54 protein-coding genes and 2 pseudogenes (1 of these 56 running past the window's edge) are annotated in these 54887 nt (G+C 74.3%); 30 read left to right on the top strand and 26 right to left on the bottom strand.

The window, feature by feature from the left end; genetic code table 11:
• Positions 1-82 precede the first annotated feature (82 nt).
• Positions 83-1036, bottom strand: a complete 954-nt coding sequence (gene tgmB, locus ACWCYY_RS37090) for an ATP-grasp ribosomal peptide maturase (RefSeq protein WP_449798546.1) — start codon at positions 1034-1036, stop codon at positions 83-85.
• Positions 1036-1296 (bottom strand): putative ATP-grasp-modified RiPP, encoded by a 261-nt coding sequence (tgmA, locus tag ACWCYY_RS37095; protein WP_449798547.1) that lies wholly within the window; start codon positions 1294-1296, stop codon positions 1036-1038. Before tgmA ends, tgmB begins: the two co-directional genes overlap by 1 nt.
• A 266-nt stretch (positions 1297-1562) precedes the next feature.
• Between tgmA and ACWCYY_RS37100 the strand changes: the two genes are divergently transcribed.
• The 12 genes from ACWCYY_RS37100 to ACWCYY_RS37155 all read left to right on the top strand — a co-directional run bounded on the left by ACWCYY_RS37100 (position 1563) and on the right by ACWCYY_RS37155 (position 11930).
• Complete coding sequence (locus ACWCYY_RS37100; RefSeq protein ID WP_449798548.1) at positions 1563-2393, top strand: helix-turn-helix domain-containing protein; 831 nt, start codon at positions 1563-1565, stop codon at positions 2391-2393.
• On the top strand, positions 2371-2592 hold the full coding sequence (locus ACWCYY_RS37105) for a DUF397 domain-containing protein (protein WP_380150422.1): 222 nt from the start codon (positions 2371-2373) through the stop codon (positions 2590-2592). The genes ACWCYY_RS37100 and ACWCYY_RS37105 overlap by 23 nt, the downstream gene beginning before the upstream one ends.
• Before the next feature lie 553 nt (positions 2593-3145).
• Entirely contained in the window at positions 3146-4651 is a 1506-nt protein-coding gene (locus ACWCYY_RS37110) for a GMC family oxidoreductase (protein ID WP_449798549.1), read from the top strand.
• Positions 4652-4673: 22 nt separating this feature from the next.
• The gene (locus ACWCYY_RS37115) at positions 4674-6209 is read left to right on the top strand and encodes a GMC family oxidoreductase (RefSeq protein WP_380150424.1); all 1536 of its coding nucleotides are present in this window, start codon (positions 4674-4676) and stop codon (positions 6207-6209) included.
• Positions 6210-6218: 9 nt separating this feature from the next.
• Complete coding sequence (locus ACWCYY_RS37120; RefSeq protein WP_380150425.1) at positions 6219-7331, top strand: NAD(P)-dependent alcohol dehydrogenase; 1113 nt, start codon at positions 6219-6221, stop codon at positions 7329-7331.
• Positions 7328-7747 carry a hypothetical protein gene (locus tag ACWCYY_RS37125; protein WP_449798550.1) on the top strand — a complete coding sequence of 140 codons (420 nt, stop codon included), beginning with the start codon at positions 7328-7330 and terminating at the stop codon, positions 7745-7747. The genes ACWCYY_RS37120 and ACWCYY_RS37125 overlap by 4 nt, the downstream gene beginning before the upstream one ends.
• Positions 7678-8166 carry a phosphatase PAP2 family protein gene (locus ACWCYY_RS37130; protein WP_449798585.1) on the top strand — a complete coding sequence of 163 codons (489 nt, stop codon included), beginning with the start codon at positions 7678-7680 and terminating at the stop codon, positions 8164-8166. The genes ACWCYY_RS37125 and ACWCYY_RS37130 overlap by 70 nt, the downstream gene beginning before the upstream one ends.
• Positions 8163-8981, top strand: coding sequence for an alpha/beta fold hydrolase (locus tag ACWCYY_RS37135; RefSeq protein WP_449798551.1), 819 nt, complete (start codon positions 8163-8165; stop codon positions 8979-8981). Before ACWCYY_RS37130 ends, ACWCYY_RS37135 begins: the two co-directional genes overlap by 4 nt.
• A gap of 59 nt (positions 8982-9040) precedes the next feature.
• A complete protein-coding gene (locus ACWCYY_RS37140; protein ID WP_449798552.1) occupies positions 9041-9628 on the top strand; it encodes an NADPH-dependent FMN reductase in 588 nt (195 codons plus the stop codon).
• Positions 9629-9636: 8 nt separating this feature from the next.
• A complete protein-coding gene (locus tag ACWCYY_RS37145) occupies positions 9637-11058 on the top strand; it encodes an aldehyde dehydrogenase family protein (protein ID WP_449798553.1) in 1422 nt (473 codons plus the stop codon).
• Positions 11059-11065: 7 nt separating this feature from the next.
• Positions 11066-11281, top strand: coding sequence for a hypothetical protein (locus ACWCYY_RS37150; protein WP_345285964.1), 216 nt, complete (start codon positions 11066-11068; stop codon positions 11279-11281).
• 10 nt (positions 11282-11291) lie between these two features.
• Positions 11292-11930, top strand: coding sequence for an NADPH-dependent F420 reductase (locus ACWCYY_RS37155; RefSeq protein WP_345285966.1), 639 nt, complete (start codon positions 11292-11294; stop codon positions 11928-11930).
• Between the two features lie 44 nt (positions 11931-11974).
• On the opposite strand, the gene ACWCYY_RS37160 is transcribed toward ACWCYY_RS37155, so the two are convergent.
• On the bottom strand, positions 11975-12598 hold the full coding sequence (locus tag ACWCYY_RS37160) for a GNAT family N-acetyltransferase (RefSeq protein WP_345285967.1): 624 nt from the start codon (positions 12596-12598) through the stop codon (positions 11975-11977).
• A gap of 99 nt (positions 12599-12697) precedes the next feature.
• On the opposite strand from ACWCYY_RS37160, the pseudogene ACWCYY_RS37165 reads away from it, so the two are divergent.
• Positions 12698-14479: pseudogene (locus ACWCYY_RS37165) on the top strand (M4 family metallopeptidase); the annotation flags it as partial.
• A gap of 839 nt (positions 14480-15318) precedes the next feature.
• Here the strand turns inward: ACWCYY_RS37165 and ACWCYY_RS37170 are convergent.
• On the bottom strand, positions 15319-17058 hold the full coding sequence (locus ACWCYY_RS37170) for an FAD-binding oxidoreductase (RefSeq protein WP_449798554.1): 1740 nt from the start codon (positions 17056-17058) through the stop codon (positions 15319-15321).
• 212 nt (positions 17059-17270) lie between these two features.
• Between ACWCYY_RS37170 and ACWCYY_RS37175 the strand changes: the two genes are divergently transcribed.
• Complete coding sequence (locus tag ACWCYY_RS37175; RefSeq protein WP_345285976.1) at positions 17271-17474, top strand: cold-shock protein; 204 nt, start codon at positions 17271-17273, stop codon at positions 17472-17474.
• Between the two features lie 79 nt (positions 17475-17553).
• Here ACWCYY_RS37175 and ACWCYY_RS37180 read toward each other — a convergent pair whose 3' ends face one another.
• The 4 genes from ACWCYY_RS37180 to ACWCYY_RS37195 form a co-directional block, all read right to left on the bottom strand.
• Complete coding sequence (locus tag ACWCYY_RS37180; protein WP_345285978.1) at positions 17554-17778, bottom strand: helix-turn-helix domain-containing protein; 225 nt, start codon at positions 17776-17778, stop codon at positions 17554-17556.
• A complete protein-coding gene (locus tag ACWCYY_RS37185) occupies positions 17778-18248 on the bottom strand; it encodes a DUF2975 domain-containing protein (protein ID WP_449798555.1) in 471 nt (156 codons plus the stop codon). The genes ACWCYY_RS37180 and ACWCYY_RS37185 overlap by 1 nt, the downstream gene beginning before the upstream one ends.
• Positions 18249-18324: 76 nt before the next feature.
• Complete coding sequence (locus ACWCYY_RS37190; RefSeq protein ID WP_449798556.1) at positions 18325-19479, bottom strand: hypothetical protein; 1155 nt, start codon at positions 19477-19479, stop codon at positions 18325-18327.
• A 148-nt stretch (positions 19480-19627) separates the two neighbouring features.
• Positions 19628-21361 (bottom strand): amidase, encoded by a 1734-nt coding sequence (locus ACWCYY_RS37195; RefSeq protein ID WP_345285983.1) that lies wholly within the window; start codon positions 21359-21361, stop codon positions 19628-19630.
• Positions 21362-21446: 85 nt separating this feature from the next.
• On the opposite strand from ACWCYY_RS37195, the gene ACWCYY_RS37200 reads away from it, so the two are divergent.
• Complete coding sequence (locus ACWCYY_RS37200) at positions 21447-22046, top strand: TetR/AcrR family transcriptional regulator (protein ID WP_449798557.1); 600 nt, start codon at positions 21447-21449, stop codon at positions 22044-22046.
• A 43-nt stretch (positions 22047-22089) separates the two neighbouring features.
• Here ACWCYY_RS37200 and fabG read toward each other — a convergent pair whose 3' ends face one another.
• From fabG to ACWCYY_RS37215, 3 genes are all read right to left on the bottom strand, one after another.
• Positions 22090-22896, bottom strand: coding sequence for a 3-oxoacyl-ACP reductase FabG (gene fabG, locus ACWCYY_RS37205; protein ID WP_449798558.1), 807 nt, complete (start codon positions 22894-22896; stop codon positions 22090-22092).
• 140 nt (positions 22897-23036) lie between these two features.
• Positions 23037-24449 (bottom strand): vanadium-dependent haloperoxidase, encoded by a 1413-nt coding sequence (locus tag ACWCYY_RS37210; protein ID WP_345285987.1) that lies wholly within the window; start codon positions 24447-24449, stop codon positions 23037-23039.
• 278 nt (positions 24450-24727) lie between these two features.
• Entirely contained in the window at positions 24728-25270 is a 543-nt protein-coding gene (locus ACWCYY_RS37215) for a carboxymuconolactone decarboxylase family protein (protein WP_345285989.1), read from the bottom strand.
• Positions 25271-25384: 114 nt separating this feature from the next.
• Here ACWCYY_RS37215 and ACWCYY_RS37220 point away from each other — a divergent pair, with 114 nt between their 5' ends.
• From ACWCYY_RS37220 to ACWCYY_RS37230, 3 genes are all read left to right on the top strand, one after another.
• Positions 25385-25984 (top strand): CGNR zinc finger domain-containing protein, encoded by a 600-nt coding sequence (locus tag ACWCYY_RS37220; protein WP_345285990.1) that lies wholly within the window; start codon positions 25385-25387, stop codon positions 25982-25984.
• A gap of 197 nt (positions 25985-26181) precedes the next feature.
• Positions 26182-27096: a LysR family transcriptional regulator gene (locus ACWCYY_RS37225; RefSeq protein WP_449798559.1), complete on the top strand. Its 915-nt coding sequence runs from the start codon at positions 26182-26184 to the stop codon at positions 27094-27096.
• Between the two features lie 110 nt (positions 27097-27206).
• The gene (locus ACWCYY_RS37230) at positions 27207-28289 is read left to right on the top strand and encodes an NAD-dependent epimerase/dehydratase family protein (RefSeq protein ID WP_449798560.1); all 1083 of its coding nucleotides are present in this window, start codon (positions 27207-27209) and stop codon (positions 28287-28289) included.
• 316 nt (positions 28290-28605) lie between these two features.
• Here ACWCYY_RS37230 and ACWCYY_RS37235 read toward each other — a convergent pair whose 3' ends face one another.
• Together ACWCYY_RS37235 and ACWCYY_RS37240 are read right to left on the bottom strand one after the other, a co-directional pair.
• A complete protein-coding gene (locus tag ACWCYY_RS37235; RefSeq protein WP_345285995.1) occupies positions 28606-29760 on the bottom strand; it encodes a sensor histidine kinase in 1155 nt (384 codons plus the stop codon).
• Between the two features lie 9 nt (positions 29761-29769).
• Positions 29770-30480: a response regulator transcription factor gene (locus ACWCYY_RS37240; protein WP_380150431.1), complete on the bottom strand. Its 711-nt coding sequence runs from the start codon at positions 30478-30480 to the stop codon at positions 29770-29772.
• Positions 30481-30596: 116 nt separating this feature from the next.
• On the opposite strand from ACWCYY_RS37240, the pseudogene ACWCYY_RS37245 reads away from it, so the two are divergent.
• The 3 genes and pseudogenes from ACWCYY_RS37245 to ACWCYY_RS37255 form a co-directional block, all read left to right on the top strand.
• Positions 30597-31307 (top strand): annotated as a pseudogene (locus ACWCYY_RS37245) (glycosyltransferase family 2 protein); the annotation flags it as partial.
• A 180-nt stretch (positions 31308-31487) separates the two neighbouring features.
• Positions 31488-31931, top strand: a complete 444-nt coding sequence (locus ACWCYY_RS37250; RefSeq protein ID WP_449798586.1) for a DUF2064 domain-containing protein — start codon at positions 31488-31490, stop codon at positions 31929-31931.
• Positions 31928-32596 (top strand): methyltransferase domain-containing protein, encoded by a 669-nt coding sequence (locus ACWCYY_RS37255; RefSeq protein WP_380150432.1) that lies wholly within the window; start codon positions 31928-31930, stop codon positions 32594-32596. The genes ACWCYY_RS37250 and ACWCYY_RS37255 overlap by 4 nt, the downstream gene beginning before the upstream one ends.
• 17 nt (positions 32597-32613) lie before the next feature.
• Here ACWCYY_RS37255 and ACWCYY_RS37260 read toward each other — a convergent pair whose 3' ends face one another.
• The gene (locus tag ACWCYY_RS37260; protein ID WP_449798561.1) at positions 32614-34011 is read right to left on the bottom strand and encodes a hypothetical protein; all 1398 of its coding nucleotides are present in this window, start codon (positions 34009-34011) and stop codon (positions 32614-32616) included.
• Between the two features lie 113 nt (positions 34012-34124).
• Between ACWCYY_RS37260 and ACWCYY_RS37265 the strand changes: the two genes are divergently transcribed.
• From ACWCYY_RS37265 to ACWCYY_RS37280, 4 genes are all read left to right on the top strand, one after another.
• A complete protein-coding gene (locus ACWCYY_RS37265; protein ID WP_449798562.1) occupies positions 34125-35306 on the top strand; it encodes a molybdopterin-dependent oxidoreductase in 1182 nt (393 codons plus the stop codon).
• Positions 35303-35716 (top strand): hypothetical protein, encoded by a 414-nt coding sequence (locus tag ACWCYY_RS37270; RefSeq protein WP_345280379.1) that lies wholly within the window; start codon positions 35303-35305, stop codon positions 35714-35716. The genes ACWCYY_RS37265 and ACWCYY_RS37270 overlap by 4 nt, the downstream gene beginning before the upstream one ends.
• Before the next feature lie 312 nt (positions 35717-36028).
• Positions 36029-36745 (top strand): molybdopterin-dependent oxidoreductase, encoded by a 717-nt coding sequence (locus ACWCYY_RS37275; RefSeq protein WP_449798563.1) that lies wholly within the window; start codon positions 36029-36031, stop codon positions 36743-36745.
• On the top strand, positions 36729-37394 hold the full coding sequence (locus ACWCYY_RS37280; RefSeq protein WP_449798564.1) for a cytochrome b/b6 domain-containing protein: 666 nt from the start codon (positions 36729-36731) through the stop codon (positions 37392-37394). Before ACWCYY_RS37275 ends, ACWCYY_RS37280 begins: the two co-directional genes overlap by 17 nt.
• Before the next feature lie 22 nt (positions 37395-37416).
• On the opposite strand, the gene ACWCYY_RS37285 is transcribed toward ACWCYY_RS37280, so the two are convergent.
• Genes ACWCYY_RS37285 through ACWCYY_RS37295 form a run of 3 tightly spaced genes read right to left on the bottom strand, consistent with a single transcriptional unit; the run spans position 37417 to position 40004 of the window.
• On the bottom strand, positions 37417-38172 hold the full coding sequence (locus ACWCYY_RS37285) for an FAD:protein FMN transferase (RefSeq protein WP_449798587.1): 756 nt from the start codon (positions 38170-38172) through the stop codon (positions 37417-37419).
• Positions 38173-38189: 17 nt separating this feature from the next.
• Positions 38190-38651, bottom strand: a complete 462-nt coding sequence (locus ACWCYY_RS37290; protein WP_345280385.1) for an FMN-binding protein — start codon at positions 38649-38651, stop codon at positions 38190-38192.
• Between the two features lie 9 nt (positions 38652-38660).
• The gene (locus ACWCYY_RS37295) at positions 38661-40004 is read right to left on the bottom strand and encodes a ferredoxin reductase family protein (protein ID WP_449798565.1); all 1344 of its coding nucleotides are present in this window, start codon (positions 40002-40004) and stop codon (positions 38661-38663) included.
• Positions 40005-40272: 268 nt separating this feature from the next.
• On the opposite strand from ACWCYY_RS37295, the gene ACWCYY_RS37300 reads away from it, so the two are divergent.
• Both ACWCYY_RS37300 and ACWCYY_RS37305 read left to right on the top strand, forming a co-directional pair.
• Positions 40273-40560, top strand: a complete 288-nt coding sequence (locus tag ACWCYY_RS37300) for a DUF427 domain-containing protein (protein WP_449798566.1) — start codon at positions 40273-40275, stop codon at positions 40558-40560.
• 87 nt (positions 40561-40647) lie between these two features.
• The gene (locus tag ACWCYY_RS37305) at positions 40648-41334 is read left to right on the top strand and encodes a hypothetical protein (RefSeq protein ID WP_449798567.1); all 687 of its coding nucleotides are present in this window, start codon (positions 40648-40650) and stop codon (positions 41332-41334) included.
• Positions 41335-41364: 30 nt separating this feature from the next.
• On the opposite strand, the gene ACWCYY_RS37310 is transcribed toward ACWCYY_RS37305, so the two are convergent.
• Genes ACWCYY_RS37310 through ACWCYY_RS37320 form a run of 3 tightly spaced genes read right to left on the bottom strand, consistent with a single transcriptional unit; the run spans position 41365 to position 44755 of the window.
• Positions 41365-42102, bottom strand: coding sequence for a succinate dehydrogenase/fumarate reductase iron-sulfur subunit (locus ACWCYY_RS37310; protein ID WP_449798568.1), 738 nt, complete (start codon positions 42100-42102; stop codon positions 41365-41367).
• Positions 42099-44042, bottom strand: a complete 1944-nt coding sequence (locus ACWCYY_RS37315; RefSeq protein ID WP_449798569.1) for a fumarate reductase/succinate dehydrogenase flavoprotein subunit — start codon at positions 44040-44042, stop codon at positions 42099-42101. Before ACWCYY_RS37315 ends, ACWCYY_RS37310 begins: the two co-directional genes overlap by 4 nt.
• A complete protein-coding gene (locus ACWCYY_RS37320; protein ID WP_345280395.1) occupies positions 44039-44755 on the bottom strand; it encodes a succinate dehydrogenase cytochrome b subunit in 717 nt (238 codons plus the stop codon). Before ACWCYY_RS37320 ends, ACWCYY_RS37315 begins: the two co-directional genes overlap by 4 nt.
• Before the next feature lie 83 nt (positions 44756-44838).
• On the opposite strand from ACWCYY_RS37320, the gene ACWCYY_RS37325 reads away from it, so the two are divergent.
• Together ACWCYY_RS37325 and ACWCYY_RS37330 are read left to right on the top strand one after the other, a co-directional pair.
• Positions 44839-45762 (top strand): LysR family transcriptional regulator, encoded by a 924-nt coding sequence (locus ACWCYY_RS37325; RefSeq protein WP_449798570.1) that lies wholly within the window; start codon positions 44839-44841, stop codon positions 45760-45762.
• Between the two features lie 78 nt (positions 45763-45840).
• On the top strand, positions 45841-47748 hold the full coding sequence (locus tag ACWCYY_RS37330; protein ID WP_449798571.1) for an NAD-binding protein: 1908 nt from the start codon (positions 45841-45843) through the stop codon (positions 47746-47748).
• 42 nt (positions 47749-47790) lie between these two features.
• On the opposite strand, the gene ACWCYY_RS37335 is transcribed toward ACWCYY_RS37330, so the two are convergent.
• The 6 genes from ACWCYY_RS37335 to ACWCYY_RS37360 form a co-directional block, all read right to left on the bottom strand.
• Positions 47791-48786, bottom strand: coding sequence for a BtrH N-terminal domain-containing protein (locus tag ACWCYY_RS37335; protein ID WP_449798572.1), 996 nt, complete (start codon positions 48784-48786; stop codon positions 47791-47793).
• The gene (locus tag ACWCYY_RS37340; RefSeq protein WP_345280401.1) at positions 48783-49601 is read right to left on the bottom strand and encodes a MerR family transcriptional regulator; all 819 of its coding nucleotides are present in this window, start codon (positions 49599-49601) and stop codon (positions 48783-48785) included. Before ACWCYY_RS37340 ends, ACWCYY_RS37335 begins: the two co-directional genes overlap by 4 nt.
• 194 nt (positions 49602-49795) lie before the next feature.
• A complete protein-coding gene (locus ACWCYY_RS37345) occupies positions 49796-50668 on the bottom strand; it encodes a diaminopimelate decarboxylase family protein (protein ID WP_449798573.1) in 873 nt (290 codons plus the stop codon).
• Positions 50669-50677: 9 nt separating this feature from the next.
• Positions 50678-51040 carry an SAV_915 family protein gene (locus ACWCYY_RS37350; RefSeq protein WP_345280403.1) on the bottom strand — a complete coding sequence of 121 codons (363 nt, stop codon included), beginning with the start codon at positions 51038-51040 and terminating at the stop codon, positions 50678-50680.
• 329 nt (positions 51041-51369) lie between these two features.
• Positions 51370-53328 (bottom strand): amino acid transporter, encoded by a 1959-nt coding sequence (locus ACWCYY_RS37355; protein WP_449798574.1) that lies wholly within the window; start codon positions 53326-53328, stop codon positions 51370-51372.
• A gap of 153 nt (positions 53329-53481) precedes the next feature.
• On the bottom strand, positions 53482-54648 hold the full coding sequence (locus tag ACWCYY_RS37360) for a TIGR03364 family FAD-dependent oxidoreductase (protein ID WP_449798575.1): 1167 nt from the start codon (positions 54646-54648) through the stop codon (positions 53482-53484).
• 151 nt (positions 54649-54799) lie between these two features.
• On the opposite strand from ACWCYY_RS37360, the gene ACWCYY_RS37365 reads away from it, so the two are divergent.
• Positions 54800-54887: the 5' portion of a GntR family transcriptional regulator gene (locus ACWCYY_RS37365; RefSeq protein WP_449798576.1), read on the top strand. It continues 737 nt past the right edge of the window; the window shows 88 of its 825 coding nt (coding positions 1-88); the start codon lies at positions 54800-54802; its stop codon lies off the right edge, out of view.

Genomic DNA, 54887 nt, shown 5'->3' on the forward strand with positions numbered 1-54887 from the left:
CGACCCCCGGCCCTACGTCTGGACCAAACCCGCTGACCAGATCCTCGAATCCCTCGCCGGATACATCCGACGGATCAAGGACTCAGGACACTAGCTGGTCGCCGAGGGCGTGGGCGATGGCGGTGGTGGTTTCCGCCGGTTGCCACGCCCACTGACCGTTGGGGTTGCACTCAAGGAAGTACCAGAGACCGTCAGCGGTCACGGCGAAGTCGAACGCGCCGAATATCAGACCGAGTTCGGCGAGGTAGGCCGCAATGGAACGGCTCACGTCCGCGGGCAGCTCGACCGGCGTGCAGGTCATCAGGTCCTGCCGAACCCTCCAGTCCAGATCGGGGCTGACGATCCGAACGGCGAAGCAGCGGTCGCCGACGGCCGTCACCCGCACGTCGTACGCCTTGTCCACCGTGGCCTGGAACATGTGGGGGCAGACGGACACGGCGTCGGTGATCTCGGCCCCCTCCACCTCCCGGACCCACACGCTGTGGGGCTGGTCGTCCACGCGGTACGGCGAGTTCCACAACGGTTTGTAGACCACACCACCGAGGTGGGAGGCGGCGAACTCCCGCGCCGTGTCCGGCTCGTTGGTGATGACGGTGTCCGGCACCAGGAACCCGCAGCGCTGCGCGGCGGCGAGCTGAGCGGGCTTGTACTCGGCCGCGCGGTTGCTCCACGGGTGGTTGACGTAGTACGCCCGGGGCAGCGAGGCGAGGATGCCGCCCGCTCCCCAGAACGACTGCTCGGCCGCGAACCGGCGGTCCTGGCCGTCCAGGTCCGGCGGGCCTTCGTAGGGCGAGGGCCTGCGGACCCACACCGACCGAACCCGTGTCAGGTCGACCGTCCGACTCGGCGTGCGCAGGGTGCCCCGCTGAGCGCCCGTACCGTACGTGGCGGTCAGCGAGGCACCCGCGTGCAGGTCGGTGCCGGGGTCGAGACGGACCACCGGAACCCGGCGCTCGGCGAGCACCCGGAGAACCACGTCGGTAGTCACGTCGGCGGGGTTGGTCAGCACCAGCACCGACCGGCGAGGGTCGTTCATCAGCCGGAACTCACGTCCTGGTCGTAGGACTCGGTGCTGTCGCTGTCCGACGCACCCGGCTGGTTGCCGTCGGGAGTGGTGAACGTGGGCGTCGTGCCGCTGGTGCTGGTGCCGTGACCGCCCAGCTCGACCGTCCGGCCCTGGTCATCCACGATCACGGCCATCTGCGTTTCCGGGTCGAGCACGGGCGTGTACTGCGGGATCGCCGAGGTCGCCGCGAACGGCGCCATGCGGGTAGTTCCCCACGGTGCGGTTGTCATGTGTGCTGTGCCTCCGATTCATGGTGCTGCTGACACGATCAACGGCTCTGCCGCGTAGCCGAGTTGCTCGACCCCACGCCGCCTGGCCCTACTCGTCCTCGGCCGGCTCGGGCAGGTCGGCAGCGTCCTGCTGCGGACCGTCCACCGGTCCGTTACTGCGATGCGTTCTGACTACAGCATCGGTACCGAGAGTTACGATCGGTAGACGTTCCGATCCAACTGTGGTCTCACGAAAATCGGGGGGTACCGTGCCCAGTCCAACCGAGTTGGACCCGAAGGAGAGTCTTGAAGCCCTGTTCGGGCATGAGTTGAGGGAGCTGCGCGCTCAACTCGGCCTCTCGCAGGAGGCGTTCGGGGAGCAACTCGGATACACCGGCAGCCTGGTCGGGCAGCTTGAGAACGCACGCAAGCGTCCCCAACTGCCCTTCGCCCGACAGGTTGACGCCCGGTTCCCTGAGGCACGAGGGCGGTTCGAGATTCTGTGGCACCACCTGGGGCGCGAGTATCCGTCCTACTTCGAGGAGTACAGCAAGCTGGAGCCGAAGGCCTCCCACATCCGTGACTATGGGGGGCCGTTTCTTCCGGGACTTGGGCAGACCGAGGAATACGCCCGAGCGCTCATCGTTGCGGCGAAGCCCCTGGCGCCCGATGAGGTGATCGAATCCACGGTCACATCCCGACTCGAACGTCAGCAGATCCTTGACGGTCCAACCAGGCCCACGATGGTGTGGCTGGTCGACGAGGACGTACTCCGCCGGCCAGTCGGAGGCCATGGCGTGATGGGGGCACAAGTACGCCACCTATCGACCATGATCCGGTCGCGTGTGGTCGTCATGCAGGTGATTCCGAGCAGAGTTGGGGCTCATGCGCTGCTCGGCGGGGTCGTGACCCTACTCTCATTCCATGATGGGCAACCGGACGTGGTGTACACCGAAGGGACCCACTCAGGCGTGACGCAGGACGATCCGGAGGTCGTCAGGAAGCATGCGGTGTCCTACGATCTTGCTCGGGCGACAGCGCTCACGCTGCAAGAGTCCCTTGCCCTGTTGGATCAGATCGCAGAGGAGCACGAGCATGCCGCACATCGACCTGGCTGAGGCCGCCTGGCAGAAGTCCTCTTACAGCAACGGGGATGGCGGCCAGTGCATCGAGCCCGCACTCAACTTCGCTCCGACGGCCGGGTTGGTTCCCGTCCGCGACTCGAAGGATCCCGACGGCCCGGCCCTGGTCTTCCCGGCCAGCTCGTGGGCCGCGTTCGCCTTGGCCGTCGCCAACGGTGAGTTCGGCGCCATCTGACCAACCAACACGCAGAAGGCCCCCGCACCGACCCCGTGATGGGGAGGGCTCGGGGGCCTTCGTCGTCCGGGGTACCGAAGTCATCGTCAGTTCCGGGACGCAGGATCAGGACCCTGTGTCAGCCACCCGTCGGACCTTCGCCTCGCGCCGCAGCGTCCGGAGAGAACACCGCCAGGTTGACCGGTCCGCCGTCCGGCCGCCTCGGCGTCACGTCCACGGCCAGCGTCGTGCGCCACGTCAGTCCATCGCTTCGGTGTAGGCGGTCCGCTCGGCGACGAGGTCCTCCTCTGGAACGTGGTCACCCCGGGGGCGCGGGGAACTGCGCGAATCGGAAGACACAGACCCGTGTGCCGGGTACGGACAACCACTTGCACGTGAGGCTCCGTACCCGGCACACGGTCTCCCTCTTCCGCTTCGCGCAGTTCCTCGCGCCCCCGGTTTGACCACCTACCCGCGCCGCCCGGAGGGCACTGGCCGGCCCTGCGCGGCCCGGCGGGGATGACGGATTCGGTGACCGATGTGCCCGGGTGGGCGGCTGCCTAGGTTCGGTGGCATGAACGACACCGTCCTGACCACCGTCATCGTCGGGGGCGGCTCCGCCGGAGCCGTGCTCGCCGCCCGCCTGACCGAGGATCCCGCCCGCCGCGTGCTGCTGTTGGAGGCGGGCCCCGCCTACGCCCCCGGCGGCTACCCCGTCGAGGTCGCGTCCAGCAGCCTGCTGGGCGGCTGGACGGGGCACGACTGGGGGTACCGGTCCGAGCCCGGGGTGATCGGGCATCCGGTGGAGGCGTTCCGCGGGAAGGTGCTCGGCGGGAGCTCGGCCGTCAACGGGTCGGTCGCGGTGCGGGCCCTGCCCTCGGACTTCGCCCGGTGGGCGGCCCGCGGGCTGGAGGGCTGGTCGTACGAGGAACTGCTGCCCGCCTTCCGGGCCTTGGAGACCACGGCGGCGGGCGCCGAGGAGCTGCACGGCCGCACCGGCCCGCTCCCGGTGACCCAGCTGGGCCGGGAGGACCTCAGCCCGATGCAGCGCGCGTTCGTCGACGCGGCGCTGGCCGTGGGCCTGCCGCCGGTGGAGGACTTCAACGGTGCCGAGCCGCACGGCGTCGGCCCGTACCCGATGAACGTCCGGGACGGGGTGCGGGTGAACACCGGGATGGCCTACCTGACCGAGGAGGTCCGGGCCCGGCCGAACCTGACGGTCCGTGACGGGGCGCTGGTCGACCGGGTGCTGTTCGACGCCGGACGGGCGGCCGGGGTGCTGCTCGCCGACGGCACCGAGGTCCGGGCCGCCGAGGTGATCCTCAGCGCTGGAACGTACGGCAGCGCGGCGATCCTGCTGCGTTCGGGCATCGGGCCCGCCGAGGAGCTGGCGGAGCTGGGCGTGCCGGTGGTGGCCGACCTGCCGGTGGGGCGGCGGTTGCAGGACCACCCGTTCTTCTACAACGCGTACGCGGCGGTGCCGGAGCTGATCGGCGCGCAGACCCCGGTGATCGGCGCCAAGGTCTGGACCGCCGGATCGGGCGCCGTCGAGGGCGAGTTGGACCTGCACGTCACCGCGACCCACCTGTTCGACCACGCCACCAGCCCGACCGGGGTCGGGTACGTGCTGGCCGTCGCGCTGGTGCGCCCGGCGTCGGTGGGCCGGCTCTCCCTGGTCAGCCGCGACCCGGCGGCCCCGCCTCGGATCGACCTCAACTTCCTGGCCGAGCCCGAGGACCGCCGCCGACTGGTCGAGGGCGTGCGGCTGGCCCGCCGGATCGGCGCCGCCGAGCCGCTGGCCGCGCTGGCGGAGCGCGAGCTCAACCCGGGCCCGCAGGCGGTGGACGACGCCGCGATCGAGGCGGCGGTGCTGGCCACCCTGGACACCTACCACCACCCCACCTCCACCGCGCCGATGGGCGCCGAGGACGACCCGACGGCCGTCACCGACCGGCTGGGCGCGGTGCGCGGGGTGGCCGGGCTGCGGGTGGTGGACGCCTCGATCCTGCCCGACGTCCCGTCGGCCGCCACCAACCTCACGGTGATCGCGGCCGCCGAGCACATCGCCCGACAGATCTGAACTCCCTTCCGAGGAGGAGCACATGAGCAACGAGTACGAGCACATCGTGGTCGGCGCCGGTTCGGCCGGAGCCGTGGTCGCCCGCCGCCTGGTGGACGCGGGCCGCCGGGTCCTGCTGCTGGAGGCCGGGCCGGCCGACGAGAACGAGGCGATCCACGACCCCACCGGGTCGATCCGGCTCTGGGGCAGCGACTGGGACTGGGCCTACGCCACCGAGCCGCAGACCGAGGCCGACGGCCGCCGCCTGCCGTGGCCGCGCGGACGGACCCTGGGCGGGTCGAGCTCCTTCAACGGCATGATCTACGTCCGGGGCGCCGCCGCCGACTACGACTCCTGGGCCTACCAGGGCGCGGCCGGCTGGTCCTGGCGGGACGTCGAGCCGTACTTCCGCCGGATGGAGGACTTCGACGGCGGCCCGGCCGGCGGCCGGGGCACCGGCGGCCCGCTGCACGTCCAGCGCAACCCGGGGCCGGACGCCCTGGTGCGCTCCTGGGTGGCCGCCGCCGGGCAGTACGGGCTGCCGTTCAACGAGGACTACAACAGCGACGGCCAGCACGGCGTCAGCTACACCCAGCACACCATCAAGGACGGCCGCCGCCAGTCCACTTGGGTCGCCTACGGCCACGCCGTCCGGGGCAACCCGCTGCTGACCGTGGTCACCGGCGCGCTGGTGACCCGGGTCGTGGTCGAGGGCGGCCGGGCGACCGGGGTCGCCTACACGGTCGGCGGACAGCCGGCGGTGGCCCGGTCGGCGGGGGACGTGGTGCTCTCCGGCGGGGTGTTCGGCACCCCGCAGCTGCTGATGCTCTCCGGCCTCGGCCCCGCGGACCACCTGCGCTCCTTCGGGCTGCCGGTGCGCGCCGACCTGCCCGGCGTCGGGCAGAACCTGCAGGACCACTGGTCGGCCCCGCTGGTCTGGCGGTCGAAGCGTCCGCTGCCGGCCTGGGCCGCCCAGGGCCTGGAGGCGCAGTACTTCGCCTCCTCCCGCCCGGGGCTGCTGGTGCCCGACGTCCAGCCGCTGTTCCTCTCCTTCCCCTACCCGGTGCCGGGGGCCGAGCTGCCCGAGCACGGCTTCTCCGCCGTGGGCCAGCTGCTGCACCCCCACAGCCGGGGCGAGCTGCGGCTGCGCTCGGCCGATCCGTCGGTGCCTCCGGTGCTGGACCCGCGGGTGTTCTCCGACCCGCGCGACCTGGAGACCCTGACCGACAACCTGGAGCAACTGCGGGAGATCGCCGGGCAGTCGGCGCTGCGGGAGTGGAACGACGGCGAGGTGCTGCCGGGCCCCGGCACCACCACCCGGGCCGCGCTGCGCGAGCACGTCCGCGCCACCGTGGTCTCCGGCCACCACCAGGTCGGCACCGCCCGGATGGGCCTGGACGCCCTGGCCGTGGTCGACCCCGAGCTGCGGGTGCACGGGGTGGCCAACCTGCGGGTGGCCGACGCCTCGGTCATGCCGCACGAGACCACCGGCAACACCAACGCCCCGAGCATCATGATCGGCGAGAAGGCCTCCGATCTGCTCCTGGGCCGCACCGCACCCGTCTCCCAGGGGAGTTGACGAGACCTCATGCCCACCACCGTCACCGCCGCGGTCACCCGCGCCGCCGACTCCGGCTTCCGGCTGGAGACCCTGACCCTGGAGGACCCGCGCCCGGACGAGGTGCTGGTCCGCTACGCCGCCGCCGGGCTCTGCCACACCGATCTGGAGGCCGCCGCCGGCCGCCTGCCCACCCCGCACCCGGTGGTGCTGGGCCACGAGGGCGCGGGCGTGGTGGAGGCCGTCGGTGCGGCCGTGACCGGCTTCGCCCCGGGCGACCGGGTCGTGCTGAGCCTGGACTCCTGCGGGAGCTGCCCCAACTGCCTGGCCGGACAGCCCGCCTACTGCGAGCACCACCTCCCGCTGAACTTCCACTCCAGGCGCGCCGACGGCTCAGTGGGGCTGCGGGACGCGGCCGGAGAGCCCGTCCACGACCACTTCTTCGGCCAGTCCTCCTTCGCCTCGCACGGCCTGGCCCACCCGCGCGGCCTGGTGAAGGTGCCGGACGGGCTGCCGTTCGAGACGCTGGCCCCGCTGGGCTGCGGGGTGATCACCGGCGCCGGGGCGGTGCTCAACTCGCTGCGGGTCGCGGCGGGTGCCACGGTGGCGGTCTTCGGCCTGGGCGCGGTCGGCCTGGCGGCACTGATGGCCGCCTCGGCCTGCGGCGCGGCGCGGATCATCGCCGTCGACCGCAATCCCGAACGACTCTCACTGGCCGAGGAGTTGGGCGCCACCGACCGGGTGGACGCGTCCCGCGACGATCCCGTCGAAGCCGTCCTGGAGCTCACCGGCGGGCGCGGGGTGGACCACGGCGTGGAGTCCACCGGCGTGGTCGAGGTGATGCACGCCGCCGTCGCGGTGCTCGCACCACTGGGCTCCGCCGCGGTGCTCGGCGTGGCCGGACTGGAGGCCGAACTCCGCTCCAACGCCTTCGAGTTGCTCAAGGGCCGGAGCGTCCGGGGATCGGTGATGGGGCATCAGGCGCCCGGCGTGCTGATACCGCGGCTGCTGGAGCTGCACCGGCGCGGCCGCTTTCCGCTGGAGCGCCTGGTCACCGGCTACCCGCTGGCGCAGATCGACCGCGCGGTGGCGGACGTCCGGGCCGGCCGGACGGTCAAGGCCGTTCTGCGGCACGGGTCATGACCCTCCGTCGTCCGGCTGGGACCGCCTTCCTGGCCCTCGCGCTGCTGTACCTGGCAGCGGTCTGGACCCCGCTCGGCCAGCGGGCCGAGAACGCCCTGATCGTCGGCTACGCGGACGGCGCCCGGATCCTCCCGGCCGTCGAGTCCTGGGGGCCGCCGCCGCTGGTCCACGAGTACGCCACCCTCGCGGCGGCCCTGACGGTGATCGCCGTCCTGACGGTGGCACGGCACAGCTGGCGCGAGGGGGCCGCCGCCGTCCTGACCGTCGCGGCACCCTCGGGGCGGCGGAGCTGGCCGGCAAGACCCTGCTGCCCCGCCCCGACCTGGTCGGCGCCGAGCAGCAGCTGCTGGCGGCGAGCTTCCCGAGCGGTCACGTGGCGATCGCCGCGGCCCTGGCCCTGGGCCTCGCCCTGGTGACCCCGGAGCGGCAGCGGCCGCACGTGGCGGCGGCCGGGGCCCTCTGGGTGGCGGTGACCGCCGGAGCGGTGCAGGCCCTGTACTGGCACCGGCCCAGCGACGTGCTCGGCGCCGTCCTGCTGGCCTGCGGCGTCCGGCTCGCCGCCGGACGGCTGCTGCGCCCCGGCGGCGCACCCCGCCCCACGGCCGTACCCCGCCCCGACACCGTCGTCCGGCTGCCGGCGCTGCGCGCCCCGCTGCTGCTCGCCGTCCCGGTCGCGTACGCCGCCGCCGGCCGGCAGGACGGGCTGCTGCGCCCGCTGGCCTTCGCCCTGGCGGCCTGGCTCTGCGCCGTCCTGACCCTTCGAACTTCCCTGCTCACCCGCAGGGTTGACCACCCCTGCGGCGCCCGCCGCACACCCACCGAGGAACGTCCATGAACAGCACCACCGGCCGCAAGGCCGCCCTCGCCGCGACGGCCACCGCCGTCGCGGTCACCTCCCTCACCTCGCTGGCCCCGGCCGTCGCCGAGGACCGGCACGGCTCCGAACCCAAGCCCACCGTGGTCCTGGTGCACGGCGCGTTCGCCGACGCCTCCGGCTGGAACGACACCGCCGACCGACTGCGCCGCCTGGGCTTCCCGGTCAAGGCGGTGGCCAACCCGCTGCGCGGCCCGGCCAACGACGCGGCCTACCTGCAGGGCCTGCTCAAGGGCGTCAAGGGCCCGAAGATCCTGGTCGGCCACTCCTACGGCGGCGCCGTCATCACCAACGCCGCCCCCGGCATCGCCGACGTCAAGGCCCTCGTCTACGTCGCCGCCTTCATGCCCGCCGAGGGCGAGTCGCTCGGCGGCCTGCTGGCCGGGGCCGGTGCACCGGACCTGCCCGCCCAGCCCTTCGAGTACACCCGCCCGGACGGCACCGTCTCCACCGAGATCGCGCTCGACCCGGAGCGGTTCCGCGACACCTTCGCCGCCGACGTCCCGGCCGGGGCGGCGGCGCAGATGGCGGCCGCCCAACGGCCCATCGCCGCCGAGGCGTTCGGCCAGCCGCTGAAGCAGGCCGGCTGGAAGACCGTCCCGACCTGGGTGCTGGTGGCCAGGAACGACCACGCCCTGCCGCCCGCGCTCCAGCGCACCATGGCGGCCCGGGCCAACGCCCGCACCACCGAGGTCGCCAGCTCGCACGCCCTGATGGTCAGTCACCCCGGGGCCGTCGCGGACGCCGTCCGCGACGCGTACCGCAGCACCCGCTGACCCCCGTCGCGGGCCCCGCCCCGGGGCCCGCGACCCCTCGAAGCGACGAAGGAACCACCGTGACGGACAAGCACTTCCTCGCCCTCTCCGGCAGCCTGCGGCACTCCTCGCACAACACCGGCCTGCTGCGCGCCCTGCAGGCCCTCGCCCCGGCGGGCGTCACCGTCGAGCTGCACCCCGGCCTCGGCGCCCTGCCGTTCTTCGGCCAGGACCTGGAGGAGGGCCCGGCCCCGGCCGCCGTCGCCGAGCTGCGGCGGCGCGTGAAGGCCGCCGACGGCCTGCTCATCGCCACCCCCGAGTACAACTCCGCGATCCCCGGCGTGCTGGTGAACGCCCTGGACTGGCTCTCCCGCCCGTCCGAGGAGCACCAGACGCCGGTGCTGCGGGACAAGCCGACCGCGATCCTGGGCGCCTCGCCGTCCCGGTTCGGCACCGCCCGGGGCCAGCTGGTGCTGCGTCAGATCCTGCACCGCACCCAGAGCCGCGTGGTGGCCCACCCCGAGGTCACCGTCTTCGAGTCGCACCGGCGGTTCGCCGCCGACGGCTCCTTCCTGCACGACGACTTCACCGACAGCCTGCTCCGCGCACTGCTGGCCGAGCTCGTCCTGCTGACCGAACTGACCGAACGTCACTCCCACACCTCCTGAGGACTCCCGTGCACCACGCCCGACACCTGATCAACGGCGGGTGGACCGACTCCGCCCACCGCACCGAGTCGTTCAACCCGGCCACCGGCAAGGCGCTCGGCACCTTCGCCGACGGCGGCGCCGAGGAGGCCCGGGCCGCGATCACCGCCGCCCGCACCGCCTTCGACACCACCGACTGGGCCCGGGACCGGCAGCTGCGGGCCCGCGCCCTGCTCGAGCTGGCCGACCGGCTCGCCGCCCGGCGCGAGGAGTTCATCACCCTGCTGGCGCGCGAGAACGGCAAGGTCCTGGCCGAGGCCGCCTTCGAGATCGACCTCACCGTCCCCAAGCTGCGCTACTACGCCTCGCTCGCGCTCAGCGACCACGGCAGCGCGGCCGAGGTCCGGCCGGGCCTGTACTCGATGACCCTGCGCGAGCCGGCCGGGGTCGCCGCCGTCATCGCCCCCTGGAACTCCCCGGTGGTGCTGGCCGTCCGCTCCTTCGCCCCGGCCCTGGCGGCCGGCTGCACCGTGGTGATGAAGCTGCCCGGCCAGACCGGCCTGGTCAACGGGCTGCTCAGCGAGGTGATCGCGGAGACCGCGAGCCTGCCCGCCGGGGTGGTGAACGTCTTCACCGAATCCGGCAACGACGGCGCGCCCCTGCTGGTCTCCTCCCCCGAGGTGGACGTGCTCAGCTACACCGGCTCCACCGTGGTCGGACGGATCATCATGGCCGCCGCCGCCCCCACCCTGAAGCCGCTCTCGCTCGAACTCGGCGGCAAGAGCCCGATGCTGGTCTTCGACGACGCCGACCTGGACGCCGTCGTGCCGGTGCTCACCAAGGCCGTCACCACCTTCACCGGTCAGTTCTGCATGACCGGCAGCCGGATCCTGGCGCAGCGCGGCATCGCCGACGAGCTGCGCCGCCGGATGTCCGACGCACTGCGGGCGGTGAAGGTCGGCCCCGGGGACGATCCGGCCAGCGAGATGGGCCCGATGATCGACGAGGCCAACGCGCGGCGGGTCGAGCGGATGGTGGACGAGGCCTCGGAGTACGCGACGGTGCTGGTGCGGGGCGAGCGCGACGGCGCCTTCCTCTCCCCCTCGCTGGTCGAGGTCGCCGCGCTGGACGCCCCGATCGTCCAGCGCGAGGTCTTCGGGCCGGTCGCCACCTTCGAGGTCTTCGACACCGAGGAGCAGGCCGTCGCCCGGGCCAACGCCACCGAGTTCGGCCTGGCCGCCTCGGTCTGGACCCGGGACGTGGACCGGCCGCTGCGGGTCCAGCGCGAGCTCAAGGCCGGCACGGTGTGGACCAACACCTGGGCCGTGGTGCACGACATGTTCGAGGAGGGCGGCTTCAAGCAGAGCGGCCTCGGGCGGCTCAACGGGGTCCGCGGCCTGGAGGAGTTCCAGGAGGTCAAGCACCTGGTCCACGCGGCCCCGCGGAGCTGACCACGCCGTGGAACCGCCCCGCTGGAAGACGGCGGTGGTCTCCGCCATCGCCGTCTTCCCGATCTCCCTGCTCGCCGCGGCGTTCCTGACGCCGCGTCTGACCGGTCTCCCGCAGGCGGCCAGGTCAGCGGTCTTCGCCGTGCTCTTCAGCCTGCTGATGACCTACGTCTGCCTCCCCCTGGTCACCCGCGCGCTGCGCCGGTGGCTCCACCCCTCGCGTTAGGAACACCCCCATGACCACCGCCGTCATCGGTACCGGGAACATCGGCCGCCGCCTGGCCGCCGACCTCGTCGCGGGCGGCTCGCCCGTCCTGCTGGCGGGCACCGACCTCGCCACCACCCAGGACCTGGCCGCCGAACTCGGTCCCCTGGTCACCCCGCTGACGGTCGACCAGGCCGTCGAGCAGGCCGACGTGATCGTCTTCGCGGTCTGGCTCGACACCACCCGGGAGCTCTTCGCCCACTACGGCGAGCGGCTCTCCGGCAAGATCCTGGTCGACCCCTCCAACCCGATCGCCCCCGACGGCCACGGCGGCTTCGCCAAGACCATCGGCCCCGAGGAGTCGGCCGGCCTCCTGCTGGCCGCCCTCACCCCGCCGGGCGCCCGCCTGGTCAAGGCCTTCGGCACCCTCTCCGCCGACACCCTGGCCGCGGCCGCCCACCGCACCCCGGAGCGCGCCGTCGGCTTCTACGCCACCGACGACGCGACGGCGGGAACGGTGGTCGCGGCCCTGATCACGGCCGCCGGCTTCGACCCCGTCCCGGTCGGGGGGCTCGACCAGTCCCTCCGCATCGAGGTCTTCGGCGACCTGCACGAGTACGGCGCCCTGGGCCGGACGGTCACCCGCACCGAGGCGCTCGCCGCGCTCTGAACCCGCGTGAACGGCCCTTCCCCGTACGGGGGAGGGCCGTTCGGTCATGCCCGGACCGCGGCCAGCCGCCGTTCCAGGGCGGCCCGGCACGACGGCCACTCCTCCGCGGTCACCGAGTACATCGCCGAGTCGCGCAGACGGCCCTCCTCCCCCGGGGCCCACGAGGCGGACCAGTTCCGCAGGACGCCCTCGAACCGCGCGCCGACCGAGGCGATCGCCGCCCGCGACCGGGCGTTGCGCGCGTCGGTCTTGAGGTCGACCCGGGCCACGCCCCACTCCTCGAAGGCGTGCCGGAACAGCAGGTACTTGGACTCCCGGTTCACCCCGCTGCCCTGGGCGGAGGCCGCGAGCCAGCTGAAGCCGACCTCGACGGCCCGCAGGCCCTCGCCCGACGGCCAGGGCCGAGGGTCCCAGAAGGCCGTGGCCCCGACCGCCCGGCCGGTGGAGAGCCGCACCTGGGCGAACGGCACCAGCTTCCCGGCTGCGGCGCGGGCGAGTTGGGTGTCGATGTAGTCCTCCACCCCGTCCGCCGTCGGCACCCAGGTGTAGCCGTAGGAGCCGCGCTCCTCCGTCACCGCCTGGGCCAGATCGGCCGCGTGACGCCGCGTCAGCGGTTCCAAGCTCACGTGCGCACCGGTCAGCACCGGCGCCTCCCCCGGGAAACCCATCCGCCCAGCCTTCCAGACGTGCCGTCAACTGTCGCGCCGCATCCACCTGGTGGAAGCCGGCGGGCTTCACGGCGGACTACATATGCAGTCCATCGACATATGAAGAAAAATGACCTATGTTCATCGCAAGGCACGGCCGGTCCGCGACCGGCACCGCCGTCGACCCGAGGGAGGACACCCGTGCACCACCGTTCCCGTACGCCCAAACTGCTCGGCACCGCCATCGCCGCCGCGCTGGGCATCGGCGTCGGCGTACCGCCGGCGTTCGCCGGAGCGCCGGCCGAGGGGCTGCCGATCACCGTCAGCGCCGACACCGACCCGGTGCCCGCGCTGGTGGCCGGCACCGGCACCGAGGCGCCCCAGCTGGTCACCGGGCTGGAGGAGGCGGCCCCGGGTGCCGACCCGGCCGAGGCGGCCCGGGCCTACCTGGCCGCCCACCGGGACCGCTACCGCGTCGACCCGGCGCAGCTGGTCGTCACCGCCGTGGAGCGTCCGGCGGACGGCCGGCGGACCGTCAGGTTCGAGCAGCGGCACGCCGGTCTGCCGGTCTTCGGCTCCGCCTACCTGGTGCACCTGACCGGGGAGGGCGCCGCGCAGCGCGTCGAGTCGGCCGGCGGCAAGTACTTCACCGGCCTGACCGCCTCGGCCGTCCAGGGCGCCCCCGACGAGGTGCTGCGCGGACTGGCGCTCGCCTCGGTCGAGGCCGGCCCGGCCCGGACGGGGCTCACCGCCGAGGACCGGGGCCAGGTCGTGCTGCCCGGTGGCGGCGGCCGGCTGGTCCGGCACTTCACCCTGCACGGCAGCGACCGGGCGGTCTGGGAGGGCAGGGCCCGCGAGGTCTACGTGGACGCCGCCACCGGCGCGGTCGCCCTCTCGGTGGCCTCCCGGAGCGGCTCCGGCGCCCCGGCAACCGCCGCACCGGCCCCCTCACCCGGTCTCACCCCCGCCGTCGGCACCGCGCCGGACGTGCACGGCCGCCCCGTCCCGGTGAACATCGCCCGACTGCCCGACGGCAGCTACCAGTTGATCGACCTCACCCGCCCCGCCCGGCTCACCGTCTACGACGCCGGCGGCCGGGCGGCGGATGACCTTCCCACCAAGCTGCCCGCGGACGTCCTGCCCGTGACCTCGCCGACCCCCGACTTCCCGGCCTCGACGGCCGCCACCGGCGCCGCCGAGGCGCAGCGCAACGCCGCCGCCGTGTACGACTTCTTCCACGACCGGCTCGGCCGCAACGGCATCGACGGCGCCGGCGGCCCGATCGACGCCGTGGTGAACGTGACCGACTGGGACGGCAGCAGCCTGGCCAACGCCTTCTGGGGCAGCGGGCGGATGACCTACGGCGGCGGCAACGCCAAGTACCTCCCGTTCGCCACCGCGCTCGACGTCTCCGGCCACGAGATGACGCACGGCGTGATCGGGAGCACCGCCAAGCTGGTCCAGCGGGGCCAGTCGGGCGCCCTCGACGAGGCCCTCGCCGACTACTTCGGCAACGCGGTGGAGGTCACCGCCCGGGGCATCCCGATGACCGACCCGCAGGCCGCGCTGCTCGGCGAGACGCTCTGCCGCACCGGCACCCCGGAGGCCTGCGCGACGCGACGCTTCGACCTCGGCCGCAGCACGGTGAACGACTACGTCGGCTTCCCGGAGAGCTTCACCCAGGAGAGCGTGCACGACAACGCGGACATCGTCGGCGGCGCCCTCTGGGACATCCGGCGCACCCTGGACCCGCTGCTCGCCGACCGGCTGGTGTACCGGACGGTCACCGAGTACCTCACCCCGCTGGACAGCTTCGTCGACACCCGGAACGCGGTGCTCGCGGCCGGCCGCTCGCTCGGCCTGACCAAGGCCCAACTCCGTTCGGTGACGGCCGCGTTCGACGCCCACGGGATCAAGGACGGCTGGGAGCGGCGGATCGGCATGGACAGCCGCACCGTGCTCGACTCGCTCGTCGGCGGCACCGAGAACCGGGTGGACGTGGCCGGCGGGCGCTGGGTGATGCCCACCGACCGGGGCGGTTTCATGGGCGTGCTCACCGGCAGGGTCGGCAGCTCCGCCGAGCCGGTCCTGCTCAGCCCGGCCGGGGACCGCGCCTCGCACCTCGCCCCCGCCACCGACGGCACCTCGGCGGCCTGGGTCGTCCAGCGCCCGACCGACTCCGGCAGGCCCTCCTGGTCGGTGGTGGTCCGGCCCCTCGACGGCGGCACCCTCCGCACCGTGCACACCGCCACCGACGCGATGGTCACCAAGGTCCGGGTCTCCGGCCGCCACGTCGCCTTCACCGCACTGGACTTCTCCACCGGCCGCACCCGGCTCTGGCTCTCCGCCGACGGAGCGGCGGCCGCGCCCGTCGAACTGCCCGACGGTCACGCCGCGGAGGCCCCCGCCCTCCGCGGCGACCTGCTCGCCTTCACCGACCGCTGGGAGGAGAACGGGCGCACCCTGCGGGCCCAGACCGTCCGCTCCCTGGCCACCGGCAAGGTGGTCGCCCGCTACGTCCTGGGCGGCGCCGACGGTGCCCAGGAGACGGAGGTCTCCCACACCCTCTTCACCTCGGACCGGCTGCTCTGGCTGGAGACGCCGAGCGACCGCAGCCGCGGCACCTCGATCCGCTCCGCCGCCACGGACGGCTCCGGCGTGACCGACCTGTTGACCGGCAGCTCCTCCGATCCGCGCCGGATCGACGAGTTGACCGCCTCCGACCAGGCCGTCACCTTCGCCTACGACTTCGTGACCCCGAGGACCCGCAAGATCCTCAACAGCGACCTGCCCAAGCTCTGGCAGTTCCCCGTCACCGGCGGCACCCCGCAGCGCCTGTCCTGCAACCGGGCCGGCCAGTACATGCCCGCCGCCGACCGGGGCACCCGGGTGCTCTGGACCCGGGTGCTCTGGACCGACTCCACCCCCGGCCGCACCGACCTGGTGGTGCGGGACCGGCCGGCCGTCAGCTGCTGAACCGTCAGCCGACCGGCCGGAGGCCGGGCCCGGGAGACGGACTGCGGGAAGGCGAAGACCCCGTCCGGGTCGTAGGTGCTCGAAACCGCCTTCAGGCGGGGGAGGTTGGCGCCGTAGTAGGCGGTGCCCCAGTCGGGGAGGGTCGCGTCGATGTAGTTGACGTAGGCACTGGTGGCCCCGAGGGCGGCCAGGCCGTCGCGGACGGCGTCGACCGAGGCGGTGACCGGCTGCTGGTTCGCACGGGTGGCGCTCGCGTACACCTGGGCGGAGGCCAGCGCCGAGCGGTGCGGGAACGCCGTTGCGCCGGGGGCGAGTTCGGCCACGGCTCCGCCGAGGGAGTCCAGCAGGAGGTCCAGGCCGGTGCGGCCTTCGAGCAGCGCGACCAGGCGGCCGGCGTCGACCGCGGAGCCGAGCATCCGGGAGACCGCGACGAAGGAGGCTCGGGGCAGGCGGCCACCCTCGGAGACGGGGTGGCACTGGGCGATGGTGTCGTTGGCGCAGCCGGCCATGTACTTCATCGCGTCGAGGTAGCTCTTGGCCTGGGCGGTGCGGGTGGTCGGCGGCACGCCGACGCGCGCGACCAAGTCGTCCAGCAGCGGGGAGAGTTCGGCCGGTGAGCCGACGTAGCAGCCGCCCGCACGGGCGGTGGGCGGGGTGCCGCCGGAGAGCACACAGTTGGACCAGAGCTCGGGCGGGGCCTCGGCGATCCACTGCTGCCAGGCACCCACCAGCTCGGCCGCCGAGCCGGCCGGGAAGCGGAGCGCGAAGACGGTGAGCTCGGGCGCGGGAGCGGTGCGGAAGGTGAAGGAGGTGACCACGCCGAAGTTGCCGCCTCCGCCGCCGCGCAGCGCCCAGTAGAGGTCCGGCTCGCACTCCTCCGAGACCGTGAGCACCCGGGAGTCCGCCGTCACCAGCTCCGCGCCCACCAGGCGGTCGCAGGTGAGCCCGTACTTGCGGGCCAGCACGCCGATGCCGCCGCCGAGGGTGAGCCCGCTGACGCCGACGGTCGGGCAGGAGCCGGCCGGGAGCAGCCGGCCGGCCGCCGCCAGGGCCGCGTAGACCTCGATCAGCCGGGCCCCGGCTCCGACCCGGGCGGTGCCGTCGGCGCCGACCTCGACCCGGGCCATCGGGCGCAGGTCCATCACCAGGCCGTCGGCGGGCACGCTGTAGCCGAGGTAGCTGTGGCCGCCACTGCGGGCGGCGATCGGGACGCCGTGGCCGCGGGCGGCGTCCAGGCACCACTGGACGTCCTGCGCCGAGGTGCAGGACGCGACGGCGGCCGGGTACTGACGGTCGTTCAGCTCGTTGTAGCCGAGCCGGGCCACCGCGTAACCCTGGTCGGAGGGCAGCAGCAGCCGTCCGTCCAGCCGGTCCTTGAGCGCGGCCCAGTCCGGCGGTTCCGCGCGGTCTCCCCCGGGCGCGGCCCAGGCCGCCCGCCCGCCCGTCGCCACCATCCCGCCGCCCAGCCCCAGCGCGGTCAGGAACCCCCGTCGGCCGATCGTCATCCGCTCGCTCCTCCCGGTCGCCGCCATCCTCACCCGCCGCAGGCCCGCGCCCCCGCAGGCTCGACCGCCCGCACCGCCGGGATCACCTCTACGGGCGGCGACTCACCCGTACGGGTCGACGCCCACGCCTGCGGTTTCCGCTCCGCGCGCCCGGGGATGATCGTCGCCGACCACGGCGATCCGGCGTGGGCGACCAGAGAAGGGCACGAGGCATGGCACAGGGCACCGTCAAGTGGTTCAACGCGGAGAAGGGGTTCGGCTTCATCGAGCAGGACGGCGGCGGGCCGGACGTCTTCGTGCACTTCTCCGAGATCCAGGGAGCCGGCTACCGGAGCCTCGAGGAGGGACAGCGGGTCGAGTTCGAGGTCGGCCAGGGACAGCGGGGCCCGCAGGCGCAGCAGGTGCACGTGATCTGACCCGCCCGGAACGGCAGGGGCGGGGGCGGGACCGAAACCGGTGACCCCGCCCCCGCCGTCCCGCGTTCGCGGCCCGTCGTCACCCGCCGAGGGCCTCCTCGTCGGACTCCCAGCGCAGCAGGTCGCCCGGCTGGCAGCCGAGCGCCTCGCAGAGCGCGGCCAGCGTCGCGAAGCGGACGGCCTTGGCGCGGCCGTTCTTGAGCACCGCCAGGTTGGCGGGGGTGATCCCGACCCGGTCCGCGAGCTCGCCCACCGACATCTTCCGGCGGGCCAGCATCACGTCGATGTCGACCACGATCGGCATCAGATCACCTCGTCGAGCTCGGCGCGCAGCTGCGTCGCCTGGTCGAGCAGCATCCGCAGCACGAGCACCACCAGCGCCACCCCGAGGATCGCCAGGCCGATGCCGGCCATGATCACGGTGACCCCCGGGTCCTCCCGCTGCCCCGGCGCGTTGATCCCGGTGACCACGAACCAGAGCAGGGCGACAGCCACGATCGAGCCGATCACCCGGTTCACGTGACCGAAGGCGGCGTGCGAGAAGACGGTGCCGCGCCGCACCATCGCCACCAGCCGCCAGACGGCATGGAGCGCGACCTGAGCGGCCAGCATCCCCAGCACCACGATCACCCGCAGCGCGGTCAACGGCATCGTCCCGTCCTCCGGATCGCTGCCGCTCACCAGCGTCCACACCATCAGCACCTGGAGCAGCACCGTGCCGGTGAACACCACCCCGAGCACGGCGCGCAGCGCACGCACGGTGAATCGTCCCATGACCCATCCCTCCATCGATCAACGATGGGAATCTATCGATTTTCGATAGGCCATGCAAGGCTGCCGCCCTGCCGGGTCAGACCAGCCGATCGTGGTGCTGTGCGGCGACGGCCCGCACCAGCGCGGCGAAGGCCTCCCGGGAGCCGTTCTGCCGGGCCTCGGCCTCCTCCTCTCCCTCCTCTCCCTCCTCGCCCTCCTCCGCCCCTCCGTCCAGCGGCTCCGCGTACTCGTCGTGCAGCAGCCAGCAGCCCTGGATGCCGGTGAGCAGGTCCTCCAGCAGGTCGCGCGCGGGCCGCTTCGGGTCCAGCGGGGTCAGCCGCAGGTCGGGGCCGTCGCCGTCGTCGTCCTCGTCCTCCTCGGCGTAGGCGGCGAGCAACTCCTCGGCCTCCTCCAGCTGTTCGCGGAAGGCCGCCGGATCGGGCAGCACCCCGTCGGCCACCCGCAGGGCGTGGCGCACCAGGCCGGTGACGACGTCGTACGGGGACGCGCCGGCCTCGATCAGCTCCAGCACCAGCGTCGGCGTCTCGTACGGCAGGGACTCGACCGCGTCCGCCTCGCGGACCACCTCGGTGGCCGGGTGGCCCGAGACGGCGGCGGCCGCCTCGGCCGCGGCGGCCAGCCAGTGGGCGGCCGCCACCGCCGCCGCCGTCGGGTCCACCTCGGAGAAGAGTGCGGCCGGGCCGAACGGGTTGTCCTCCAACAGCCGGTCGGCGGCGGCCACTTGGACCGGCGAGGCGTCCTCCCGGGAGAGCAGCACGGCCTGCTGGGCCCGGCCGGAGAGGGCCCCCAGCTCGGCCGCCTCCACGGCGGCCAGCTCGGCCCGCACCTCGGCCCGGACCGCCTCGGTCAACTCCGGTACGGCGAGCGCCAGCAGGGCCCGGCCGATCCGGTTGGCGTTCTCCACCAGCGGACTGGAGGAGACGGTGATCGAGCCGCCGTGCGGCAGGTGCGGGTCCTCCACCGCCCGGGCCACCTCCTCGAAGGCCTCGCGCTCGCGCTCGCGCCGCCAGCCCTCCGTCCCCGGCTCCAGGGAGTGCGCGGCGCCGGCCGGGTGGGTGTAGGTGTGCCAGGCCGCGGCGGAGAACTGCGTCAGCACGCTCGCCAGCCGGGACAGCCCGGCCAGGCTGGTGCCGGCCGGGACGGCGGAGACCCGGGCGGCCAAGTCCCCCTCCCCGCTCCCCCAGGTGGCGATCAGCTCGTGCCGAACGGGATCGACGCAGTACCGGGTCATGACGGACCACCTCCAGGCTCCGCACCGTCATACCACCCGCCGACGACGCTCCGTGGCCGGATCCGCCGGGAAGCCGCCCGAACGGCAGGCGGCGGGGTGCGCCCCTGAAGGGACGTCACCCCGCCGCCGGAACCACGACGCGCGGGCGTCAGGCCGACAGGCGCGGGGTGCGCCCCGGCTCCGTCCGCCGCTCGCCCGTCGCCTCGAAGGCCGCCCCGAGGGCCAGCAGGGCGTTGTCGTCGTAGGCGCGGCCCGCGAAGGTCAGGCCGACCGGCATACCGGTGTCGGCCATGGTGCCCATCGGCACGGTGACGGTGGGGATGCCGAGGTGACGGGGCACCAGGTTGCCGTTGGCGACCCAGACGCCGTTGCGCCAGCCGAGCTCGGCCGAGGCCTCGTTCACGTCCATGTCGGCCGGGCCGACGTCGGCCAGCGCGGGGAACACCACCGCGTCCAGGCCGAGCCCGTCCATCCACTGCTCCAGGTCGACCCGGCGGGTCTCCTCCAGTCCGCGCAGGCCCTGCTCCACGTGCGGCATGTCGGTGAAGGAGGCGTAGGGACGCTCCGCCACGAAGCGCGGGTAGTCGCCGATGGTGTCGTCGAACCCGGCGTAGCGGTCCGGCAGTTCGCCCTGGTGCTTGGGCCAGATCCGGTCGGCGTCCACCTCGGCGATGCTCGGCAGCGCCGGGTCGCCGTTGGCGCGCAGGAAGTCGTCCCAGGCCCAGGCGGAGAGGTCCTCGATCTCGACCTTGAGGAAGTCCCGGGTGACGAAGCCGCGGGTGAACAGCGAGGGCGCGCCCGGACGGTCCGCCTCGTAGTTGGACACCACCGGGAAGTCGACCTCGACCACCTCGGCGCCGGCCTCCTCCAGGTCGCGGCGGGCGGCCTCCCACAGGGCGATCACCGAGGCGCGGGTGTCCACCCGCTGACCGGTCTGGCCGCCGATGCCGCCCTCCGGGTTGGTGCCGGCCTCCGGGTCGGCGTTGACGTACATCTTCGGCACGCCGACCCGCTTGCCGGCCAGCGCGGCGCGCGCGGCCGCGGCGTCGGCGGGGGCGAGCGCGGGGTAGGAGGCCGGGCGGACCTCGGAGGCGGCCGGCAGCTCGATCCAGGGCTGGGCGCGCCACAGGTCGCCGCGGGTCTCCGCGTCGTCGGCCACGACCACGTCGAGCAGCTCGAACAGGTCGGCCATGGTGCGGGTGTGCGGGACGACGACGTCCATGGTCGGCACCAGCGGCCAGTTGCCGCGCACCGAGATGACGCCGCGGCTGGGCGTGTAGGCGCACAGGGCGTTGCTGGAGGCGGGCGCGCGGCCGGAGGACCAGGTCTCCTCGCCGAGGCCGAAGGCGCCGAAGGAGGCGGCGGTCGCGGTGCCGGAGCCGTTGGAGGAGCCGGAGCCGTAGGCGCTGGTCAGCCACTCGGCGTTGTACGGGCTCTCGGCGCGGCCGTAGACCCCGCGCTGCATGCCGCCGTTGGCCATCGGCGGCATGTTGGTCAGGCCGATCAGCACGGCGCCGCCGGCCCGCAGCCGCTCGATCGCGAAGGCGTCGCGCTGGGCGACCAGGTGCTCGAAGGCGGGCGAGCCGGCGGCAGCCGTCAGGCCCTCGGCGAGGTAGCTGTCCTTGGCGGTGTACGGGATGCCGTCCAGCGGGCCGAGCAGCTCGCCCCGGGCGCGGCGGGCGTCGGAGGCCTCGGCCTCGGCGCGGGCCCGCGGGTTCATCACCACCATGGAGTTGAGCGCGGTGGCGGTGCCGGGGCGGTCGTACGCCTCGATCCGCGCGAGGTACGCGTCCAGCAGCTCGACCGCGGTGGTCTCGCCCTTCTCCAGCGCCGCGCGCAGGCTGGCGATACCGGCTTCCACAACATCGAATCCGCGCGTCATTGCGGGTCTCTCCTGGCAGGTCGGGTCACTGACTAGATTTTCAGTCTAGACTAACGGTCTAGGACGACGGAACCGGGGATGGGCCATGGTCGAGAGGAAGCGCCAGCCGAGCGGCGACGAGGCGCGGGGGAAGGCGATGCGGGCCGCCATCGGCGCCATCGCGGAGAAGGGCCCCGCCGGGGTGCGGATGGCCGACATCGCGGCCCGGGCCGGCATGAGCACCGGCCACATCCTCTACCACTTCGGCCGCAAGGACCGGCTGCTGCTGGAGGCGCTGGCCTGGAGCGAGGCCGACCTCGGCGCCCGCTTCGAGGAGGCGGCCGCCGGGGCCGCCACCGCCACCGAGAAGCTGGCCCACTTCGTCCGCTACTACCTCCCCCGCGGACAGGGGGACGAGCGCTACGGCCTGTGGACCCACATGTTCGCCCGCCGCCACGACGACGCGAGCCGCCTGCTGCTCACCGAGCTCTCCGACACCTGGGACGCCCGCCTGGAGGCCGTGGTCCGCGAGGGCCAGGCACGCGGCGAATTCGCCCCCGTCGACCCGGCCGACTTCACCGTCCGCGCCGTCGCCATGCTGAACGGCATCTCCGCCGACATCATGTTCGGCCGCCCTCGCTGGCAGCAGACCTCCCCCGACGCCTTCGCCCTGGCCGCCCTGGAGCGCGAGCTCCGGGCCTCCTGACGCGCCGTCAAGGGAGGTCCGGGGAGAGCGCGTTCTCGCGGAACTAGCCGGAGACCGCCGCCGGAGCGAAGGCCTCCAGCGACTCGGGGACGGTCTGGCCGCCGTCGACGGTCAGGGTCTGACCGGTGATGAAGGCGGCCTCGTCCGAGGCGAGGAAGCAGACCGCGTGGGCGATGTCGGCCGGCGAGCCCAGCCGGCCGAGCGGGACGGCGGCCGCCATCCGTCGCAGGTAGTCCTCGCCGAGCGCCTCCAGGCCTTCGGTGCGGACGTTGCCCGGGAGCACCGCGTTGACGGTGATGCGCAGCGGGGCCAGCTCCAGGGCCGCGCCGCGCAGGAAGCCGAGCTGGCCGGCCTTGCTGGCGCCGTAGTGGGACCAGCCCGCGTAGCCGGTGGTGGGGCCGGTGATCGAGGAGGTGAGCACGACCCGGCCGTGCCCGGCGCGCTCCATCGCGGGCAGACAGGCACGCACGGAGAGGATGGAGCCGCGCAGGTTGACGGCGAGGACCTCGTCGACGTCGGCGGCCGTCATCTCGCGCAGCGGCTTCTCGGGGAAGATCCCGGCGTTGGCGCACAGCACGTCCACGTGCCCGTGCAGGCGCTCCGCCAGGGCCGCCACCTCCTCCATCGCCGCCGGGTCGCGCAGGTCCGCGCCGGCGCCGACCACCCGTCCGCCGGTGGAGCGGACCAGCGCCCCGGCGACCTCACGTGCGGCCTCCCGGTCGCGGCCGGTGAGCAGCACCGCCGCACCCCGGCGGGCGAACTGCTCGGCGATCCCGCGCCCGATGCCGCGCGTGCCGCCCGTCACGATGACCGATCGCTCGCGCCAGGGGGTGCCGCCCGTGCCGTTCATGGTCCGCTCCAGTTCCTCCGCCGGGTCACGTCGGGCTCACCGTACATCACTCTCCGTAGTCACCGGGGCCACCGGACCCCGAACGCGGCCGTGCCCGGCCACCGAAGTGACCGGGCACGGGATTCCGAGGGGAGCTGGGGTCAGCCGAGGCGGTGGGCGTTCCAGACGTAGCCGCCGACCTTGGTGCCGCCGGCGACACCGGTGACGGTGTCGAAGCGGTAGTGCACGCCGTTGTAGACGCGGCTGATGGCGTTCTCGGCCGCGGCGGAGCTGAAGGAGCTGATGTGGCGGGTGACGCCCTTGGCGTTCGGGTCGTCCGTGGTGCCCTCGTACGGCATCACGTCGGTGCCCCACCAGCCCTGCATGATCTGGGCCCAGGTCGCACCGAAGGTGGAGTGGCCGGACTGGTAGGCCGGGAACGGCGGGGAGAAGTGGTTGCCCGCGGCGTCCGAGGACAGCGGGAGCCAGTTCGGGTCACCGACGGTGTTGGGGTTGTAGTCGTTGTCGGCGAGCTGCACCGCCGACTGCGGGCGCCACAGGTCGAAGTCGGAGTCCCACTTGGCGTCCCAAGCGACGATCGCCGCGTCGGCCAGGGCGATGGACAGGGTGCCGAAGAGCTTCGCGGTGTAGAAGGAACTCGCGTTCGGCTTGTACTTGTTGAGGACCACCAGGGTGTGGTCGTACTGCTGGCCGGTCGGCTTGTAGGTGCCGTTCAGGTCGTTGGCCCAGAAGCGGGCGATCTGCGTCTGGTCGGCGGTGCGGGTGGTCGAGTTCCAGGCGCCGAGCTCCTTGACCTCGTTCAGCGCGTCGGCGTAGATGCTGGAGGGGAGCAGGGTCTCGGCGGTCTCGAAGCCGCCCGGCTTGGCCGGGCGGAACTGGTCGGAGCGCTCCATCACCCACGGCTTGACGTGGCCCCAGTTCGGGCCGCCGGCCGCAGCACCGGGGGTGGTGGGCCGCCAGTGGCCGGGCTCCAGACGCGGCACGTAGGGGGTGGTGTCCGCAGAACCGTCGTTGGCACGGAAGTCGATCAGCGCCTGGGCGTTCTTGGTGCCCCAGTACTTGCCCAGCGCCACGTCGGCGGCCGAGCCGGAGGAGGTCAGGCTGCGCGCGGCCAGCAGGTCGTCGTCCAGGTTCACCGTCGGGAAGGACGCCTTGAGGGCGGTGTAGGCGGCGTAGTCGATCGCCGAGTCCAGCGCACCGTACTTGCGGCGCAGCTCCGGGGTGTAGGTCAGGTAGGGGTTACCGACCTTGTAGATGGAGTTGACGGTGTCGTAGATCGCGATGTTCATCACCGCGCCGGCCCGGGTGATCGGGCCGGCGATGCCGCCGGCCTCGCGGGTGGCCTGGAGCATGGCACGCTCCCAGAACAGCACGTGGTCCGGGCCGAGCTTGTTGGCGACCGCGTCCGGGACGGACTCGACCGAGTGGACCTTCTCGTCCGCTCCGTCGACCTCGGCGAGGGCCTGGGAGGGGACCATCGCGACCAGGGCGCCGATGGCGACAAGGGTGACCAGGGCCTTGCGGCCGCGGCGGGAGATGCTGACCTTCGACATTCCGATTCCAATCCGATCCATCGATATGAGGCTTGGCATTCCGCCGGTCTCTTTCCCCGGCTGCCCTCCTGACAACAACAACGTTATCCGTCGCACCGACGGATGGAAGGCCGTGTATCCCTATATCAGGGATCGGTGGATTCGATGCCCCCACCACCAGAAAAACCGAAAGGCCCTGCGCAAGAATACGCAGGGCCTTTCGGTCAGGTATTTCTATCCGGAACCCACGGACACCGCACGGGGGAAATCGGTGTCCGTGGGCGCCGTGCGGCACGGGCTCAGCCGAGGTGGCTGACGACCGGCCAGTCGATGGCCACGCCGGCGGCCTTGTTGAAGTAGTTGGTGAAGACGTTCAGCGAGACGTTGGCGATGACCTCGGCGATCTCACCGTCCGTCAGACCGGCGCTGCGGGCGGCCTTCAGGTCGGCGTCGTCCAGGTCGCCCTTGGTGTGCAGGATCGCGACCGACAGCTTGAGGACGGCCTCGGTGCGCGGGTCCGCGGCCTTGGCCCGACGGGCGTCCGCGGCGGCGGTCTCGTCCAGGCCGGCCAGGTTGGTGGCGATGTAGGTGTGGGCCGACAGGCAGTAGTCGCAGCTGTTCTCCTGCGCCACCACCAGGGCGATCGCCTCGCGGACGGCCGCCGAGAGCGAGCCGCCGCCCAGCGCGCCGGAGAACTCGAGGTAGGCCTTGAGGACCGCGGGGCTGTTGGCCATCACCTTGGTCATGTTCGGGGTCACCCCGAGCGCCTTCTGCACGGCGCCGAGGAGGTCGGCGGCGGCACCCTGGGCGTCGGCGGGCTCGATGATCGGAAGGTTCGACACGGTGGACTCCTCAAGACGCGGTGGACAAGTTTTCTAACGGTTTGCAGCGCCTGCTGCCGTGAGAACAGTGGCACAGGCTTCTCACGGATGCAAGTCGGGGTTACCGTTAGAACCATGAGAGTCGACGACCTTGAGAGCGGAGGGGCGCCCCTGCTGGGCGAGCCCCTGCCCATCGAACTGGCCAACGCCACCTACGCGGTCCGCGGCCGCTTCGTGGACGGGCTGCAGACCACCGACCACGTCGCCGCCTGGCTACGGGACAACCGCGCACGGTTCACCGAAGCCGTCCCCGACCGCGACCTGCTCGTGGTCAACGCGACCGAACTGGACGCCACCCGCCGGCTGCGCGACGCCGTCCGCCTGCTCACCGACGCCGCCGCCCACCGGACCCGCCCCCCGCAGGAGGCCATCGACACCGTCAACCGGCAGGTCCGCACCGCACCGCGCTGGCGCGAGCTGAGCTGGGGCGACAGCGCCCCGACCGCCACCACCCACTCCACCTCCGATCCGATCGGCGCCGCCCTCACCGAGGTCGCCCAGCAGACCGTCGACCTGTTCTCCGGGCCCGACATGCCCAAGGTCACCGCCTGCGACGCCCCCGGCTGCGTCCTGTACTTCGTCAAGGACCACCCCCGCCGCGAATGGTGCTCGCCGACCTGCGGCAACCGGGCGCGGGCCGCCCGGCACTACGAGCGCACCAAGCGGAACGGCTGACCGTGCACGGAGCAGGCCGGATTCCCGATTTCCGGAACCGGCCTGATACTCCGTCATGATCCGCCCTCTTCGCGGATTGCGAACGGCGCCTTCCCCGTGCCACGATCTAACGGAGGCCGACCCTCACAGCCATTAGCCCGGGGTCGGCCCGTTCCGTGCTCGCGAATTCACACGCCGTGCGCCTGGGGGGCCGTTCCATGGATTTCACCTTCCGTCAACTCAGAACGTTCCGGGACGCCGCCGAATCCGGCAGCCTCACTCTCACGGCAAAACGCCTCGGCTGTTCGCAGTCCAATGTGACGACGCAGATCCGCACCTTGGAGACCCGGTTCGGCGCCCAGCTCTTCGTCCGCACGCCGAGCGGCGTCCAGCTCACTCCCGCCGGCCGGACGACCAAGGAGTTCGCCGACCGGCTCTTCGCCGCCGTCGACGAGATGCACAGCGAGCTGAGACCCGGCGCCGGCCCCACCGGCACCGTCACCGTCGCCTCCACGCCGCTGCTGATGGAGTACGAGATCGGTGACCTCGTCCGCGACTGCCGCCGGCGCCACCCCGGGGTGACCCTCGCGCTCCGGGCCACCAGCGCCGCCGACGTCGACGAGGCCGTCACCACCGGCCAGGCCGACATCGGGCTCACCCTGGTCGCCGACCCCGCCGACCAGCCCGCCGGCCCCGCCGGCATCAGCCGCCAGACCCTCTTCGAACTGCCCCTGGTGCCCGTCGGCGAGCCCCTGCCGGACAGCCCCGGCCACCAACTGGCCTTCGAGCACGTCCTGGTGGTCGACCCCGCCTGCGCCAGCCACGACGGCCTGCTGCGGCACCTGCGCGCCCGGTACGGGATCGAGCCGCCCACCATGGAGGCCGGTTCGGCCCGGGGCGCGATCGGCCTGGCCTGTGCGGGGCTCGGGGTGACGATGCTCCCGGAGCGCGCCGTCACCGAGGCTCCCGGCGCCGCCGGAGCCACCGTCGTGCCCTGGCTGCCGGGCACCACCGCCCACGTCCAGGCCGTCTGGAACGGAACCGGACGGCTCGCGCCCGCGGCCGCGGCCTTCCTGGAGCTGGTCCGGCAGGCCGCGAGCGCCCGGCCGCGCCCGGCCCTGGTGGCCGCCTGACCCGGACGCGGTGACGATCCGTCAGGGGCTGGCCGCGCGAGTTCTTACGGCTCGCTGACGACCCGGCCGGGATGCACCGGAGGTGCGGACGGCGGGCGTAGCGTCCGGGCATGGACATTCTGCTGACCGGCGGCGCCGGGTTCATCGGGTCGGCCGCGGCCGCCCGGCTGGTGGCCGAGGGGCACCGGGTGCGGGTGCTGGACGCCCTGCTCCCCGCCGTGCACGGCTCGCCCGACCACAGGCCCGAACTGCCCGACGGTGTCGAGGAGTTCATCCACGGTGACGTCCGCGACCGGGCGGTGGTGGAGCGGGCCCTGGACGGGGTGACGGCGGTCTGCCACCAGGCGGCGATGGTCGGCCTCGGGGTGGACCTGGAGGACGCCCCCGAGTACGCCGGCTGCAACGACCTCGGGACGGCCGTGCTGCTGGCCGCGATGGCCCGGCTCGGCGTCCGGGACCTGGTGCTCGCCGGATCGATGGTGGTGTACGGCGAGGGGCGCTACGACTGCCCCGAGCACGGCGGCGTCGCCCCGGCCCCGCGGCGGGTCGCGGACCTGGAGGACGGACGGTTCGAGCCGCCCTGTCCGGTCTGCGGCGCACAGCTGCGGCCGGGCCTGGTCACCGAGGACGCGCCGACCGACCCGCGCAACGTCTACGCCGCCACCAAGCTCGCCCAGGAACACCTCGCCTCCGCCTGGGCCCGGGCCTGCGGCGGGCGGGTCCTGACGCTCCGGTACCACAACGTCTACGGGCCCGGGATGCCGCGCGACACCCCGTACGCGGGGGTCGCCTCGCTCTTCCGCTCCGCGCTGGCCCGGGGCGAGGCACCGCTGGTGTACGAGGACGGCGGCCAGCGGCGGGACTTCGTGCACGTGTCGGACGTGGCCGGGGCCAACGCCGCAGCCCTCCGGGCGGTGACCGGCCGTCCGGACGGCACCGCCCGGGCCTACAACGTGGGCAGCGGTGAACCGCACACCGTCGGGGAGATGGCGGCGGCCCTCGCCGCAGCGACCGGCGGCCCCGCCCCGGTGGTGACCGGGCACTACCGCCTCGGCGACGTACGGCACGTCACCGCCGACTCCAGCCGCCTGCGACAGGAGACGTCCTGGCGGCCGCTGATCGGCTTCACCGAAGGGATGACCGAGTTCGCCACCGCCCCCCAACGCCCCGCCGCCCGGGCCACCACCACCTGACCCGCACGGCCCAGCCCGGCCACCGGCACCGGACAGCCGACGACCGGCCGCCCCACCCCGGCCGCCACCCGGGCGGCCCGTCGCCCCACAGACCGGCCCCGGCCGAGCCGGAGCCCACGGACGGCCGGGGCCGAAGGGCGACACCCCGCCACGGTCCTCTCAGGGGCCGCGACCCGCCGCACCACCCGCACCGCAGGCCGGTTCCGGCCCAGGGCGGCGATCCCCCACCTGCGAGCAGCGACGCCACGCACACCCGACGGCCCGTCACACCGCAGGTCCGCAACCGCCCCGGGCCGCAGGCCAGGGCGCGGGCCGGTCAGGCCGGCCGGTGGGCCGTGGGGAGGCGGATCTCGAAGCGGCAGCCGCCGTCCACGTTGGAGACACTGGCGCTCCCGGCGTGGGCCTCGGCGATGCCGCGGACGATGGCCAGGCCCAACCCCGCGCCCCCGCCGAGGCGTTCGGCCCCGTCGGTGGTGCCGAGCGGGTGCGGGGTGCGGGCGCTGCCGCCGCGCCAGCCGGTCTCGAAGACCCGGGGCAGGTCCTCCTCCGGGATGCCGCCGCAGCCGTCGGTGACGGCCAGCACCACCTCGCCGTCCTGCCGGCTGGCGGTCACGGCGACCACGCCGTCCGCGGGCGTGGCGCGGATCGCGTTGACCAGCAGGTTGCCCAGCGCCCGGGAGACCTCGCGGCTGTCGACCTCCACCGGGGCGGGGTCGACCTGCCCGCCGAGCAGCCGCACGCCGCGCTCCCGCGCGAGCGGGTCCGCGCCGGCCAGGGCGTCGCCGACCAGGTCGAAGCAGGAGATCCGGGCGGGGGTGAGGTGCAGGGCGCCGGTCTGCAGCCGGGAGAGTTCGAACAGGTCGTCGACCATACCGGTGAGCCGGTCGACCTCGGTCGCGATCCGGCCGTGGTAGCGGGCCGGGTCCTCGGCCACTCCGTCCTCCAGGGCCTCGGCCATGGCCCGCAGGCCGGCCAGTGGGGTGCGCAGGTCGTGCGAGATCCAGGCGATCAGTTCCCGCCGGGAGGCCTCCAGGGTCTGCTCGCGCTTGCGCGACTCGGCCAGCCGCGCACTGGTCGCCGCCAACTCGGCGCTCAGCTGCGCGAGTTCCGCGCTCAGCGGCTGGTCGGGCGCGGTGAAGCCGCCGTCGCTGCCGACGGTGCGGGCGGCCAGGGCCAGCGCCCGGCTGCCGCTGACGGCCTGCCGGCCGAGCACCGCGGCGGCGATCAGCGAGACCACCGCCCCTATCGCCAGCACCGTCATCACCACGCCGAGGTCGTGCTCGGAGAGGAACATCGCCTGGGCGACGGCGGTGGTGCCGGAGGCCATGGCCAGCACCGTGACCACCGCGACGGCGGACAGCGACAGCGCCACCGAGCGCCGGCGCAGCGCCCGGACGGCGGGCCAGCCCAGCAGGCCGGCGGCGCCCGCGCCGAGGGCCGCGTAGGCGGCGATGAGCAGGAGGTCGTTCATGACGGCGGGTCAGCTCCCTGTCGGGTCGAAGCGGTAGCCGACGCTCCACACGGTGGTGATGAGCTCGGGCGCGGCGGGGTCGTCCTCGATCTTCTCGCGCAGCCGGCGGATGTGGACGGTGACGGTGGAGCGGTCGCCGAACTCCCAGCCCCAGACCTCCCGCATCAGCTCCTCCCGGGAGAAGGCCGTCCCGGGGTGCCGCAGCAGGAACTCCAGCAGGTCGAACTCCCGCAGCGTGAGCGAGAGTTCGCGGCCCGCGCGGAAGCTGCGGCGGCCGACGGGGTCGAGCAGCAGGTCGCCCGCACTGAGCACGGCGGGCTGCGGGGCGCGGGCGGGGCCCCGCCGCAGGACCGACTGGACCCGCAGGGTCAGCTCCCGGGGGCTGAACGGTTTGGTCACGTAGTCGTCCGCGCCGAGCTCCAGGCCGAGCACCCGGTCGGCCTCGTCGCCCTTGGCGGTGAGCATGACGACGGGCAGTCCGGCGCCGTCGGGCCGCTCGCGCAGCCGCCGGCAGACCTCCAGCCCGTCGATGCCGGGCAGCATCAGGTCCAGGACGACCAGGTCGGGCCGGTGGGCGGCGGCGGCCGCGAGGGCGGAGGGTCCGTCGGCGGCCCGGTCGACCTGGAAACCCGCGCGCAGCAGGTAGCCGGTGACGACCTCGGCGACCGTCGGGTCGTCGTCGACCACGAGGATCCGGGCGGTGGGGGCAGGCAGGGTCACGGGGCGAGCCTAGGCGCCGACAGGCTCCGCGGGCGACGGCCGGGGCGACGGCCGGGCACCGCGTAGCACTTCCGTAAGGACGTCGTACCGGGCCGGGCGCCCCGTCCGGCACTAGCGTGAAACGGGTGACCACTCCCTCCCTCCCCGCCCCCGTCGACGTGGTGCTGCCCTGTCTGGACGAGGCCGCCGCGCTGCCCTGGGTCCTGGGCCGGATCCCCGACGGCTGGCGGCCGATCGTGGTGGACAACGGTTCCACCGACGGTTCGGCCGCGATCGCCGCCGGCCTCGGCGCCACCGTGGTGCACGCGGCGCGGCGCGGCTTCGGCGCCGCCTGCCACGCCGGGCTCTCGGCCGCGACGGCCGAGGTGGTGTGCTTCCTGGACTGTGACGGTTCGTTGGACCCGCGCCAGCTGCCCCGGGTGGTGGACCCGGTGCTGGCCGGCACCGCCGACCTGGTGCTCGGCCGCCGACGGCCGACCGCCCGGGGAGCCTGGCCGCCGCACGCCCGGCTGGCCAACGCCGCGCTGGCCCGGCGACTGCGGGCCCGCACCGGTGCGCCGCTGCACGACCTGGGCCCGATGCGGGCCGCCCGGCGGGAGCGGCTGCTGGCCCTGGGGCTGGCGGACCGGCGCTCCGGCTACCCGCTGGAGATGGTGCTGTCCGCCGCGCTGGCCGGCATGCGGATCGCCGAGACCGAGGTGGACTACCGTCCCCGGTCCGGGCGTTCGAAGGTGACCGGGACGGTGCGCGGCACCCGGCAGGCGGTCCGCGACATGCGGGCCGTCCTCGCCGCACCGCCGCCGACCCTGCTGGTGATCGCCAAGGCTCCGGTGCCGGGCCGGGTCAAGACCCGCCTGACCCCGGCCTACACCCCCGAGCAGGCCGCCGAGTTGGCCGAGGCGGCGCTGGCCGACACGCTGGCCACCCTCTCCACCGTGCCCGCCGGGGAGCGGATCCTGGCCCTGGACGGGGAGCCGGGCCGCTGGCTGCCGACCGGATGGCGGGTGGTGCGCCAGAGCGGCGGCGGGCTGGACGAGCGGCTGGCGGCGGCCTTCGGGCACGCCCGGCCCGGCGCCCCCGCTCTGCTGGTCGGCATGGACACCCCCCAGCTGGACGCCGCGAGCCTGGCCGCCCCGCTGGCCCCCGGCGCGCGTGCGGGCGCCGACGCCTGGTACGGCCCGGCCACCGACGGCGGCTTCTGGGCGCTCGGCCTGGCCCGGCCCACTGCACCGCTCGCCCGTCAACTCCTGCTGGGCGTGCCGATGTCCACCCCGCGCACCGGCGAGGCCCTGCTGGCCCGGCTGGACGCGGCCGGGCTGCGCGTGGGCCGGTTGCCCCGGCTCACCGACGTGGACGACGCGGCGAGCGCCGCCGAGGTCGCCGCCGCCGCACCGGGCACCCGCTTCGCCGCCCGGCTGGCCGGCATCGCCACCGCGCGGGCGCGGCGGTGACCACCACCTGCGGGATCCCGGTCCGCCCGTGGATCGACGACCCGTTCACCCGGGCGATCCGGGCCGGCCGCGGCCCGCTCTGGCTGCGCTGCGAGGACGGCTCCCGACATCCGCTGGAGGTGGAGCGCTGGTGTGCGCCGCCCGACCGTGCCGACCGGACGCTGCTGGAGCGCTGCCGGCTCCACGGCGGCCCGGCCCTGGACGTGGGCTGCGGCCCGGGGCGCCTGGTCGCCGAGCTGCTCGCCACCGGCGTGCCGGCCCTCGGCGTCGACCTGACCGAGGCGGCCGTCACCCGCACCCGCGGTCTGGGCGGCAGCGCCCTGTGCCGCTCGGTCTTCGACCGGCTGCCCGGCGAGGGCCGCTGGGGTGCGGTGCTGCTGGCCGACGGCAACCTGGGGATCGGCGGCGATCCGTCCGCCCTGCTGCTCCGGATATCCCAACTGCTGCGCCCTGGTGGCCTGTTGCTGGCCGAGGTGGCGCCCGTCGAGACCGACGAGCGGCTCGTGGTGCGGATCGAGGACGGCGACGGCCGGACCGGCCCGCCGTTCCGCTGGGCCCGGCTGGGAGCGGACGCCCTCGCCCGCTGCGCGCGCCCGGCCGGCCTGACCGAGACCGAGCGCTGGACGGCCGACGGCCGCCGCTTCACCGCCCTGCGCCGGAGCTGACCGGGACCAGCGCCGTTTCACCGCCCGACGACAGCACCGACCCGCGCGCGGCGCCGCGCCGCCGCACCGGCCAGCACCGCCAACAGCGCTGCTCCGTAAGCGGGTTGCTGCGCCTGAGCCCCCGCCAGGTAGAGCACCTGGGCGGCGGCCGGGACGGCCAGCCACTCCCAGCGCCCGTCCAGCGCGACCAGCGCCACCACCAGCAGCCCGTACCAGGGGTACGCCGGAGCGACCACCAGCAGCGCCGCCCCGGTCACCGACAGCGCCCCGCTCCACGGCCGCCCCGGATCGCCCCGGAACAGCACCCACCCCACCACCGCCAGGATCACCAACCCTCCGGCCACCGGGGCCAGTTGATCGGGCAGGACCAGCCTGACCAGACCGAAGCGGGCGAAACCGTCCTGCTGGTAGCCCTCCTCCTTCAGGTATCCCGGCAGGTACCCGAGCACCCCCGGCCCCGAGGCCACGACGTACGGCAGGTAGGCGAGCGCCGCAGCGGCCAGCGCGGCCGCCGGCAGCACCAGGTCCCCGACGCGCGGCCGCCGGGCGAACACTCCGGACAGCGCCCCCGGCAGGGCCAGCGCGGGCACCAGCTTGGTCGCGACGGACAGGCCCAGCAGCGCGCCCCCGATCACCCTGCGGCCCCGGGCCGCACCCGCCAGGCCGGCCACCATCAGCAGCGCGCCGAGCGTGTCCACGTGCGCGTCGTTGACCGCCCACACCGCCACCCCCGGACACCACCCCCAGAGCGCGGCCCGCCGGGCCGGGCCCGCCCCGAACCGACGGAGCGTCAGCAGCAGCGCACCGGTGGTCGCCACCGCCAGCAGCGCCCCGCCCGCCTGGGCGGCCCGCACGCCGTACCGCCCGCCGAGGGCGTACAGCCCGGCGAACCAGCCCTCGGCGACCGGCGGGTAGATGGTGTGCACGGCCGGGCGGTTGACCTTGCTGCACCCGCCCGCCGAGGTCCGCCGCTCGTCCCAGCCCGCGCAGTCGCCGCCCGGCGGGAAGAGCTCGGGCGCCCGCGCCCGCAGTCCGGCCAGCTCCGGGGCGTCCGGGGCGTACGCGTACGGGGAGTGCCCGGCGGCCTGCACCCGTCCGTCCCACAGGTAGCGGTAGGCGTCGTCGCTGGTGCGGGGCGGCGCCAGCAGCCCGGCGGCCGCGACGGCGACGCTGCCCGCCAGCACCAGGGCCGGGACCGCCCCCGGCGGCACCCGCCGCAGCAGCAGCACGGCGAGTGCGAAGAGCGCCGCGTCGAGGGCGTACCAGCCGTACAGTCCCCCGCGGTCACCGAGCGTCCCGCCACCCGTCACGGTGGCGGCCAGGGCGGCGACCAGGGCCGCCAGGGCGAGGACGGCGGGCCAGAGGGCAGAACGGTCGGGGCAGTCGGGGTGGTCAGGGCGCATGGTGTCGGACACCCCGTCAGCGTGCCACCGCGGCAAGGCCGCAGCCGGGAGCCGCAGGCCGCCGTACGACTTCCGTAAGCATGTCGCACCGCTCGAACCGCCCCGATCGGCGCTCTGATGAAGGCATGAAGGACACCACCACCGACGGCTCCCCCCGCCGGTTCGACCTCCCCCTGCCGCCGCCCCCGGACGCCCTGCGGATCGGCCCGCTGCGCGAGGGCACCTTCCGCTCCCGCCTGCACGAACCGCGCACGGCGGTGGTGCTCGGCCGCTGGCTCGGGGCGGCGATCGTGCTCTGCTTCCTGACCGGTCTGCTCAGCCACGGCCTCCAGGAGCCGCCCGGTTGGCTGCGCGGCCTGCTGACGAGCCGTCCGGTGGACGGCTACCGGGTCACCCAGGGCCTGCACGTGATCGCCGGGACCGCCGCGATCCCGCTGCTGGGCGCCAAGCTCTGGACGGTCTACCCGAGGCTCTTCGAGTGGCCGCCGGCGCGCAGCGTCCTGCACCTGCTGGAGCGCGCGGCCATCGCCGTCCTGGTCGCGGCCACCCTGCTGGAGCTGTTCACCGGGCTGCTCAACACGCTTCAGTGGTACCCGTGGCCGTTCCCGTTCCGGCAGACCCACTTCTGGCTCGGCTGGACCATCACCGGCGCCCTGCTGCTGCACGTCGCCGCCAAGGCCGCCACCATCACCGAGCACTGGTGGCGTCCGCGCCTGCCGCTGCCCGGCCGCCGCGCCTTCCTGGGCACCGTCGCCGCCTCGGTCACCGCCGTCACCCTCACCACCGCCGGACAGACCGTCCCCTGGCTGCGCGGCCTCGACCTGCTCGCCCCGCGCCGCCCCGACCTCGGCCCGCAGGGCCTGCCCGTCAACCGCACCGCCGCCCAGGCCGGCACCACCACCGTCCCCGCGGACTGGCACCTGACCGTCGACGGCCCCACCCCGCTCCGCCTCTCCCTCTCCGACCTGCGCGCCCTGCCACAGCACTCCGCCCGGCTGCCGATCTCCTGCGTGGAGGGCTGGAGCGCCTCGGCCGACTGGACGGGAGTACGGCTGCGCGACCTGCTCGACCTCGCCCGGGTGCCGGCCGACGCCCGGCTGCGGATCGTCTCCCTGGAGACCTCCGGCCCCTACGCCGTCACCACCATGGAGCCGGTGTACGCCCGCGATCCGCTCACCCTGCTCGCCCTGGCCGTCAACGGTCAGGTCCTCGACGCCGACCACGGCCACCCGGCCCGGGTCATCGCCCCCAACCGCCCCGGCGTCCTGCAGACCAAGTGGGTCTCCCGGATCGAGGTGCTCGGATGAGGCCCCTGCGCATCGTGCTCGGCGCGGTCGGCGCCGCCCTCCTGGCCTTCGGCCTGTACGGGCTGCTGACCGACCCCTACATCACCGACCCGCTGGACGTGCTGCTCTGGTCGGCCGGCGCCGTCGTCGTCCACGACGGGCTCTGGGTGCCGCTGGTCCTGCTGGCCGGGGTGCCGCTCACCCGTCACCCGGCGGTGCGCGCCGGGCTGACGGTGGCCGCGGCGGTCAGCGCGGTCGCGGTGCCGGCCGTCCTGCGGGCCGGAGAGGACCACGGCAACCCGTCCGTCCTCCCGCTGCCCTACCTGCGCAACTGGCTGCTCCTGCTGGCCGGGATCGCGGCCGTGACCGCTCTCACCGCCGGCCTGTCCGCCGCCCGCCGGGCCCGCGCCAGGCACCGGGCACCCCGCTGATACCGGCACCGGACACCCCCGCGAAGGCCTGATCCGGTCTCCGGCCGCGCTCGCGCCTGCGGTCGCGGTCGGCCCGTGAGTCCTCCGACGCCGCGACGGGGACGGCGCGAAACGACGGTCCTCATCAGCAGCCCTCCATACCGGGCGAGTTCGCCGGCGGCCCGGTGCGCGGCACGCTCCGTCCGGCCCGACCACGCTACGAACCGGCTGCACCGACACGCCCACGGCCCCGCCGGGCCGAGAGATGACGGAAGTCTCACGTCCCGCCGCCACCCCTTGGCCCGGGCCGCTCCACCTGCTCGAATCGGAGCCATGAAGCACGAGGACGAAACGGCCGCCACCGGCGCGCCGGTGGGGCGGCGGGTGGTGCTGGCCATGCTCGGGCTCGGCGCGGCCGGGGTCGCGGCCGGGCCCTGGCTCCAGCGCGGCGTGGACGCCGTCACCAGCGCCGACCCGACCGGGGTGACCGGACTGCTGCCGGGCGGCAGCGGCTTCCGCTACTACTCGGTGGTCGACTCGGTGCGCCCCCGCACGGCCGCCGACTACACCCTGACCGTCGACGGTCTGGTGGACCGCCCGGCCGCCTACCGGCTGCCCGAGCTCCAGGCCCTGCCACAGCGCCGGATCGTCCGCGACGTGCAGTGCGTGACCGGCTGGCGGGTGCCCGAGACCCGCTTCGAGGGCGTCCGGCTGGCCGACCTGCTGGACGCCGCCGGAGTGCGGCCGGACGCGGCGGCGGTGCGGTTCAGCTGTTTCGACGGCGCCTACACCGAGTCCCTGACGCTCGATCAGGCCCGCCGGGACGACGTCCTGCTGGCCCTGCGGATGCAGGACGCCCCGGTCACCCACCAGCACGGCGGGCCGGTGCGGCTGTACGTGGCGCCGATGTACTTCTACAAGTCCGCCAAGTGGCTCTCCGGCATCACCCTCACCTCCGCCGTCGAACCCGGCTACTGGGAGCGCCGCGGCTACGAGACCGACGCCTGGGTCGGCCGATCGAACGGACGCGACGATGCCCCGACCTCCTGAGACCGCCCACGTCCCCCCGGTCCCCCGGGTCGCCCGCTTCAGCCCCGCCCAGCGCCGGGTGCACCGGGCCACCGCCGCCCTGATGCTCACCTGCCTGGCCACGGCCGCCGTCCTCTACCTCCCCTCCCTCTCCCAACTCGTGGGCAGGCGGGGATTGGTGAGGACGGTGCACGAGTGGGCCGGCCTGCTCCTCCCGGTGCCGCTGCTGCTCGGCCTGGTCTCCCACCACCTGCGCGCCGACCTCACCCGGCTCAACCGCTTCACCGCCGCCGACCGCACCTGGCTCCGCGCGGTCCGCCACGGCTCGCCCCACCGCCCGGCGGGCAAGTTCAACGCCGGCCAGAAGCTCTACGCCGCCTTCACCGCCGGGGCCGTCCTGGTCCTGCTCGGCACCGGCCTCCTGATGTGGTTCACCGGCCTCGCCCCGCTGGCCTGGCGCACCGGGGCCACCTTCGTCCACGATTGGCTCGCCACGGCTGTCGCCGTCGCCGTCACCGGCCACATCTGGATGGCCGCCCGCGACCCCGAAGCCCGCCGCGGCATGCGCACCGGCACCGTCTCCCGCCCCTGGGCCGCCCGCGAACACCCCGACTGGACACCCGACCTGACACCTGGCCTGACCCCCGACGGCGCCCCGGACCGGACCTGACGGTCCGTCGGCTCCGGCCCGGTCAGCCCGCGGCGCGCAGCGTCCAGTCGGCGGGCCCGGAGGGCGGGAGGTGGCGGGCCAGGCCGTGGGTGCGCAGCTGGGAGCCGTCGGGGAGGACCGCGAAGGCCTCGACCTCCTGGCGCTCCTCGGCCCAGGCGAGGCCGAGTCCGGGGCCCATCGCGCAGACGGCGGTGGCCCAGGCGTCGGTGCGGGCCAGGCCGGTTCCGGGAGCGCCGACCAGGGTCAGCGAGGCGAAGCCGAGGGCCGGGCGGCCGGTGGACGGGTCGAGGACGTGGGCGCCGCGCTCGGCCGTCCCGGAGGTGGCCACGGCGAGGTCGCGTCCGGTGAGCACCGCCGCCAGCGCGCCCGGCCGCAGCGGGTGGGCGATACCGATCCGCCAGGGGCCGCCGGCGGTCTGGACGTCGCCGCCGCCGCTCACGCAGTGCTCGCGGGAGCCGGAGTGCCGCAGGATCCGGCAGGCCTCCTCGACCGCCCAGCCCTTGACCCAGCCGCTCGGGTCCAGCCGGCCGGCGGGCCGGGCGGAGAACCAGCCGTCGGTCTCCCGGCCGGTCTGCGCGCAGCGCTCCAGCGCCTCGGCCAACTCCGGGTGACAGTCGGCCGGTTCGACCTCGCCCCGGGCCAGTCGGCTGACCTCGCTGGTCTCCCGGTGGGTCGAGAAGCGCGCGTCGATCTCGTGCAGGCGGGCCACCAGCCGCTCCAGTGCGGCGCCGGTACGCGGTCCCGGGTCCCGCACGGTGACCGAGAAGACCGTGCCCATGACGTGCTCGGCGTGCTTCACGAGCCGCTCCCGCCGGCCTTGTCGAGCGCGCTCTGCAGGGAGCGGGTGTACCCGTCGCTGGTGTAGGTGGCCCCCGTCACCACGTCGATGTCGGCGCTCTGGGCGGAGATCGCCTCCTGGTTGAGGACGGGGAGGGCGTAGGAGTTGATCTCCCGGTCGCGGCGGTCCTCGGACGGGTACCGGACCGCCTCGACGGCGGTGATCCGCGTCCCCGTCAGGGTGACCTTCACCTGGACCGGCCCGTACCGGGTGTCGACCGCGTCGCCGGTGACCGAGCGGGTGGCGGCCGACGCGTCGGCCGCGGCCCCTCCCGCCGCCCCTGCCGCCGCCCCTCCCGGCGCTGCGGTGGGGCCGCCCGCGCCGATCGCCGCCGCGGGCGTGCTCTCGTGCGGTTTCAGGGAGAGCAGCAGGATCACCCCGGCGGCGGTGGCGGTCCCGGTGACGACGGCTCTGCGCATGACGGCTCCTCAGAAGGCGAACGACTCGTGGTGGATGCGGTCGGCCCGCACCCCGGCGGCCCGCAGTGCCCGGACGGCCTCCGCGGCCATCGCCTCGGGCCCGCACAGGTAGACCTCGTGCTCCGCCAGGTCCGGGATCAGCCGGCCCAGGGCCGCACCGAGCTCGCCGACCTCGGCCCGGGAGCCGGTCAGCGCGTGCACCGTGGCGTTCCGGCGGGCCGCTATCAGCGCCAACTCCCGTGTGAACAGGAGCTCTTCGGGACCTCGGGCCCGCTGCACCAGCGTCACCTCGCCCGGCAGCGTCTCGAACAGCGCGCGCAGCGGGGTGATCCCGACACCCGCGCCGAGCAGCAGCACCTTCGGCCGCCGGTGCAGCCGTCCGGTGAAGGCGCCGTACGGGCCCTCGGCACGCACCCGGGTGCCCGGGCGCAGGGCGGCGACCGCCGCGCTGTGCGGGCCGAGGTCCTTCACCGTGAAGCGCAGGTGCCCGGGGTGCGGCGGCGCGGAGAGCGAGTAGGGGTTGGCGGCCCAGCGCAGCCCGGGCGCCTGGAACTGCAGGCGGAAGAACTGGCCCGGCTCGGCGCGGAGTCGGTCCAGCCGACGGCCGGTCAGGAAGACCGAGACCACGCCCGGCCCCTCCGGCCGCACCTCGGCGACCACCAGCCGGTGCCGCCGGTCGCGCAGCCACGGCAGGGCCAGCCGGTACCAGCCGAGTGCGGCGGCGCTGCCGAGGTAGAGCACGTACCAGGCGGCCCGGCCGGGCGTGCCGCCGCCGAGGTCGGCGCCGGTGGCCAGTTGGTGGCCGAAGGCCAGGGCGACGGCGAGGTAGGCCGCCAGGTGGAGGAAGTACCAGGCCTCGTAGGACAGCCGCCGGCGGGCCGCGCGGGCGGAGACGGCGCCGGTGCCGAGCAGCAGCAGGGTGCCCAGCGCGGCCTTGAGCATCTCGGGGTAGTGGAACACGATCTCCACGCCCTCGCCGAGCACTCCCTGACCGTCCGTCAGCGCGTAGCCCCAGACGACCGTCAGCACGTGCACCGTCACCAGCGCGACCAGGTAGCGCCCGCCGAAGGCGTGCCAGCGGGCCAGCCGGTCGGCGCCGACCTCCCGTTCCAGGAACGGGAGTCGGGCCATCAGCAGGAGCAGCACCGGGGCCGCGTACCCGGCCAGCAGTCCGGTGATCCGGCCGGCCCCGGTCAGCCACCCTGCCGCCCCGGTGACCGCACCGGTCCCCTGCCACCAGAGCGCGAGGACGGCGAGGGCACCGAGGGCGACGGCCGCCCGCACCAGAACGGGGACGGTGGTGACCGGGAAACGGCGGGCCCTGTGCTGGGGTCGCGGTGCGACGGCGGCCATCGCGGCCTCCTCTCCGGGGAGTGCCCGGGCGGCCTGGCGCCGCCGAGGAGTAAGACCCTGGCACCGGAACCTCTCGGTTCCCTGTGAATCCGGGCCGTCCGGGGGCTCCTCGGCGGCTCCGCCGGCGGCTGCTCCGCAGGTCGGCGCCGTACTGACGGGGATTCCGCGCCCCTGCGGATCTCACCGCATTCTCATCTCCGCTCCGTCCGCCTCCGCCCGTCCCGCGGCGCGCATTGAAACCCGGGCCCTGCCCCGCCAGAATCAGCGCATGGCTACCGCACGCTGGCAGGACACCGTCATCGCCCGGAGCGACGAGACCGTCGTCGTCGAGGGGAACCACTACTTCCCGCTCGACTCGGTCCGGCGGGAGTTCCTCCTCCCCTCCGACACCACGACCCTGTGCGGCTGGAAGGGCACGGCCTCCTACTACACCCTCGACGTCGACGGGCGGACCAACCCCGACGCCGCCTGGTACTACGCCGACCCACTGCCCGAGGCGGAGCACGTCCGCGGCCGGGTGGCCTTCTGGCGCGGGGTCGACGTCACCGAGCACTGAGCACACGTCCGGCCGACCCCCGCGGCCCGGCCGGACGTCCGGCGTGCGTATCCTGGTCCGCCTGCGCGTGTTGATCATGGAGGACGCATGGCGAAGTTCAGGGTGACGGTCTGCCTTCCCGCGGTCGCCGCCGGCGATCCGGCCGCCGCGATCGCGGCGGCGATGCGTCCGTTCGACAGGAACGTCGACCCCGCCACCGGCGGGGAGGGCCACAACCCGTACGGCGAGTGGGACTGGTACCAGCTGGTGAGCTGCGCGTCGCGCGGGTCGCTCGACCTGGAGGGCATGCGGGCCGCCAGTGTCGCGGCGGCCGCGGCCACCTGGGCGGTGTGGGCCCGCTTCTCCGCCGAGCACCCGCCGGCCGAACCGCTGTCCGCGCTGATCGACCGTCACGGGGCCGACCCGGACCTGCCCTCCCCCGCCCTGGACCGGGCGAAGGCCGAGCACCTCGCCCAGCCCCTGGTGCAGGCGCTCGCCCAGTACGCGGTCACGGCCGGGGACCCGGCCTATCCGAACGGCTTCGTCCTGCGGGACCCGGTCGCCGTGTTCGCCGCCGGGGAGCAGGACTACCTGGAGAGCGGCACCGAACTGGCCGTGCGGACCGCCGCGCTGCTGACCCTCGACGGGCAGTGGGCCGACCAGTGGACCGCGGGCCCCTTGGGCACCATCCGCCCCGACGAGTCCCAGGCCGCCGCGTACTGGCGGCTCGCCGACGACTACCTGCGCGGGCTGCCCGACGACGCCCTGCTGGCCGAACTCCGCTGCCACTGGTGACCGTTCGCCCCGGCGGTCACTGACACGCGGTCAGCCGCGCAGGGACCGGAGGTGTTCGCGGTTCAGCAGGGAGATGCCGGTGAGCGAGATGCCCTTGGGGCAGGCGGTGGCGCACTCGCCGGTGTTGGTGCAGCCGCCGAAGCCCTCGGCGTCCATGGTGTCGACCATGGCGCGGACCCGGGAGGAGCGTTCGGGGGCGCCCTGCGGGAGGACGTTGAGGTGGACCACCTTGGCGGCGGTGAAGAGCATCGCCGAGCCGTTCGGGCAGGCCGCCACGCAGGCGCCGCAGCCGATGCACTCGGCGTGCTCGAAGGCGAGGTCGGCGGTCTCCTTGGGCACCGGGGTGGCGTGCGCCTCGGGGGCGGAGCCGGTGGGGGCGGTGACGTAGCCGCCCGAGCCGATGATGCGGTCCAGGGCGGTGCGGTCCACCACCAGGTCCTTGACCACCGGGAAGGCGCCGGCCCGCCAGGGCTCGACGTCGATGGTGTCGCCGTCGCGGAAGTGCCGCATGTGGAGCTGGCAGGTGGTGGTCCGCTCGGGGCCGTGGGCCTGGCCGTTGATCACCATGCCGCAGGCGCCGCAGATGCCCTCGCGGCAGTCGTGGTCGAAGGCGACCGGCACGTCACCGCGCTGGATCAGCTCCTCGTTGAGGGTGTCGAGCATCTCCAGGAAGGACATGTCGGGGCTGATGCCGGAGACCTGGTAGGTGGCCATGGAGCCGGGGGCGTCGGGGCCGGGCTGGCGCCAGATGCGCAGGGTGAGGTTCACGCGTAGCTCCGCTGGGTGGGGTGGACGTGTTCGAAGTGGAGTTCCTCGCGGTGCAGCACGGGGGCCCGCCCGGTGCCGGTGAACTCCCAGGCGGCGGCGTAGGAGAACTCCTCGTCGCGGCGGGCGGCCTCGCCCTCGGCGGTGGCGCTCTCGGTGCGGAAGTGGCCGCCGCAGGACTCGGTGCGGTGCAGCGCGTCCAGGCACATCAGCTCGGCCAGCTCCAGGTTGTCGACCAGCCGGTTGGCCTTCTCCAGCGCCTGGTTGAGCTCGGCCCCGCTGCCGGGGACCTTGACGCGCCGCCAGAACTCCTCGCGCAGCTGCGGGATCCGCGCCAGCGCCCGGCGCAGCCCGGCCTCGTCGCGGGCCATCCCGCACTCGTCCCAGAGCAGCTCGCCCAGCTCGCGGTGGAGCGAGTCGGGCGTGCGGTCGCCGTCGACGGCCAGGATGCGGGCCAGCCGGTCGGCGGTCTCGGCCTCGACGGCGGCGATCTCGGGGTGGTCGGCGGGCACCGGGGCGAGCGGGGTGGAGCCCAGGTAGTGGTTGAGGGTGGGCGGCAGCACGAAGTAGCCGTCGGCCAGGCCCTGCATCAGGGCGCTGGCGCCGAGCCGGTTGGCGCCGTGGTCGGAGAAGTTGGCCTCACCGATGGCGAACAGGCCGGGCACGGTGGTCTGCAGGTCGTAGTCGACCCAGAGGCCGCCCATCGTGTAGTGGATCGCGGGGTAGATCCGCATCGGCGAGGTGTACGGGTCCTCGGCGGTGATCCGCTGGTACATCTCGAAGAGGTTGCCGTACCTGGCTTCGACGGTGTCCCGCCCCAGCCGGGCGATGGCGTCGGCGAAGTCCAGGTAGACCCCCTGCCCGCCGGGGCCGACGCCGCGCCCCTCGTCGCAGACCACCTTGGCGGCCCGGGAGGCGATGTCGCGCGGGACGAGGTTGCCGAAGGCCGGGTAGATCCGCTCCAGGTAGTAGTCGCGCTCCTGCTCCGGGATCTCGGCCGGCGGGCGGGTGTCGCCCTTCGCCTTCGGCACCCAGATCCGGCCGTCGTTGCGCAGCGACTCGCTCATCAGGGTGAGCTTGGACTGGTGGTCGCCGCTGCGCGGGATGCAGGTCGGGTGGATCTGGGTGAAGCAGGGGTTGGCGAACAGCGCGCCGCGCCGGTGGGCCCGCCAGACGGCGGTGGCGTTGGAGTTCTTGGCGTTGGTGGAGAGGTAGAAGACGTTCCCGTAGCCGCCGGTGGCCAGCACCACCGCGTCGGCCAGATGGGTCGTCAGCTCGCCGGTGACCAGGTCCCGGGCGAGGATCCCGCGGGCCCGGCCGTCCACCACCAGCAGGTCCAGCATCTCGGTGCGGGCGTGCAGTTCGACGTTCCCGGCGGCGATCTGCCGGGACAGCGCCTGGTAGGCGCCGAGCAGCAGCTGCTGCCCCGTCTGGCCGCGGGCGTAGAAGGTCCGGGAGACCTGGACGCCGCCGAAGGAGCGGGTGTCCAGCAGCCCGCCGTACTCGCGGGCGAACGGGACGCCCTGGGCCACGCACTGGTCGATGATCTCCACCGAGACCTGGGCGAGGCGGTGCACGTTGGACTCCCGGGCGCGGAAGTCCCCGCCCTTGACGGTGTCGTAGAACAGGCGGCGCACCGAGTCGCCGTCGTTGCGGTAGTTCTTGGCCGCGTTGATGCCGCCCTGGGCGGCGATCGAGTGGGCGCGCCTCGGGGAGTCCTGGAAGCAGAACTGCACCACGTGGTAGCCCTGTTCGGCCAGGGTGGCGCCGGCCGCACCGCCCGCCAGGCCGGTGCCGACCACGATGACGCTGTGCCTGCGGCGGTTGGCCGGGTTGACCAGCTTGGCCTCGAACCGCCGGCGGTCCCAGCGCTCCTCGATCGGGCCGTCCGGGGCCTTGGTGTCGGCGACGGGCGCACCGAGGGTGTGGTCGAGGTAGCTCATCGGACCACTCCGGTCATCACGGCGACGGGGACGGACAGGAAACCGGCGGTGAGCAGCAGCGCGAGTCCGTTCGCGGTGAGCTTCAACCCCCGGTCGCGGCGCGGGTTGTTGGCGCCGAGGGTCTGGGCGGCGCTCCAGAAGCCGTGCCGCACGTGCAGGCCGAGCGCCAGTACGGCCAGGCAGTAGACCCCGCCTCCGTACCAGGTGGAGAAGGAGGCCACGATGTTCTGGTACGGGTGGCCCTCCTCGCCCAGCGGGTTCACCGTCAGGGTGGTCAGGTCCAGGATGTGCCAGACGATGAACAGCCCGAGGATCACCCCGCCCCAGCGCATGGTGCGGGTGGCGTAGCTCGCCCGGCGGCGGGTGTGCGCGTACCTGACCGGACGGGCCTTCAGGTCGCGGCGGCTCAGCTGGTACGCGGCGACGCCGTGCGCGACCACGGCCGTGAGCAGGACCACCCGGGCCAGCCAGAGGAACCAGCCGAAGTGCAGCAGCGGCTCGCCCAGGGTGCGCAGCCAGTGCGCGTAGCCGTTGATGTCCTCCGGCCCGAAGAACACCTTGAGGTTCCCCAGCATGTGGGCCACCAGGTAGAGCAGCATGACGAGTCCGCTGACCGCCATGACCGCCTTCTTGCCGAGGGTCGAGCGCCAGAGGACCGCCAGCTTGGACGGACGGGAGGGCGGACGGCCGTCCGTCCGGGTCGCGAGTGCCATGCCGAGAACGGTAGGGACCTTCGGCACGGTGCGTCCAAGACATGGTTCCGGTCCTGACGATAGGCAGAGCCTATGATGGGTGGATGCAGCTCCAGCAGCTCCGCTACTTCACCGCCGTCGCCGAGACCCGCAACTTCACCCGGGCCGCCGAGCGGGAGCTGGTCGCGCAGCCCTCCCTCTCCCAGCAGATCCGGTCCCTGGAGCGGGAGTTGGGGGCCGCGCTGTTCCACCGCGCCCGGACGGGGGCCACCCTCACCGACGCGGGCGAGGCCCTGCTGCCGCTGGCCCGGCGCATCCTGGCCGACACCGAGTCGGCCCGCCGCGCGGTGCAGGAGACCGTCCAGCTGCGGCGCGGCCGGGTGCGCTTCGGGGCTCCGCCGAGCCTGTGCGTCAGCCTGGTCCCGGACGTACTGCGGACCTTCCGATCCGCCCACCCCGGGGTCGACCTGCAGCTGCGCGAGGGCGGCTCGCGCGGGCTCGAAAGCGCCCTGGAGGCGGGCGAGTTGGACCTCGCCCTGGTGGTCCCGCCGGCCGGTGGCGGGCCGGTCTCGCTGGCCGTCACCGAGGTGCTGCACGAGGAGCTGGTCCTGGTCTCCGCCACCGCCCCGGCGGCCGGGCGCCGGGCCCGGATCGAGGACCTGCGGGACCGCCCGCTGGTGATGTTCCGCGAGGGCTACGACGTCCGGGAGACCACCCTGGCCGCCTGCCGCCGGGCCGGCTTCGAGCCCGTCTACGCGGTCGAGGGCGGCGAGATGGACGCCGTCCTCGCCTCCGTCCGGGCGGGCCTCGGCCCGGCCGTCCTCCCCGGCATGGTCGCCGCCCGCTCGGGCCTGCACGTCACCCCCTTCACCTGCCCCGGCCTGGGCCGCACCATCGCCCTCGCGCACGGCCGCGAGGTCCCCCTCAGCCGCGCGGCCGCCGAGTTCCGCACCGCCCTGCTCACCCACCTCACCGAAGCCGCCCGCACCGGCGCCCTCCCCCCGGGCAGCCGGCTGCTGCTGCCCTGAGCCCGGCCGCAGGTGACAGGTCGTCAACAATCGTTGTCCGGTGTGCCCGAGGGGTCCGGTGACGGCCAGACTGTGCCGGTGAGCACTTCGATCCCGCCCCATCCATCCCACCCGCCCCAGCAGCACCAACCGCCCGGGTTCGAGCAGCCCCCGCTGCCGCTCCCGCTCCCCCGGGAGCCGGCGCGGCCGCCGGAGCTCTCCGGGCACATGGTGGTCTGCGGCAACGACGCGCTCGCCCACCGCATCGCGCTCGAACTCGCCACCCTCTACCGGCAGGAGGTCGTGGTGGTCCTCCCGTCCCGGCTGCACGGGCACGGACCCCAGATCACCGCGCTCGCCGCCGACCGGGGGCTGCGGGTCAGCACCGTCGAGGCCGCCGAGACCGATGCCGCGGCGCTCGTCGCCGCCGGGGTGCCGCGCGCCGCGGCGCTCGCCCTCACCTCCGAGGACGACCAGGCCAACCTGCAGGCCGCGCTCCGGGCCCGCCGCCTCAACCCCGACCTGCGCCTGGTGGTGCGGGTCTTCAACCGGCGCCTGGGCACCCGGGTCGAGCAGCTCCTCGACCGCGCCGCCCTGGCCCGCGACCCCGGCCTGGCCCCGGGCTCGCTCACGGCCTCCACCACCGTGCTGTCCGCCTCCGCCACGGCCGCCCCGGCCCTGGTCGCCGCCGTCCTGGGCGGCCACACCCACGCCCTGCCCGTCGACGGCAGGCTGCTGCGGGTCGCCGAACTGGAGCCCGGGGCCCGCGCCGAGGGCACCGAACTCGCCGTCCTGGCCGCCCCCGCCCCGGGGTCGCCGCACCCCGACGGCCGCCCCGCCCAGGTCGCGCTGCCCGACCCGGCCGACGTCCCGGCCTCCGGCCCCCGCACCGTCCTGGAACTGCTCGGCCCGACCACCCCGCCCCGGCCCCGCCGGCTGCCCGACCTCAACCGCCTCCCACTGGCCGAACTCTTCACCCCGCGGCTGCGCTGGGCCCTGGCCGGACTGGCCCTACTGCTGCTCGTCCTCACCGCCGTCGCCTGGCTGGTCACCGGCCAACCCCCCGTGCACGCGGCCTGGTTGGTCACCCTCGACGTGCTCGGCATCTCGGACCCGGCCGCCGAGGCCGGCCCCGGCGGCAAGACCCTCCAACTGGTCTCCGCCGTGAGCGGGATGCTGCTGATGCCGTTCCTGATCGCCCTCAGTCTGGACGCCCTCGGCACCTTCCGCTCCGCCTCCGCCCTGCGCCGCCCGCCGTCCGGCCTGACCGGGCACGTCGTGCTGGTCGGCCTCGGCCGGGTCGGCAGCCGCGTCCTCGACCGGCTCTGGGAGCTGGGCATCCCCGTGGTCTGCGTGGACCGCTCCCCCACCGCCCAGGGCATCGCCCGCGCCCGTACCTACGACGTCCCGGTGGTCATCGGCGACGCCACCCAGGACGGTGTCCTGGAGGCCGCCAGGATCGGCCACAGCCGCGCCCTGCTCGTCCTCACCAGCGAGGACGGCACCAACCTGGAGGCGGCGCTGGCCGCCCGCGAGAGCGACCCCCGGCTCCGGGTCGTGCTCCGGCTGTTCGACGACGGCTTCGCCAACGACGTCTACCGCGCCCTGCGCGCCTCCTACCCCCAGGCCGACACCCGCAGCCGCAGCGTCTCCTTCCTCTCCGCGCCCGCCTTCGCCTCCGCGATGATGGGGCGTCAGGTGCTCGGCGCCATCGCCATCGGCCGCGAGGTCCTGCTGGTCGCCGCCCTCGACGTCACCGGCAACCCCCACCTCGCCGACCGCACCATCGGCGAGGCCCAACGCCCGGGCTCCTGGCGCATCCTGGCCCTCGACCTGGCCGACCCCGCCGAACGCCGCCCCGACCTCACCAGCCCCTACACCGCCGAGCCCGAACTCCTCTGGAACCCGGCCCCCACCCACCTGCTCTCCCCCGGCGACCGGGTCGTGGTCGCCGCCACCCGTGAGGGCCTCGGCCTCCTCACCACCCCTGGCCGGGGCCCGGCCTGAGGCCCGGCCGGACACCGCCGGCCCACCTGCTCTCCCGTCGGCTCACCGCTCCTCCAGCCGGCTCAGCACCTGCACGGCCTCGCGCTCGATCCGGGCCAACTCGCCCAGCAGCGACGCCGCTTCGTCGAGTCGGGCCTGCCCGTCCGGGGCACCGGCCCGTCCGACCAGGGCCGCCACCTCCGTCCAGAGCCCGGCCGCCTCGGCGTACAGCGCGTGGCCGGTGCGCAGCCGGTCCCCGCCGATCAGCCCGAGGCACTCCGCGAGGAAGTCCCGGTAGAGGTTGCGGAACAGCGCACCACCGGTGCCGGCCCGTTCCATCAGCAGGGCGGCCTGCGGCAGGTCGCGCTCCGGATCCGCGGCGCGCTCGCGCCAACCACCCACCATCTTGGCCGTCTTGGCGATGCCGCGGTGACCGAGGTTGGCGATCGGCGGGTTGAGGAAGGCCTCGGCGCAGGCGGTGACGGCGGGCACGATCTGCCGGTACGGGTCGAGCGTTCCGGCGGCCGGTGCCGCCAGGGTGAAGGAGCGGTGCTTGGCGGCCATCGGACCCCGAGCCGCCCTGGCCTCCGCGAGGCTCGCCAGACCGGTGGAGACGGCGCCGCCCTGCTGCGCCGTGTCCACCAGCAGTGCCCGGCCGTCCTCGTATCCGTACAGGGCCACCACGTGACCGGCGAAGTGCGCCTCCGAGGTGAAGTACTCCAGGTAGTGGCTGTCGAGCTGGAGCCCCACCGGGCGGCCGTCCTCCACCGCCGCCCGTACGTTCTCCCAGGCCCTGCCGGGGGAGCTGGTCTCCCGGACCACCAGGTCCAAGCCCAGCCGGGCGGCCAGGTTGCGGGTGAGCTCGAAGGGCCTGACCCGGCCGCCCAGGAAGGGGAAGTCCATGCCCTTGCCGTCCCAGTAGACGAAGGAAAGCCCGGCGCCGAGCCCGAAGAGCATCGGCTCGGACAGGTCGATCCCTTCGTGCCGCAGCAGCACCCCCAAGGCCGTGGTCTCGCAGTGCTGCCCGCCCCGGGTCTCCACACCGGCCACCGTGCTCATGCGCTCTGCTCCTCGCTCTCGCGGACCGGGATCACCAGCCGGGTCACCAGTTCCTCCTGCGGCGCCTCGTGCGGGCCGACCAGGTACGCCTCCCGGGCCGGGGCCAGCGGGTGCAGCCCGCGCTCGTGCACGGCGGCGAACAACGCGTGGTAGGCGAGCGGGAGTTGGGCGTACGACCCGGTGTGCGTGGTCTCCACCACCGGCCCGCCCGGCAGGACCACGGTCTCCAGGCCCTCCACCTCCGCCGCCACGGTCCGCGCGCCGACGGCGATGCCCGTCGACTCCGCCAGGTCCAGCGGGTACAGCCCCCACAGCGGGGGCTCCCACCCCGTGCCGGAGCGGGCCAGCGCGGGCAGCAGACGGCCCGCGCACGCCCCGAAGGCCTCGGCGATCCGGTCGGGAGCGCAGTCGCCCCGGACCACGGCCAGCCGCAGCTCCGGCTCCTGAACCACCGTCACCGCGTAGCCCCGCCCCGGCAGACCGCCCTCCGCCAGCCGCTCCAGCAGGCCCAGCCGCACCTCGTCCCGCCGGATCCGCTCGGCCACCCTGTCCCGCTCGGCGCGCAGGATCTCCGCCCGCTGCCCCGGCCCCGCGGCCAAGGCCCGGGCGATCACGGCCAACGGAAGGTCCATCTCGCGCAGCAGCGCGATGGTCAGCGCGTCCCGCGCCTGGGCCGGTTCGTAGTACCGGTAGCCGGTGGCCCCGTCCACCCGGGCGGGCGCCAGCAGGCCGGTGTCGTCGTAGTGCCGCAGCTGCTTGACGCTCAGCCGGCACAGGCGGGCGAACCGCCCGATGGTGAGTAGCTCCTCGTGCACGCCCCCATCGTGGACCCTCCCCCCGTGGGAGGGTCCACCCGGTGGCGGTCCGCGGCGCGGCCGGTCCGGCCCTGGTCGCCACCACCGACCCACGCGGCGCGGCCGGCTCCGGCCGCACGAACTGACGGTCCGCCTCGGTCGAGGCGCACCGCCGGGAGGACGGGTTCCGGGGAGCCGCGGCAGGCGTCGGCCCCTCACTCCATCGGGTCGGCAGGCGTCCTGAAGGACCGGTCGTCAGTCGGCCCGGCGGGGCCGGTGACCTCGCGGCCCGGCTCCAGGGTCAGCCCGGGCACCGCGAGGCCCGCCTGGGCGCAGCCGTGGGCCAGTTCGGCCCGGAGGCGGTGGGCCAGGGCGGACAGCACGGGCGGAGTCAGGCTCGCCCGCCCCTCGGACGCGCTCCCGCCGCCGAGGTCCAACTGCCTCAGCTGGATTCCGTGTTGCTCCCTCGTCCGGGCCATCAGCCCGACCATCCGGCGTACGGCGGCCAGGTACGGCTTGAGCGTCCCGGGCTGGGCACCGACCTGGCAGGAGAGGCCGACGAGTTCGAGCTCGGGCCGGCGGACGAGGCGGGCGATGGCATGCTGGGCGGATCCGTCGGTGACGCAGAGGCCGGGCCTCGGGCCGGCCGGGCCGGCCGGGCCGGCGAGCGTGCGTCCACCCGTCCCGACGCCCGGCAGCACCGAGAGCAGCACCTGCTGGCGGGTACCCGGCGCGACCAGCGCGGCCAGCCGCGCGCTCTCCGAAGCGCTGTCGAGGACGATGCGCCCCACGCCGAGTTCCACCGCGGCGCGCAGGACCTCGGGGCTCCCGGCACCGCCGTGCAGCAGGATCCGCCCCGGCGGGAGACCGGCCGCCACCGCCAGGGCCAACTCCCTCGTCGAGCGCACCTCCAGGCCAAGCCCCTCCTCCCGGACCCACCGGACGACGGGGCCGCAGAGGTACGGCGGCGCCACGTGCACCACGTCGGCGTCCGGGAAGGCGGAGCGGTAGGAACGGCACCGGTCGCGGAGCCCGGCCTCGTCGGGCACCCACACGGTCGGGTGGGCGGTGGGCCGCGCGATGGACACGAGGGGCCCTCAGCCGATCGGGAGGTGGCGGCGGGCGGTGGTTCGGGGGGCGTCGATCCGCAGGGGGTCCCAGGTGTCCACGGCGGGTGCGGGAGCGGAGAGTTGGGGATCCACGGTGAGCACGGTGACGCCCATCGGCTCGGCGAGTGCGCGCAGGGCCGGTTCGGCGAGCCGGATCCACGGCTGCTGCGGACCGAGCGCGGCGGCCAGCAGCTGCCCGGTGGTGAAACCGACGGCCGTCCGGGCGCCGAGCGCCGTGCGGAAGAACCGGGCGGTGAGCCCCGTCGGTCCCGGCCGGACGGGCACGTAGAGCGGTCCGGCCGGGACGGGTTCACACGGCTCGGAGTCCTCGGTGCACGCGCACTGCGGCATGGCTGTTCCTCTCCTCGGGCAGGGTCCGGCCACCGAAGCCGGCGGCGGGCACGGTGCTGACGCTACGCCCACGGACCACCGTACCGGTGGGCGACCGTTGCTCAACACCCGCTCCCTGTCGCGATGTTGGCGCCTCGCCAGGCTGGGAGCCGGAGCGTCCCCCACGGACCGCCCCGGCTCCCGACGTGACCAACCTAGGGTCGGCGACGCGTCCTCCCGGGATCCCCTGACGCCCTTCTTGCGCCGCTGCCACCGATCTTGACACCCCATTGGCACCGGCAGGACCGGTGCGTTGCCCCCGCCCCTCCTCCGGACGTCTCCCGTCCGCCCTACCCGACGTGGACGCGGGGGCGCCGGGAGCGGTCCGGCTCGGCCTCGCGGAGGACCTCGCGGGTGACCGGGGCGACCTCGCCCTGGCCGAGCAGGAAGAAGCGGAAGAACTGGGCGAAGGGGCTGCCCTCGGTCCACTCGAAGTAGATGTGCGGCCGCAGGCCGGTGCGGTCACGGACCGTCAGGAGCAGCGCGGCCAGGGCGTTGGGGACGCTGGAGCTCTCCAGGGTGAGCACCCGGTAGCGGTCGTGCAGCACCTCGCCGCACACCGTCAGCTCGGCCTCGAACTCGGAGGGGTCCCTGACCGTGACCTCGACGAAGACCAGGTCGTCCTCCTCGGGGATGTCGTTGTCGGCGCGGATCTGCCGCTTCTTGTCCCGGTACTCGGCCAGGTCCCGCCGGTCCGGCTCGTTGGCGACCAGGCGCAGCGGCCGGTGGGTGTAGTCCCGCAGGAAGCGCTCGGCCGCCTCGTCCAGCACCACGTCGGTGACCCGCAGTTCGAAGGCGCGCTTGAGCCGCGAGAGCAGCGAGACCAGCACGATCGCGGCGATGAAGCAGGCGCCGATCTTCACCCCGTCCGGGCGCTCGGCGACGTTGTCGCCGGTGGTGTAGACGAAGACCGCCGCGATGGTGGCGAAGGCGACGGTCCAGCCGCGCTGGCGGGCCTTGCGAGCCGCGATGGTCACGGCGATGGCCGCCGAGGTGATCAGCACCAGGACGCCGGTGGCGTAGGCGCCGCCCTGGGCGTCCACCGAGGCGTCGAAGATCCAGGTCACCAGGAAGGCGATCAGGGTCAGCACGATCACCATCGGCCGCACCGCCCTCGCCCAGGCCGGGGCCATGCCGTAGCGGGGCAGGTAGCGCGGCAGCAGGTTGAGCATGCCGGCCATCGCGGAGGCTCCGGCGAACCACAGGATCAGGATGGTGGAGAGGTCGTAGACGCTGCCGAAGGTGTTGCCAAGGTTCTCGTGCGCCAGGTAGGCCAGCGCCCGCCCGTTGGCCGGGCCGCCGACCTCGAAGGCGGACTCCGGGATCAGCAGCGTGGTGACGAAGCTACTGGTGATCAGGAAGGTGCTCATGATCAGCGCGGCGGTGGTCAGCAGCTTGCGCGCGCCCCGGATCCGGCCGGTCGGGCGCTCCTCGGTGTCGCCGGGGTCGCCCTCGATGTGCGGCATCACCGCCACGCCCGTCTCGAACCCGGACAGGCCCAGCGCCAGCTTGGGGAAGACCACCAGGGCGACCCCGATCATCGCGAACACGTTGCCGTGCTCGGTCGTCAGGGCCGAGGACCAGTCCTGGACGACGTGCGGCTCCTGGGTCAGCTGCCACAGCCCGTTGCCCACCACGACCACGTTCAGCGCCAGGTAGACCGCGACCAGCACCACCGCGACGCCCATCGCCTCGCTGAACCCCTTGAGGAACACGGCGCCCAGCAACGCGATCAGCACCAGCGTGATCAGCACCTGACGCCCCGACAGCGCGTCGTGCAGGTGCGGGTTCTCCACCAGGTGGGCGGTGGCGTCGGCCGCCGACAGCGTGATGGTGATCATGAAGTCGGTGACGGCGAAGCCCAGCAGCGCCAGCACGAACAACTTCCCCTGCCAGAACGACAGCAGCCGCTCCAGCATCGCGATCGACCCCTCGCCGTGCGGGCTCTCCGCGGCCACCCGCCGGTACACCGGCAGCGCGCCCGCCAGGGTGACCACCACCAGCACGATGGTCGCCACCGGCGACAGCAGCCCGGCCGCCAGCGCCGCGATGCCGGGCTGGTAGCCGAGGGTGGAGAAGTAGTCCAGTCCGGTCAGGCACATCACCCGCCACCAGCGCGCGCCCTTGTGCCCCTCCGGGCCGTCCGCGTGCGGCCCCGGGTGCTGCTTGGCCCGGTCGGCCAGGCCCTCCAGCAGCCAGGACCGCAGCCTCGACCCCCGCGACACCGCGTGCGTGTCCGCTGCACCCACCGCACCGCTCCGTCCGCGCAGCCGTACGCCACCGGGCCCGGTGACACCGCGTCAGGTTAGGTGATCATCAGCCGGGCCCCCGGCGGCACCACGCCGCAGGTCAGCCCTTCGGCCGCACGGGCTCCCGCGACCTACCGCCCGCCCGACGGGCCGTCAGAGCGCGGTCGGCTCCAGCTCGGTCGGCTCCAGCTCGGTCGGCTCCAGGGTGCCCGCGAAGGTGCGGGCCGCGAGGCCGAAGGAGAGAGTCATGCCGACGCCCGAGGTGACCGACAGGGCCCGCACGCCGGGGGCGAGGTCGCGGACCAGCAGCGGGCCGCGGGCGCTGCTGGCGTAGACACCCTGCCAGCGTTCGAGGACCTCCAGTCGCTCGACGCCCAGCACGTCGGCGATCGCGTCGAGCAGCAGCCGGGAGACCCGCTCGTCCAGGAACGGCGGGGTGGTGTCGTCGTAGTGGTGGGAGTCCCCCGCCAGGATGGTGCCGTCCGGCAGGCCGGTGAACATGACGTTGGCGCCGATCTCCACCAACTCCGGGCTGTGGGCGAGGACTTCCTCGCGCAGCCGGGCCGCCGAGGGCTGCGCGGTGAAAGCGTCGTAGCGCAGCATCGAGGTGGCCGTCAGCACGGCGGAGTCGGTGCGGAAGGCGGCGGGGGCCTTGACCCGGGCCATGTTCAGGCGGCAGCGCTCGATCCCGTGGCGCTCGGCCGGCTCCGGGAAGAGGTGGTCGAGGTCGTGGCCGACGCAGACCAGGATCTGACGGCCGTGCACCGGGCCGCGGCTGGTGTGCACGGTGCCGGGCTCCACGCCGGTGACGGAGGTGCCCCACCGGATCTCGGCGCCGGGCTGCTCGGCGATCCACGCCGCCAGCGCGGGAGCCGCCTCGCGCGGGTTCACCCGCAGGTCGTCGGGGAGGAACGCCCCGCCGACCAGGTCGCCCACGGCCGGCCGGCCGAGCGCCTCGGCGGTCTCGGCCGCGCTGCGCAGCCGCACCGCGTCCCCGCCCCGGTCGGCGTGCAGCTCCTCGAGGACGGCCGCCTCGGCCTCCGAGCGGGCCACCACCAGGGCGCCGGCCTCGCGCGCCCAGAACCCGGCGGCCGCGGCCGCGCGCAGCCAGCCGCCGCGGGAGAGCCGGGCGATGTCGAGCAACTCCCCTGACTGGGCGCCGATGCAGCAGTGTCCGAAGTTGCGGACGGACGCGCCCACCGGGCGCCGGTCGCGTTCGACGACGGTGACGGACAGGCCGTTGGCGAGGGCCTCGAAGGCGTGTGCGAGGCCGACGATGCCGGCCCCGACGACGACCAGGTCAGAAGGTGCGGTGCTCATGCCGCCCAGACTTCCCTCCGGCCGAGCACCTGTCAATGGCTGTATAGACAACTTTCCGTCTGCTCATCTGGGCGACATCTGATGTTCACCAGGAAAATCGCACCTCAGGTCACCTCTTGGGAATCCGCCGACGTAGTGTCATAGTCGAGTTGTGAAGACAACTTCGGAGGGGCCGCTGCACCAGCGGCTCAGCGTGGAGCTCCTGCGCCGGATCAACACCGGGGCCTGGCCCGAGGGCC

The sequence above is a fragment of the Kitasatospora sp. NPDC001664 genome (genome assembly GCF_053596675.1).

Coding starts and splice junctions, on each gene's coding strand:
- ACWCYY_RS37350 (WP_345280403.1), bottom strand. CDS start 51,040: ATGCCGCAGTGCGCGTGCACCGAGGACTCCGAGCCGTGTGAACCCGTC.
- ACWCYY_RS37115 (WP_380150424.1), top strand. CDS start 4,674: ATGAGCAACGAGTACGAGCACATCGTGGTCGGCGCCGGTTCGGCCGGA.
- ACWCYY_RS37230 (WP_449798560.1), top strand. CDS start 27,207: ATGGACATTCTGCTGACCGGCGGCGCCGGGTTCATCGGGTCGGCCGCG.
- ACWCYY_RS37210 (WP_345285987.1), bottom strand. CDS start 24,449: ATGTCGAAGGTCAGCATCTCCCGCCGCGGCCGCAAGGCCCTGGTCACC.
- ACWCYY_RS37270 (WP_345280379.1), top strand. CDS start 35,303: ATGAGGCCCCTGCGCATCGTGCTCGGCGCGGTCGGCGCCGCCCTCCTG.
- ACWCYY_RS37155 (WP_345285966.1), top strand. CDS start 11,292: ATGACCACCGCCGTCATCGGTACCGGGAACATCGGCCGCCGCCTGGCC.
- ACWCYY_RS37190 (WP_449798556.1), bottom strand. CDS start 19,479: ATGACCCGGTACTGCGTCGATCCCGTTCGGCACGAGCTGATCGCCACC.
- ACWCYY_RS37295 (WP_449798565.1), bottom strand. CDS start 40,004: ATGGCCGCCGTCGCACCGCGACCCCAGCACAGGGCCCGCCGTTTCCCG.
- ACWCYY_RS37105 (WP_380150422.1), top strand. CDS start 2,371: ATGCCGCACATCGACCTGGCTGAGGCCGCCTGGCAGAAGTCCTCTTAC.
- ACWCYY_RS37275 (WP_449798563.1), top strand. CDS start 36,029: ATGAAGCACGAGGACGAAACGGCCGCCACCGGCGCGCCGGTGGGGCGG.
- ACWCYY_RS37220 (WP_345285990.1), top strand. CDS start 25,385: ATGAGAGTCGACGACCTTGAGAGCGGAGGGGCGCCCCTGCTGGGCGAG.
- ACWCYY_RS37360 (WP_449798575.1), bottom strand. CDS start 54,648: ATGAGCACCGCACCTTCTGACCTGGTCGTCGTCGGGGCCGGCATCGTC.
- ACWCYY_RS37160 (WP_345285967.1), bottom strand. CDS start 12,598: ATGGGTTTCCCGGGGGAGGCGCCGGTGCTGACCGGTGCGCACGTGAGC.
- ACWCYY_RS37325 (WP_449798570.1), top strand. CDS start 44,839: ATGCAGCTCCAGCAGCTCCGCTACTTCACCGCCGTCGCCGAGACCCGC.
- tgmA (WP_449798547.1), bottom strand. CDS start 1,296: ATGACAACCGCACCGTGGGGAACTACCCGCATGGCGCCGTTCGCGGCG.
- tgmB (WP_449798546.1), bottom strand. CDS start 1,036: ATGAACGACCCTCGCCGGTCGGTGCTGGTGCTGACCAACCCCGCCGAC.
- ACWCYY_RS37300 (WP_449798566.1), top strand. CDS start 40,273: ATGGCTACCGCACGCTGGCAGGACACCGTCATCGCCCGGAGCGACGAG.
- ACWCYY_RS37180 (WP_345285978.1), bottom strand. CDS start 17,778: ATGCCGATCGTGGTCGACATCGACGTGATGCTGGCCCGCCGGAAGATG.
- ACWCYY_RS37315 (WP_449798569.1), bottom strand. CDS start 44,042: ATGAGCTACCTCGACCACACCCTCGGTGCGCCCGTCGCCGACACCAAG.
- ACWCYY_RS37200 (WP_449798557.1), top strand. CDS start 21,447: ATGGTCGAGAGGAAGCGCCAGCCGAGCGGCGACGAGGCGCGGGGGAAG.
- ACWCYY_RS37195 (WP_345285983.1), bottom strand. CDS start 21,361: ATGACGCGCGGATTCGATGTTGTGGAAGCCGGTATCGCCAGCCTGCGC.
- ACWCYY_RS37110 (WP_449798549.1), top strand. CDS start 3,146: ATGAACGACACCGTCCTGACCACCGTCATCGTCGGGGGCGGCTCCGCC.
- ACWCYY_RS37135 (WP_449798551.1), top strand. CDS start 8,163: ATGAACAGCACCACCGGCCGCAAGGCCGCCCTCGCCGCGACGGCCACC.
- ACWCYY_RS37335 (WP_449798572.1), bottom strand. CDS start 48,786: ATGAGCACGGTGGCCGGTGTGGAGACCCGGGGCGGGCAGCACTGCGAG.
- ACWCYY_RS37120 (WP_380150425.1), top strand. CDS start 6,219: ATGCCCACCACCGTCACCGCCGCGGTCACCCGCGCCGCCGACTCCGGC.
- ACWCYY_RS37305 (WP_449798567.1), top strand. CDS start 40,648: ATGGCGAAGTTCAGGGTGACGGTCTGCCTTCCCGCGGTCGCCGCCGGC.
- ACWCYY_RS37235 (WP_345285995.1), bottom strand. CDS start 29,760: ATGAACGACCTCCTGCTCATCGCCGCCTACGCGGCCCTCGGCGCGGGC.
- fabG (WP_449798558.1), bottom strand. CDS start 22,896: ATGAACGGCACGGGCGGCACCCCCTGGCGCGAGCGATCGGTCATCGTG.
- ACWCYY_RS37290 (WP_345280385.1), bottom strand. CDS start 38,651: ATGCGCAGAGCCGTCGTCACCGGGACCGCCACCGCCGCCGGGGTGATC.
- ACWCYY_RS37175 (WP_345285976.1), top strand. CDS start 17,271: ATGGCACAGGGCACCGTCAAGTGGTTCAACGCGGAGAAGGGGTTCGGC.
- ACWCYY_RS37285 (WP_449798587.1), bottom strand. CDS start 38,172: ATGGGCACGGTCTTCTCGGTCACCGTGCGGGACCCGGGACCGCGTACC.
- ACWCYY_RS37320 (WP_345280395.1), bottom strand. CDS start 44,755: ATGGCACTCGCGACCCGGACGGACGGCCGTCCGCCCTCCCGTCCGTCC.
- ACWCYY_RS37125 (WP_449798550.1), top strand. CDS start 7,328: ATGACCCTCCGTCGTCCGGCTGGGACCGCCTTCCTGGCCCTCGCGCTG.
- ACWCYY_RS37185 (WP_449798555.1), bottom strand. CDS start 18,248: ATGGGACGATTCACCGTGCGTGCGCTGCGCGCCGTGCTCGGGGTGGTG.
- ACWCYY_RS37170 (WP_449798554.1), bottom strand. CDS start 17,058: ATGACGATCGGCCGACGGGGGTTCCTGACCGCGCTGGGGCTGGGCGGC.
- ACWCYY_RS37280 (WP_449798564.1), top strand. CDS start 36,729: ATGCCCCGACCTCCTGAGACCGCCCACGTCCCCCCGGTCCCCCGGGTC.
- ACWCYY_RS37225 (WP_449798559.1), top strand. CDS start 26,182: ATGGATTTCACCTTCCGTCAACTCAGAACGTTCCGGGACGCCGCCGAA.
- ACWCYY_RS37265 (WP_449798562.1), top strand. CDS start 34,125: ATGAAGGACACCACCACCGACGGCTCCCCCCGCCGGTTCGACCTCCCC.